This is a genomic window from Streptomyces sp. NPDC053079 (assembly GCF_044546695.1).
GTDB lineage: Bacteria > Actinomycetota > Actinomycetes > Streptomycetales > Streptomycetaceae > Streptomyces.
The window spans coordinates 1-57,671 of record NZ_JBITZJ010000006.1 but is presented as its reverse complement, the minus strand read 5'-3'; the positions used below and the strand labels follow the sequence as shown (position 1 = coordinate 57,671).

Below are 57,671 nucleotides of genomic sequence, written 5' to 3'. Positions count from 1 at the left end.
CGACATAGGCGCTGACCAGGTTCTGGTAGACGGCGAAGAGCAGGATGTAGCCGAAGGCCCCCGTTATCGACACTTCCTTGAGCGACATCCCGGACGCGCCGAGGTCCAGGTCATCGAGAGACCGCTGCATGGCGGCCACCATCGTCACCGGCATCAGCAGCGCGATGTACAGCGCCATCCTGTTCCGCCCGAGCAGGGTCAGCTCCGCCCGCCCCAGCGCCAGCACCCGTGTGACCGCCATCACTTGCCCCTCCCCGAAACCAGTGCCGCAGCCGGACCGGCCGGCTCGGCGTCCGCCCCCGCTATCGCCAGGAACGCCTCCTCCAGCGACGCCGTCCGCGCGTCGAGCTGCTCCAGCTCCACGGACTGCTCCTGTGCCCACAGCAGCAGCCCGGTCAGCGTCCGCTGCAACTCCCGGGTCTGGAGCTCTATCCGCCCGTGCGTCTCCTCGTGCCGGGTCACCCCCAGCTCGGCCAGCGGCGGCAGGTCCCCGACGAACCAGCCCACCGGCATCGCGAAGCGGATCCGCGCCGGATACGTCCCGATCACCTCGGCCGTCGTCCCGGACGTCACGATCCGCCCCTCCCGCATGATCGCCAGCCGGTCGGCCAGCGCCTCGGCCTCCTCCAGATAGTGCGTGGTGAGCAGCACCGTCGTGCCCTCCTCGCGCAGCCGCCGCACCAGCTCCCAGGTGTGGTGCCGCGCCTGAGGGTCCAGGCCGGTCGTCGGCTCGTCGAGGAAGAGCACCTCGGGCCGCCCGAGCAGCGCCAGCGCCAGGTCCAGCCGCCGCCGCTCGCCGCCGGAGAGCTGCTTGACCCGCACGTCCCGGCGGCCGGCGAGCCCCACCAGCTCCAGGGCCTCGGCCACGGGCCGCGCCCCGGTCGTGCACCCCGCCCACATCAGCACGGTCTCGGCCGCGGTGAGCCCGGAGGGAAAGCCCCCTTCCTGGAGCATCACCCCCGTGCGGGGCCGCACCGCGCCCCGCTCCTCGTAAGGATCGTGGCCCAGCACCCGCACCCGGCCCTCCGTCGGCCGGGCCAGGCCCTCCAGCAGCTCGACCGTGGAGGTCTTGCCCGCTCCGTTCGTCCCCAGCAGCGCGAACACCTCGCCACGCCGCACGGTGAAGGACACGCCCCGCACCGCCTCGAAGCCCTCGTCCCCGGACGTGCCGTACCGCCGGCACAGCCCTGAGACCTCGATCACACTCTCCCCGAATCCCATGGTTCAAGGCTCCCGGCGGATCCCGCCCCGGGTCAGTGCGGCCTGTCATGACTTCGCATGACGAATGTCAGCAGGCCCGGCCACCACAACGACGAAGGCCCCGGTCGTTCCCGACCGGGGCCTTCGTTCTCTGAGCGGACGACGAGACTCGAACTCGCGACATCCACCTTGGCAAGGTGGTGCTCTACCAACTGAGCTACGTCCGCATGTCTCCGACCGACGGCTTCTCGAAGAGAGGCGCCACCGGGCGGTGCGTGCATCACTCTACCTGATCCACTGACGTGGTCGGTAAGCGATGAGAGCGGGTGACAGGAATCGCACACTGCGCCTCCCCCTTGGAAAGGGGGCGCTCTACTACTGAGCTACACCCGCGCGTCCATCCGCACCGGCCACTGACGTGGCCGACCGAACGGTGAGAGCGGGTGACAGGAATCGCACACTGCGCCTCCCTCTTGGAAAGAGGGCGCTCTGCTACTGAGCTACACCCGCGCGTCCATCCGTACCGACCACTGATGTGATCGAACGAACGGTCAGAGCGGGTGACAGGAATCGCACACTGCGCCTCCCCCTTGGAAAGGGGGCGCTCTACTACTGAGCTACACCCGCATGACCCCGAAGTTCGGGCCCGTTTCCCGGCCTTGCCCCTCGGCGTGATCCAGACTCTAGCTGATCATCCGGGGTGCTTGGCAAGTCGCCCGGGAAGCCCGGGCGGAACGCGGGGGTCCGCAGGGGAGGGAACGCCCGCACCGGCCCCCCGCTCCTGCTCCCCCCAGCCGTTACCGCCCCGGCCCCGGCCGACGGCGGCCCGGCCTCAGCCGGCCGCGTTGAACGCCTCGTAGACCTTCTTGGGGATGCGGCCGCGCGGCGGCACCTCCATGCCGTTCGAGCGGGCCCAGGCCCGCACCGCCGCCGGGTCGGGCGCCACGGCCGTGCGCCGGTAGACCTTGCCCGAGCGGGACTGCTTGCGGCCGGCCTCCACGTAAGGCGCGAGGACGCCTCGCAGTTTCTTCGCATTGGCAGTGTTCAGGTCGATCTCGTACGACTTGCCGTCGATCCCGAAGATGAGGGTCTCCGCGGCTTCCCCGCCGTCCATGTCGTCGGAGAGTGTGACCACTACGCGCTGCGCCACGGAAATCGGTCCTTTCGGCCAGTATCACCGCTTTGACCTGCGGTGACGTGAGGGTTGCGGTTGTTCTCGGTCAATACTTATTCATTTGTACAACAAAGGGCAATGCATGGTGAAGCCCAGTTAATTCCGTCCGTGCGCCTCATCGCAATCACGACGGTGCGATCTTCCGGTCTTTTTCCCGAACTTTTCCACCGGCTCCGCATGCCCCCGGGTAAACACGAAGGATAAGCCCAGCATATCTATGCGCGTAGATTTTTCGGGACTGTACTCTGACATCACCGCTTCAGCTCACGCACCACACACCGGGAGTGCCAGTGGCACGCGTCGTAGTCGACGTCATGCTCAAGCCGGAGATCCTCGACCCGCAGGGCCAGGCGGTGCAGCGCGCGCTGCCACGCCTGGGTTTCGAGGGGATCGCCGACGTCCGTCAGGGCAAGCGCTTTGAACTCGAGGTGGAGGGACCGGTCGACGACGCCGCCCTCGCCCGAATCCACGAGATGGCGGAAACGTTTCTCGCCAACACCGTGATCGAGGACTTCACCGTGAAGGTCGACGGGGAGGTCCGCGAGACCGCCGGAGAAGCACAGTGACCGCTCGCGTAGGAGTCATCACCTTCCCCGGCACCCTGGACGACCGCGACACCCAGCGCGCCGTCCGGATCGCCGGGCTCGAGCCCGTGCCGCTCTGGCACCGCGACAAGGACCTCAAGCAGGTCGACGCCGTGGTCCTGCCCGGCGGTTTCTCCTACGGCGACTACCTGCGGGCGGGCGCCATCTCCCGCTTCTCGCCGGTGATGGAGACCGTCATCGAGCAGGCCAAGGGCGGCATGCCGGTCCTCGGCATCTGCAACGGCTTCCAGGTGCTCACCGAGACCCACCTGCTGCCCGGCGCGATGCTGCGCAACAACCACCTGCACTTCATCTGCCGCGACCAGAAGCTCCGCGTCGAGAACGCGGACACCGCCTGGACGGCCGACTACGAAGCGGGCCAGGAGATCTCCGTCCCGCTGAAGAACATCGACGGCCGCTACGTGGCCGACGAGCGCACCCTCGACGAGCTCGAGGCCGAGGGCCGCGTCGCCTTCCGGTACCTCGACGTCAACCCCAACGGCTCGCTCCGCGACATCGCCGGCATCACCAACGCCGCCGGCAACGTCGTCGGCCTGATGCCGCACCCCGAGCACGCCGTAGAGCCCCTGGTCGGTACCGGTCGCACCGACGGCCTCGGGTTCTTCACCTCGATCCTCAAGAAGCTGGTCAGCGCCTCATGAGCCTCGACACGGTCAAGCACGCAAACGAAACGCCCGACGTCGACCAGCCCTGGGCCGAACTCGGCCTCAAGCAGGACGAGTACGAGCGCATCCGCACCATCCTCGGCCGCCGCCCCACCGGCGCCGAGCTCGCGATGTACTCCGTCATGTGGTCCGAGCACTGCTCGTACAAGTCCAGCAAGGTCCACCTGCGCCAGTTCGGCGAGAAGGCCCCCGAGAACGACGCCCTCCTCGTCGGCATCGGCGAGAACGCCGGCGTCGTCGACGTCGGCCAGGGCTACGCGGTCACCTTCAAGGTCGAGTCGCACAACCACCCCAGCTACATCGAGCCCTACCAGGGCGCGGCCACCGGCGTCGGCGGCATCGTCCGCGACATCCTCGCCATGGGTGCCCGCCCCGTCGCCGTCATGGACCCGCTGCGCTTCGGCGCCGCGGACCACCCCGACACCAAGCGCGTCCTGCCGGGCGTCGTCGCGGGCATCGGCGGCTACGGCAACTGCCTGGGCCTGCCCAACATCGGCGGCGAGGTCGTCTTCGACTCCTGCTACCAGGGCAACCCGCTGGTCAACGCCCTGTGCGTGGGTGTGATGAAGCACGAGGACATCCACCTCGCCAAGGCCTCCGGCGCCGGCAACAAGGTCATCCTCTACGGCGCCCGCACCGGCGGCGACGGCATCGGCGGCGTGTCCGTCCTGGCCTCCGAGACGTTCGACGACTCGAAGCCCACCAAGCGCCCCGCCGTCCAGGTCGGCGACCCCTTCCAGGAGAAGCTCCTCATCGAGTGCACCCTGGAGATCTTCCGCGAGGACCTCGTCGACGGCATCCAGGACCTCGGCGGCGCCGGTCTGTCCTGCGCCACCAGCGAGCTGGCCAGCGCCGGCTCCGGCGGTATGCGCGTCGAACTCGACCGCGTGCACCTGCGCGACGCGACGCTCTCGCCCGAGGAGATCCTCATGAGCGAGTCGCAGGAGCGCATGTGCGCGATCGTCGAGCCCGGCAAGGTCGACCGCTTCCTCGAGATCTGCGAGAAGTGGGACGTCATCGCCACCGTCATCGGTGAAGTCACCGACGGCGAACGGCTGGAGATCTTCTGGCACGGCGAGCAGATCGTCGACGTCCCGCCGCGCACCGTCGCCCACGAGGGCCCGGTCTACGAGCGCCCGTACGCCCGTCCGGACTGGCAGGACGCCCTCCAGGCCGACGACGCGAACAAGCTGGCCCGCCCGGAGACCCCCGAGGAGCTGCGCGCGCAGGTCCTGAAGGTCGTCTCCTCCCCGAACCAGGCCTCCAAGTCCTGGATCACCGACCAGTACGACCGGTTCGTGCAGGGCAACACCGTGCTCGCCCAGCCCGAGGACTCCGGCATGGTCCGCGTCGACGAGGACACCAACCTCGGTGTCGCCGTCGCCACGGACGGCAACGGCCGCTACGCCAAGCTCGACCCGTACGCGGGCGCCCAGCTCGCGCTCGCCGAGTCGTACCGCAACGTGGCCGCCACCGGTGCCCGCCCGCTGGCCATCTCCAACTGCCTGAACTTCGGTTCGCCCGAGGACCCGGCCGTCATGTGGCAGTTCGCCGAGGCCACCCGCGGCCTCGCCGACGGCTGCCTGACGCTGGGCACCCCGGTCACCGGCGGCAACGTCTCGCTCTACAACCAGACCGGCGAGACCGCCATCCACCCGACCCCCGTGGTCGCGGTGCTGGGCGTCATCGACGACGTCAACCGCCGTACGCCGATGGCGTTCTCCGAGGAGGGCCACCTGCTGTACCTCCTGGGCGACACCAAGGAGGAGCTGGGCGGTTCGGCCTGGTCGCAGGTGGTCCACGACCACCTCGGCGGGCTCCCGCCGGCCGTCGACCTCGACCGCGAGAAGCTGCTGGCCGAGATCCTGATCGCCGCCTCCCGCGACGGCATGATCGACGCGGCGCACGACCTCTCCGACGGCGGCCTCATCCAGGCGCTGGCCGAGTCGTGCCTGCGCGGCGGCAAGGGTGCCCGGATCGTCGTCCCCGACGGCCTGGACCCCTTCGTCCTCCTCTTCTCCGAGTCCGCCGGCCGCGCGGTCGTCGCCGTTCCGCGCAGCGAGGAGCTGCGCTTCGGCGACATGTGCGGCGCGCGCGGGCTGCCCGCGACCCGGATCGGGGTCGTCGACGGCGAAGAGATCGACGTCCAGGGACAGTTCACCCTTCCGCTGGCGGAGCTGCGCGAGGCGTACGAAGCCACGATCCCGGCGCTGCTCGCGTAGTGCCGCATCCGTAACTCCCGTCACGGATACGGGTGGGCTCGACGGCGGCCATGGCCTTTGAGTCCGTTGGGCCCACCCGAAGCCTGGCCAAGGATTAGGCTCGCGCCATGCCTCCAGCACCGCGCAAGCCCCGCGTTCGCAGTTACGACCCCGCAAAGGTGCGGGCCGCCCTGGAAGGGCAGGTCCGGGCCGTACGGGACGTCGTCGACACGGTGTGCGCGGAACCGGACGCGCGGGCGCTGCTCGCCACGCGCACCCGGCTGGGGGAGTGGACGGTCAGGGAGCTGATCGTCCACCTGGTCGGCGCGTTGGAGCTGTTGCCGCACCGCCTCGTGGAGCCGGGGCGGCTGCCCGCGCGGGCGGAGGCCGGGCTTCTCGACTACGTGGCGGGCCTCGCCTCGAGCGCCGCCACGGTCGCGGACCACACGGCGGTGGGCGCCGCGGAGTTCGCCGAAGCGGATCCCAAGTCCGTGGCGGACAGGTTCGATCAGGCCGCCGGGAAGCTGCTCGGCGCCCTCGCCGAAGCCGACTCCGCCGCGCTGGTCCCGACCGCCTTCGGCGCCATGACGGTGGCCGATTTCATGGTGACCCGACTGGTGGAAACCGTGGTGCACGGCGATGACTTGGCGGATGCCACGGGCGTCGCCGTCCGCCACGACCGGCAGGCCCTCGCGGCCGTCACCCGGCTGCTCGCCGACGCCCTCGCGGCCAAGGCCCCCGGAGGCTCCGTGGAGGTCCGCATTCCGCCGTTCGCGGTGGTCCAGTGCGTGGCCGGACCCAAGCACACCCGCGGTACGCCGCCCAATGTCGTGGAGACCGATCCGCTCACCTGGATCCGCCTGGCCACGGGCCGTGCGGACTGGTCCACGGCCCTGGCGGACGCCGCCGTGACGGCCAGTGGTGAGCGCGCCGACATTTCCGGGCAACTTCCTCTGCTCACCTGAGCGAACGGTTTGCCCGCTCACCTGAGCGAACAGTAATTCGGCGGCCCTTTGCACGGGTTTTCATGCCACGAATAGGTGATTCACCGTGGCCGCCGAGTTGCTGTCCGTGGAGTGTGCCAATCGCCACTCTTCCCCGGTTCGGATGAACCTCATCCCTGCCATAGACTCAAGGTGTGCCTCGTGGTGACGGACGACTCAACCACGACCTGCTTCCCGGCGAAAAGGGCCCCCAGGACGCTTGTGGCGTCTTCGGTGTCTGGGCTCCGGGTGAAGAGGTCGCCAAACTCACCTATTTCGGGCTGTATGCGCTGCAGCACCGTGGACAGGAGTCCGCGGGCATCGCGGTGAGCAACGGCTCCCAGATCCTCGTTTTCAAGGACATGGGACTGGTTTCCCAGGTCTTCGACGAAACTTCCCTCGGTTCCCTTACGGGCCATATCGCGGTCGGCCACGCCCGCTACTCCACCACCGGAGCCTCGGTGTGGGAGAACGCGCAGCCGACCTTCAGGGCGACGGCCAACGGCTCCATCGCCCTGGGCCACAACGGGAACCTGGTCAACACCGCCGAGCTGGCCGAGATGGTCGCCGCGCTCCCCCGGGAGAACGGCCGTGCCAACCAGGTCGCGGCGACCAACGACACGGACCTGGTCACAGCCCTGCTGGCCGGCCAGACCGACGACGACGGCAAGCCGCTGACGATCGAGGAAGCCGCCACCAAGGTGCTTCCGAACGTCAAGGGCGCCTTCTCGCTCGTCTTCATGGACGAACACACGCTGTACACCGCCCGTGACCCGCAGGGCATCCGCCCGCTGGTGCTGGGCCGGCTGGAGCGCGGCTGGGTGGTGGCCTCCGAGACGGCCGCCCTGGACATCTGCGGCGCGACCTTCGTCCGCGAGGTCGAGCCCGGCGAGCTCGTCGCCATCGACGAGAACGGCGTCCGCAGCAGCCGCTTCGCCGAGGCCCGCCCCAAGGGCTGTGTCTTCGAGTACGTCTACCTCGCGCGCCCCGACACCGACATCGCGGGCCGCAACGTCTACCTCTCCCGTGTAGAGATGGGCCGCCGGCTCGCCGCCGAGGCCCCGGTGGAGGCGGACCTGGTGATACCGACACCGGAGTCCGGCATCCCGGCCGCGGTCGGCTACGCGGAGGCCAGCGGCATTCCGTACGGCACGGGCCTGGTCAAGAACTCCTACGTCGGCCGGACCTTCATCCAGCCCAGCCAGACCATCCGCCAGCTCGGCATCCGGCTCAAGCTCAACCCGCTCAAGGAAGTCATCCGCGGCAAGCGCCTGGTGGTCGTCGACGACTCCATCGTCCGCGGCAACACCCAGCGCGCCCTGGTGAAGATGCTGCGCGAGGCCGGGGCCGCCGAGGTCCACGTGCGGATCTCGTCGCCGCCGGTGAAGTGGCCGTGCTTCTTCGGCATCGACTTCGCCACCCGGGCCGAGCTGATCGCCAACGGCATGTCGGTCGAGGAGATCGGCAGGTCTCTGGGCGCGGACTCGCTGGCGTACATCTCCCTCGAAGGCATGGTCGAGGCGACCACCATCGCCAAGCCGAACCTGTGCCGCGCCTGCTTCGACGGCGAGTACCCGATGGAGCTGCCCGACCCCGAGCTGCTGGGCAAGCAGCTGCTGGAGACCGAGCTGGCCGGTGGCACGGACGCCGCCGACGCGCTCCGTCGCCCGTAGCGCTCGCGTACCCGCAGTCACGAACGACACGAAAGATCTCAAGACCATGTCTTCTGAGACCACCGGTGCCAGCTACGCAAGCGCGGGCGTCGACATCGAGGCCGGCGACCGCGCCGTCGAGCTGATGAAGCAATGGGTGAAGAAGGCCACCCGCCCCGAGGCCGTCGGCGGCCTCGGCGGCTTCGCCGGCCTCTTCGACGCCAGTGCCCTCAAGCGGTACGAGCGCCCCCTCCTGGCCTCCGCCACCGACGGCGTCGGTACGAAGGTCGACATCGCCCGCCGCATGGGCGTCTACGACACCATCGGCCACGACCTGGTCGGCATGGTCGTGGACGACCTGGTCGTCTGCGGTGCCGAGCCGCTGTTCATGACCGACTACATCTGCGTCGGCAAGGTCTACCCCGAGCGCGTCGCCGCCATCGTCAAGGGCATCGCCGAGGGCTGTGTCCTCGCGGGCTGCGCGCTGGTCGGCGGCGAGACCGCCGAGCACCCGGGCCTGCTGGGCGCGGACGAGTTCGACGTGGCCGGCGCCGGAACGGGCGTCGTCGAGGCGGACCGGCTGCTGGGCGCGGATCGTATCCGTACGGGTGACGCCGTCATCGCGATGGCCTCGTCCGGACTTCACTCGAACGGGTACTCACTGGTCCGCCATGTGCTCTTCGAGCGGGCCGGCTGGGAGCTGGACCGAGAGGTTCCGGAGTTCGGCCGCACGCTCGGCGAGGAGCTCCTGGAGCCCACGAAGATCTACTCGCTGGACTGCCTGGCCCTCACCCGTACGGCGGAGGTGCACGCCTTCTCGCACATCACCGGCGGCGGGCTCGCCAACAACCTGGCCCGGGTCGTCCCGGACCACCTCCACGCGAGCGTGGACCGCTCGACGTGGGCGCCCGGCGCGGTCTTCGACCTGGTCGGCCAGGTCGGCTCGGTCGAGCGCCACGAGCTGGAGAAGACCCTGAACATGGGCGTCGGCATGATCGCCGTCGTGCCCCAGGAGTCGGTGGACGTGGCGCTGGCGACCTTCGCGGACCGGGGCGTGGAGGCCTGGGTGGCCGGTGAGGTCACCGAGCGCGGCGACCGCGCGGAGGCCGTGACCCTGACCGGTGACTACAGCAGCTGACCTGCGCAAAGACACTGCCCGGAGCGATCGGCTCCGGGCAGTCTCCAGGCAGCACAGAACCCGGTCCGGGGCGATGCCCCGAACCGGGTCGGTGAAAAGCTATGGCGTCAAGCGCGGCGACGGTAGGAAGACTGGGGCTGCTCGGACGACTGCTCGTCCTCGTCCTCGTCGTCGTTGTAACGACTCGCGTACTGAGCGTACGGGTCGTCGTCCAGCTCATCGTCCTTGTCGAGCGGCTCGCTGTTCGGCGGCTGCTTCGTCGGCGATGCGCCCAGCTCATTGGCCAGACGTGAGAGGTCGGTCCCGCCGCTGTTGTACTTCAGCTGGCGGGCGACCTTTGTCTGCTTGGCCTTGGCCCGGCCGCGCCCCATGGCTCGACCCCCTCATTGACGGGGCTCGACGGCCCCAGAGTCTTGACACGCGTTCACGTTCATGAGTCAGAGCGGACCCCTGTGGAGGTGTCCGGCCTGTAGAGCTTCAACGGTACCTGCTTCCGCGGCCATACGGTACGTCGCCCGCATGACGTGCCACGCAGCAGAACCGACGAGGAGCCCTGTACTCGCTGGTCAGCTGCGATTTTAACGTGTCCTGGGCGCCGACCCGCCGAGGGGTGGTGAGAGATCTCTCGTTCACCACCTCCCGGTGGCGCTTCTGTGGGGATCCGCCGGGCCCCGCGCCGCCACCCGGCCGGGCGACACGCATCACCCGGCCGGGTGAAAGGGGTGCGGAGTGTGACGGGACCCGCCGCCCCGGCTACCGGCTCGCGACGATCGCGGCCCGTGCCTCGGCCATGCGCTGCTCGGCGAGCCGGTCGGCCGCCGCGGCCGGCGGGATGCCGTCCGCCTTCGCCCGATCGAATATGGCCAAGGTCGTGTCGAAGATCTTTGTCGCCTTGGCCTTCGCCCGGTCGAAGTCGAAACCGTGCAGCTCATCGGCGACCTGGATCACCCCACCGGCGTTCACCACATAGTCCGGGGCGTAGAGGATGCCGCGGTCGGCCAGGTCCTTCTCCACACCCGGGTGGGCGAGCTGGTTGTTGGCCGCGCCGCAGACCACGGTCGCGGTGAGGGCGGCCACCGACGCGTCGTTCAGGGCGCCGCCGAGGGCGCAGGGGGCGTAGACGTCGAGCGGGGTGCGGATGAGCACCTCGGCGTCGGTCACGGCGGTGACCCGCGGATGGCGGGAGACGATCCGCTCGACCGGCTCGGCCCGGACGTCGGTGATCACGACCTCCGCGCCGTCCTCGACGAGATGGTCCACCAGGTGGTGGCCGACCTTGCCGACGCCCGCGACGCCGACCCGGCGGCCGCGCAGCGTCGGCTCGCCCCACTGGGTCTGCGCGGCCGCCCGCATGCCCTGGAAGACGCCGAAGGCGGTGAGCACCGAGGAGTCGCCGGCGCCGCCGTGCTCGGGCGAGCGGCCCGTGGTCCAGCGGTTCTCGCGGGCGACGACGTCCATGTCCTGTACGTACGTGCCGACGTCGCACGCGGTGACGTAGCGCCCGCCGAGAGAGGCGACGAACCGGCCGTACGCGAGCAGCAGTTGTTCGGTCTTGATCAGATCGGGGTCGCCGATGATCACAGCTTTTCCGCCGCCGTGGTCGAGTCCCGCCAGGGCGTTCTTGTACGACATGCCGCGCGAGAGGTTCAGCGCGTCCCGCACCGCCTCCTCGTCGGAGGCGTAGGGGTAGAACCGGGTGCCGCCGAGGGCCGGGCCCAGGGCGGTGGAATGGATGGCGATGACGGCCTTGAGGCCGCTCTCCTGGTCCTGGCAGAGCACGACCTGCTCGTGGCCGCCCTGGTCCGATCGGAACAGGGTGTGCAGCACGCCGCCGGCGGCGTCGGAGGTGGGACGTACGTCAGTCACGGTGGTGACTCCATATGTCGCGGAGGTCGCCCTCCGAGGGGTGGTGGAGGGCCGGTTGCCCAAGAGGGTAAGACCTGCCGTCCCGCCGTATCCGTCCCGTGCCGAGGATCACTCTCCCGGGCTCCGGCGCCATGGGACGATTCGGTCAGTATGGGGAGGGGCGCCCGCAACTCCCTGGGGGTGACCTACGGCTTGAGGGAGCGAGCGTGGGCGTGGCGTCATCGGTGACCGTCCCGTACGCGGCGTACCTACGGGTCTACGAGCCGCTGGGCGCCTTCCCCGAACCGGAGCGCTCGCACTGGGCCCGCTACGCGCGCCGACCGGTGCTGCCCGGCGCCCAGGACGAGCTGCGCCGGTCGCTGGCCGACCTGCTGCCCACCCCGCCGGTGCCGGTGCCGGTGCACGAGAGCGGCGACGCCTTCGTCGCGGTCGTGGACGGCGTCGTGTGCGTCTGTCCGTGGCGGACGAGGCTGCGGGGCTGGCTGGCCCTGGAGGAGCTGATCGAGCGGTTCCCGGCGCCCGTCCTGGACGCGGTGCTGCCGCCCGTCGTACGCCGCCAGGCGCAGGCGGACCACGAGCGCTGGGCGGAGCGCAACCCCGACGCCCGGCCGTGGATCCGGACGGCCACCTGGCAGGTGCCGCTGCGCTGGTTCGTGCTCTTCTCCGACGAGGAGCGCGAGCACGGCAAGGGCGAACCCGGGGCGGGCGGGATGGAGGGGCCGCTGCTGCGCTACCGCACCCCCATGGTCCAGGCCCGGCGGCGGGTGGCGCGGGGGCTGCGCACGCTGCGGGACGCGATCGAGGAGGGACCGCTCATCGACGGGCTGGTCGATGTGGGGCGATGGCTGGAAGAGTTTCATCCGCGCTCCCTGGTGGAGCTCGACTACGGCGGACTTGTGCATATGGTTCCCGAGGCACAGCTGGCCGAGGATCACTCCGCCGCCGACACGGCGGAGGGGCTGGCGGCGCTGCGGGCGGGAGACGGAGTGCGGGCCGGTGAGGCGTACGAGCGGCTGACGGAGCGTTGGAGGACGGTCCGCGACCGTCAGTTCGCGAACTGACCCGGCGGTGCCGGCCGGCCGTGAGGGCGGGTCAGGGACCTAGGTCCCGATCCGGGCTATTAGCGGCAACCGTGATCTAACGCACTTACGTAAGGTCTTGCGCCGATCGCCCACCCTCGTGGCAAAATAGGACAAGGAGTCCAGGAAGGACTCCTTCCGTCCAAGTAAGGGCGGATAGATCGGTATTGCACTCCTTGACGGGTCTGGGGACCCCTGATCCCGCTGTGACTGATCGTCACGGTGGCGTGACTGTCCGCTATGGCATGGTCCATCGGCTTCCGTCGAGGTTGAACACCTGAGAGGGCAATTCCATCGGTTTGGCCGACGTGGCTGGACAGATGGTGTAGTTGTAGTGCCGAGGACAAGCCGTTCGTCCTATAACCGACTCGGCCCGCGTCCGCCATTTCGGGCAACGCGGGTCAAGGTGCAGAATTTAGAGGAAAGAACCGACGTGATGGTTCGGTTCTCCCGAGGAGGCCGCTCATGACCGCTCGCACCCCTGATGCCGAGCCGCTGCTGACCCCGGCTGAGGTTGCCACGATGTTCCGCGTGGACCCGAAGACGGTCACCCGCTGGGCCAAGGCTGGCAAGCTCACGTCCATCCGCACGCTCGGAGGACACCGCCGATACCGCGAAGCGGAGGTCCGTGCACTGCTGGCGGGCATTCCGCAGCAGCGTAGCGAGGCCTGAACAACTGAATCACCGGGTGATTCCGGGGCCCCCAACCCGGCTGACGCCCGTTTGAGCTCCATCTGAAGCTCCACAAGCACCAAACGACGGGATGCCTGCCCCAACAGCATCCGTGCCCACCGACTTGGGCTGGTCGTCGATCGCGCTGGACTCCGCCGGGTCCAGCGCGATCTTTTTTATGCCCGGACGCGGGCGATGCGCCCCGCGTACGCCGTCGCCCCACCGCTCGCCCCCTGCCCCCGGGTGGTCCGGCCGGCGCCGGGGCGCGGTCTCGAGGTCGGTGCAATTGCACATATTAAATTGACCGGGTGTAGGAGGGGGGTAAGTTGCCTCACTCTCGGAACTCTTTCGGTGACACCCGTCACAGCATCACGCGCTTGTCCCTCATCGACCCACTGGGGTAAAGAACTTGTGCGCACCGGCGTGGCGCGGGCCCCGGCGGCCGGACGTCAGCCGGGAGGCCGTTTCGCCCGTCACCGGGAAGAGGGACTTTCCTCCGGCGCCTCCACGGCCTCCTGAGGGCCCTGTGGATCGCTCCCGGCCTCCTGGGCGAGCCGCAGCAGCCGATGGCAGACGGGGCAGTGTCTGGTCAGGTGGCGATAGCCGGCGGCGGCGGAGAGGTGAGCACGCAGCAGCGCCCGGGTCTCATGCCGGATGCTCTCGGTCCGCTTCCCGGTCCGCGTCGTCATAGGGCGCAGCACCTCCCACTGACTGGGTACCCCTGGCACGTGTCGCAGTCAAGGAGGAACGCGCGAAGGCCCGGATCCAAGACTGGATCCGGGCCTTCAACTCATGCGGTCCTGACGGGATTTGAACCCGCGGCCTCCACCTTGACAGGGTGGCGAGCACTCCAAACTGCTCCACAGGACCTTGCTTCGCTTTCCCACTTCCGTGGGGCTGCGAAACAAGACTCTACAGCAGGTCAGGGGGTGCGGTCGAACCACATCGAGGAGACGTGGGGCACAGTCCCCCGCCCGGCCGCGATCAGGGCGCCAACTGGTCGATGGCCTTCACGATCCGCTTGTCCGAGACCGGATAGGCGGTCCCGAGCGCGTGCGCGAAGTAGCTCACCCGCAGCTCCTCGATCATCCAGCGGATGTCGCGGGCCTCCTGCGGCACCGGACGCCCCCGCGGGAACTGCTCCAGCAGCCACGCGTACTCGTCCCGCATCTCCTTCACCTTGGCCATCCGCGCCCGGTCCCGGTCGGCGTTGGTCGGCAGCTGCGTCAGGCGCCGGTCGACGGCCACCAGATAGCGCAGGAGGTCCTGCAGGCGACGGACGCCGTGGTCGGTGACGAAGCCCGGCCTGATCAGCTCGGCCAGCTGCTCCTTGACGTCCGTGAGGGAGGGCACCAGCACCAGGCTGGTGGTGTCCTTCAGCCGGCGCTCGCAGGCCTGCCAGGCCGCCAGCACCTCCTGCACCTTGCGGATCGTGTCGAGCGTCGCGTCGACGATGTCGGCCCGCACGGCGTCGAAGAGCTTGCGGAAGGACTCCTCGTCCCACGCCGGCCCGCCGTGGGCCGCCATGAGCTTGTCCGCCGCACCCGAGACGCAGTCGTCGAACAGGGCCTGGATCGAGCCGTGCGGATTCCGCGACAGGGCGAGCTTCTGCTGGTTGCCGAGCTTGTCCTGGGCGAATTTCGCGGGGTTCGAGGGCAGGTTGAGCAGGATCAGGCGGCGGGTGCCGCGCCACATCGCCTCGCGCTGCTCCGGCTCGGTGTCGAAGAGCCGTACGGCCACCGAGGCGCCCTCGTCGACGAGCGCCGGGTACGCCTTGACGGGCTGGCCCGCGCGGCGGGTCTCGAAGGTCCGCGGCAGCGTGCCGATCGTCCACCGGGTCAGGCCCGAGCGCTGCTCGGGACCCGCGCCCCCGGTGGACTCGGCGGCCTTCTCGAAGGCCTTGGTGATCGCCGCCTGCGTCTTCGGCTTGAGCCGCAGGCGCAGCGCCTCCAGGTCCTTGTCCTCGGCGATCTTGCGCTTGCGCTCGTCGACCACCCGGAAAGTGATCTTCAGATGGTCCGGCACCTTGGCGAGGTCGAAGTCCTCCGCCTCCATGCGCACGGCCGTCATCCGGTGCAGCCCACGGGCCAGCGCGGCCGTCAGCGGCTCCTGAAGGGGTACGGCGGAATCGAGGAACCGCTGGGCGAAGTTCGGCGCCGGCACGCAGTTGCGGCGGATCGGCTTCGGCAGCGAACGGATCAGCTCCGTCACCAGGTCCTCGCGCAGCCCCGGGATCTGCCAGTCGAAGCCCTCGGCCGAGACCTGGTTGAGGACCTGCAGCGGAATGTGCACGGTCACACCGTCCGCGTCCGCCCCCGGCTCGAACTGATACGTCACCTTGAACTTCAGCCGGCCCTGCCGCCAGGAGTCCGGGTAGTCGTCCTTGGTGACCGCCTCGGCGTTCTCGTTGATGAGCATGGAGTGCTCGAAATTGAGCAACTCCGGCTCGTCGCGCCGCTTGTGCTTCCACCAGGAGTCGAAGTGCGCACCGGAGACGACGTGTTCGGGCAGCCGCTGGTCGTAGAAATCGAAGAGCGTCTCGTCGTCCACGAGGATGTCGCGACGGCGTGCACGGTGCTCCAACTCCTCGACCTCGCCGAGGAGTTTGCGGTTGTCGTGGAAGAACTGGTGGTGCGTGCGCCAGTCGCCCTCCACCAGGGCGTTGCGGATGAACAGCTCACGGCTGGTCTCCGGGTCGATCCGCCCGTAATTGATCTTCCGCTGCGTGACGATCGGCACACCGTAGAGCGTCACCCGCTCGTACGCCATCACCGCCGCCTGCTTCTGCTCCCAGTGCGGCTCGCTGTACGTGCGCTTGACCAGGTGCTGCGCGAGCGGCTCGATCCACTCCGGCTCGATCTTCGCGTTGACCCGCGCCCAGAGGCGGGAGGTCTCCACCAGCTCCGCCGACATCACCCAGCGCGGCGGCTTCTTGAAGAGCGCCGAACCGGGGAAGACCGCGAACTTGGCGCTGCGGGCACCGACGTACTCGTTGTTCTTCTCGGTGTCCTTCAGACCGATATGGGAAAGCAGCCCGGACAGCAGCGCCTGATGCACCCGCTCCGGCGCCGCGTCCTCCTCGGCGAGGTGGATCTCCATGCCCTTGGCGACCGTGCGCAGCTGGTAGTAGATGTCCTGCCACTCGCGTATGCGCAGATAGTTCAGGTACTCCGACTTGCACATGCGGCGGAAGGCGGACGACGACAGCGTCTTCTGCTGCTCGCGCACGTACCGCCACAGGTTCAGGAAGGCGAGGAAGTCGCTCGTCTCGTCCTTGAACCGGGCGTGCTGCTGATCGGCCTGCGCCTGCTTCTCCGACGGCCGCTCGCGCGGGTCCTGGATCGACAGCGCCGCCGCGATGACCATGACCTCGCGGGCACAGCCGTTGCGGTCGGCCTCCAGGACCATGCGGGCCAGCCGCGGGTCCACCGGGAGCTGCGAGAGCTTGCGGCCCAGCGGGGTGAGCCGTTTCTTCAGGTCCTTCTGCTGCGGGTCGATCGCCCCGAGCTCCTGCAGCAGATCGACGCCGTCCTTGATGTTGCGCCGGTCCGGCGGGTCGATGAACGGGAACTTCTCGATGTCCCCGAGGCCGGCCGCGGTCATCTGCAGGATGACGGAGGCCAGGTTCGTCCGCAGGATCTCCGCGTCCGTGAACTCGGGGCGGGCGAGGAAGTCGTCCTCCGAGTACAGCCGGATGCAGACGCCGTCGCTCGTACGGCCGCAGCGGCCCTTGCGCTGATTGGCGCTGGCCTGCGAGACCGGCTCGATCGGCAGCCGCTGCACCTTCGTGCGGTGGCTGTAGCGGGAGATCCGGGCGAAGCCGGGGTCGATGACGTACTTGATGCCGGGGACGGTCAGCGACGTCTCGGCGACGTTCGTCGCCAGGACCACACGGCGGCCGGTGTGCCGCTGGAAGACGCGGTGCTGCTCGGCGTGGGACAGCCGCGCGTACAGCGGAAGGATCTCGGTGAAGCGAAGTTTTTTCTTCTCCAGCGCGTCCGCCGTGTCCCGGATCTCCCGCTCGCCCGAGAGGAAGACCAGGATGTCGCCGGGCCCCTCCTTCTGCAGCTCCTCCACCGCGTCACAGATCGCGGTGACCTGGTCGCGGTCCGCGTCGCCCGAGTCCTCCTCGAGCAGTGGCCGGTAGCGGACCTCGACCGGGTACGTACGGCCGGAGACCTCGACGATGGGCGCGTCGCCGAAGTGGCGGGAGAAGCGCTCGGGGTCGATCGTCGCGGAGGTGATCACGACCTTGAGGTCGGGGCGACGGGGCAGCAGCTGCGCGAGATAGCCGAGCAGGAAGTCGATGTTGAGGCTGCGCTCGTGCGCCTCGTCGATGATGATCGTGTCGTACTGGCGCAGCTCGCGGTCCGTCTGGATCTCGGCGAGCAGGATGCCGTCCGTCATCAGCTTGACCATGGTCGAGGGGCCGACCTGGTCGGTGAAGCGGACCTTCCAGCCGACCGCCTCGCCCAGCGGCGTCCGCAGCTCCTCGGCGACCCGCTCCGCGACCGTGCGGGCGGCGATCCGGCGGGGCTGGGTGTGCGCGATCAGGCCCTTGACCCCGCGGCCGAGCTCCAGACAGATCTTGGGGATCTGGGTGGTCTTGCCGGAGCCCGTCTCACCCGCGACGATCACGACCTGGTGGTCGCGTATCGCCTCCAGGATCACGTCCTTCTTCTGGCTGACGGGAAGCTGCTCGGGGTAGTCGACGGTCGGCACCGCGGCCCGGCGGGCGGCCACGCGGAGCTCGGCCGAGCCGATCTCCGTCGCGATCTCGGTGAGGACGGCCGCGTGGGCCTCGGGCTTGCGGATGCGGCGCGCCCCGTCGAGCCGGCGGCCCAGCCGCTGCGCGTCGCGCAGCATCAGCTCGGGCAGGCGGGCGGCGAGGTCGGCGAACGTGGCGGGGGCAGGCTGCGTAGACATACGAAGTCCAGGATCGCACCAGCCGCCGCGAAGCGGCGAACGCATTTTGCGGGGAAAGCACTGAGCCCCTCACCGAGGGTGAGGGGCTCACTGTGGCTGGGGCCGGGGTCGAACCGGCGACCTTCCGCTTTTCAGGCGGACGCTCGTACCAACTGAGCTACCCAGCCACGCGATCATCCGAGGATGATCACAGCGGTCCTGACGGGATTTGAACCCGCGGCCTCCACCTTGACAGGGTGGCGAGCACTCCAAACTGCTCCACAGGACCATGCTATGTGCGAGCACTAGTCTCGCACACGGTACAGCGTGCCCCCAACGGGATTCGAACCCGTGCTACCGCCTTGAAAGGGCGGCGTCCTGGGCCACTAGACGATGAGGGCTGATGGCCCACCTGGGCGCTTCGCAGCGCCTCGGGGACGTGAGAAGCATATGGGATGCAGGGACCTAACGCCAAAACGGTTTGCCGAGCGCTTTCCGGGAGGGGTCCGCGGGCGGCCCCGCCCCATGCCCCCGACGGGCTTCGTGGCGGACAATGGCCGGGTGCTGGAGATGACGCGCGAGGAGTTCGAGGAACTGGTCGCCGAGGGGCTGGACCGGATCCCCCCGGAGCTGACACGGCTGATGGACAACGTCGCCGTGTTCGTGGAGGACGAGCCCGATGCCAAGGATCCGGAGCTGCTCGGGCTGTACGAGGGCACGCCGCTGACCGAGCGCGGCGAGTGGTACGCCGGGGTGCTGCCGGACCGGATCACGATCTACCGCGGACCGACGCTGCGGATGTGCGAGTCGCGCGAAGAGGTCGTGGCCGAGGTGGAGGTGACGGTCGTTCACGAGGTCGCCCACCACTTCGGCATCGACGACGAGCGGCTGCACGCGCTGGGCTACGGGTGAGCGGACGCCCCGGGGTCGCGGCGCGACCGGCGGGGACCGGACAGGACCGGTCGTGAGGCGGGCGGGACCGGTGCAGGGCTACGGATGATCGATGGCTGACGCCCGGGCGCCCCGCGTGTCCTGTGCGGTGCGGTGCCAGTTGGGCAGGGGGCCTGTCCCCCTGTACCCGAAGGCGGTCCGTCCCATGCGCGCAATGTCAGCGCACGCAGCAACGTTCACCCGAATCGCGGCCGTGGCCGTCGCGACCCTGACCCTGGGCGGGTGCATGAGCGTGAGCGACCCGGGACGCCCCGCCCCGGCGGGCTCGGGCAAGCAGCGTGAGACGGGCACGCAGCCGGACGGCGGCCTGCGGCTCCCGGGCGGCCGCCCGGGGCACGCGGACGCGAAGTCGGGCAAGGGCGGGGCCAGCGGCAGCCCGGCGGCCAAGGGCGGCCGGTCCGGATCGGCGTCGGCCTCGCCCTCGACCGCGCCGGGCGCCTCACCCCCGGCCGGGCGGCCGGGCAAGCCCGGCGCCCAGCCGAAGCCGCCGGCCGGTGGCCCGGGCACCTCCCCGGCGCCGGGGAAGCCGCCGGCGCCCTCGCAGCCGCCCACCCAGGCGCCGCCCACCCAGGCGCCTCCCACGCCCCCCTCCCAGCCCCCCGGCCCCACCTCGCCGTCGACGCCGCAGCCCGGCCCCTCCTAGGCGCGGCAAGGGTTCCGGGGCCGTTCCGCAGGGCGTATCGGTGCAGGTCGGCGGGGGCGCGTGCGGGATGTGGCGTAGGCCATCCGGGCGCCAGCTTGCGCTGCCAGGCAGTGGGTGCGTATGGTGGTAGATCGTTTGATCCCATTTGCCCGGCGCCTGACAGAAGCGCGCCGTGTGGCGCGTTCCTTACCTTGCCGTGGCTGACCGCATCGAGGCGGTCATTTGTGAAGCCGACACGGAGCTTGGGCGCGTGCCGAAACTCCGGAAGGTTTCGCATTTCGCATGTCCATTTCCACTGACACCACCACCATGCCCGAGGCCGTCGAGACGGTCGTCGAGACCGCTGACGCCGTCGAGGCCGTCGACACCGCTGCCGTCGAGGCCGAGCCGAAGATCACCTTCGCCGACCTCGGTCTGGACGACTCGATCGTCCGCAAGCTCGCGCAGAACGGCGTCACCACGCCCTTCCCGATCCAGGCCGCGACCATCCCGGACGCCCTGGCCGGCAAGGACATCCTCGGCCGTGGCCGCACCGGCTCCGGCAAGACCCTCTCCTTCGGTCTGCCGCTGCTGTCGACGCTGGCCGGCGGTCACACCGAGAAGAAGCGCCCCCGCGGCCTGATCCTCACCCCGACCCGCGAGCTGGCGATGCAGGTCGCCGACGCCCTCCAGCCCTACGGCGACGTCCTCGGCCTGAAGATGAAGGTCGTCTGCGGCGGTACGTCCATGGGCAACCAGATCTACGCCCTCGAGCGCGGCGTCGACATCCTCGTCGCCACCCCGGGCCGTCTGCGCGACATCCTCAACCGCGGCGCCGCCTCCCTCGACAAGGTCGAGGTCACCGTCCTCGACGAGGCCGACCAGATGGCCGACATGGGCTTCCTGCCCGAGGTCACCGAGATCCTCGACCAGGTTCCGGCCGGCGGCCAGCGCCTGCTGTTCTCCGCCACGCTGGAGAACGAGATCGACACCCTCGTCAAGCGCTACCTGGTCAACCCGGTCACGCACGAGGTCGACGCGGCGCAGGGCGCGGTCACCACCATGACCCACCACGTCCTCGTCGTGAAGCCGAAGGACAAGGCGCCGGTCACGGCCGCCATCGCCGCCCGCAAGGGCCGCACGATCATCTTCGTCCGCACCCAGATGGGCGCCGACCGCGTCGCCGAGCAGCTGCTCGACTCCGGTGTGCGCGCGGACGCGCTGCACGGCGGCATGACCCAGGGCGCCCGTACCCGCGTCCTGGAGGACTTCAAGGCCGGTTACGTCAACTGCCTGGTCGCCACCGACGTCGCCGCCCGCGGCATCCACGTCGACGGCATCGACCTGGTCCTGAACGTCGACCCCGCGGGCGACCACAAGGACTACCTGCACCGCTCCGGCCGTACGGCCCGCGCCGGCCAGTCCGGCACGGTCGTCTCCCTGGCCCTGCCGCACCAGCGCAAGCAGATCTTCCGCCTGATGGAGGACGCGGGCGTCGACGCCTCGCGCCACATCGTCGGCGGTGCCGGCGCCTTCGACGAGGACGTCGCCAAGATCACGGGTGCCCGTTCCCTGACCGAGGTCCAGGCCGACTCGGCGGCCAACGCCGCCAAGCAGGCCGAGCGCGAGCTCCAGGACCTCAACCGCCAGCTGGAGCGCGTCCAGCGCCGCGCCACCGAGCTGCGCGAGGAGGCCGACCGCCTCCTGGCGCGTGCCGCCCGCGAGCGCGGCGAGGACCCGGAGGCCGCGATCGCCGCTGCCGCCGAGGCCGCGGCTGCCGAGGCCGCCGAGACCGCCAAGGCTGAGGAGGCGCCCGTCGCCTCCGTGCCGGCCCAGTCCGCGCCCGCCTACGAGCGCCGTGACGAGCGGGGCAACTACAGCCCGCGTCGTGACGACCGTGGCGGCTTCCGTCGCGACGACCGCCGTGACGACAACCGCGGTGGCGACCGTGGCGGCTTCCGCCGTGACGACCGTCGCGACGACCGCGCCGGTGGCTTCCGTCGTGACGACCGTCCCTCCGGTGGTTTCCGTCGTGACGACCGCCGCGACGACCGTCGTGACGACCGCGGTGGCTTCCGCCGCGACGACCGCCCGCAGGGTGGCTTCCGTCGTGACGACCGCCGTGACGACCGCCCGCAGGGTGGCGGCTTCCGCCGTGACGACCGTCGCGACGACCGCGCCGGTGGCTTCCGTCGTGACGACCGTCCCTCCGGTGGTTTCCGTCGTGACGACCGTCCGTCCGGTGGCTTCCGCCGTGACGACCGCCCGCAGGGTGGCGGCTTCCGCCGCGACGACCGCCCCTCCGGTGGCTTCCGTCGTGACGACCGCCCGTCGACCGGTGGCGGCTTCCGCTCCGGCGGCAGCGACCGTCCGTTCAACCGCGACCGCCGCGACGACCGCCCCTCCACCGGTGGCTACCGCTCCGGCGGCGACCGTCCGGCCGGCCGTCGTGACGACCACCGCGGTGGCACCGGCACCGGTTCCTTCGGCCGCCGCGACGACAAGCCGCGCTGGAAGCGCAACGGCTGATCAGCCCAGCTGAACTGAGGGCCCGTACGACACGACAGTGCCGTACGGGCCCTCGCCCGTTGGTGCCCGGCGCGACGGAGAGCCATAACGACTCGGGCTCCGGGGCCCGTCCGGGCTATGCTGCGGTGTGCGGGCCGTTAGCTCAATTGGCAGAGCAGTGGACTTTTAATCCATTGGTTGTGGGTTCGAGTCCCACACGGCCTACCGCGAAGCGGGTCGGGCGACGCCTGTGACCCGCGCACCTCCGCCCCGACCGGGAACCCCGGCCGGGGCGGAGTCATGTCCGGCAGGGCCCGACGCACGGCAGGCCCAACTCCCGCATCGACCGGTTGCTTTCGCGTCGCAGAATCGCGGGACAGTCATCCGGATAGGTGAACACGGCTCGCGTACGCACCGGGGCTTCGGATAAAAGCCGCCGGTCCACTCACTGAGACGGCCGGCGAACACCGCGACACGTGCGGGTGGCGCGCGGCCGGCGTTGCTCCGCATTCGTGCCGGTTCGCCGGGGATGGGCCGCGGGGGCGGCCCTAGGGTGCGGCACCCCGGAACCGGATTTGCCGGAGGTACATCGCCATGAGGCATATTCGGCTGCTGCGCTGCAGGCCGGTGCGGGTGCTGTGGCTGTCGATGACGCTGTCCGTGCTGGGCGACCGGCTGTACGGGATCGCCGCGATGTGGGTGGTCTACGCGGCCACCGGATCGTCCGCGCTGATGGGCCTGGTGGCCGCCGTCGAGGCGCTGCCGTACATCGTGCTCGGGGGCGCCCGCTCGCTGATGGCGCGGTTCGCCTGCTGGAGCTCGCTGGCGTGGATCGACGCCGGCCGCGCGGCGGTGGCGGTGGGCGTGCCGCTGCTGTGGTCACCGGACCTGACGGGCTTCGCGGCGATGCTGGCGCTCGTCCTGCTGCTCGGCGCGCTCACCGCCCTGTTCGAACCGAACCTCGCCGCCCTGATCCCCCAGCTCGTGGAGCCGGAGGAGGTCGCCCAGGTCAGCTGCCTGTTCGACCTGACCGCGCGGGTCGCGGCCGTGGTCGGCCAGGGGTGCGTCGGCGTGCTGCTGCAGTACATGTCCGAGATCCAGCTGTTCGCCATCGACGGGTTCACCTTCGCGGTCTCCGCCTTCGCCCTGGGATGGCTCGGCCGGCGCACGGCGGCCGGCCGGACGGCCCCGCCGCGGGCCAAGGGGCCCGAGGGCGTACGGGGCCGGTCCGTGCTGAGGGCGCACCGGCGCGTCGGCGTCGCCATCGCCGTGCACGGCGTGGCGCTGTTCGCCGCGGCCGTCTCCACCGTCGGCCTGCCGCCGCTGCTGGTCTCCCGCTTCGGCCAGGGCGCCGCCGGCTACGGGCTGGCGCTGGCCGCCACCGGGGCGGGCGGCCTCGCCGGGAACCTGCTGACCGGACACCTGCCGCGCACCTGGCCGTGGCTGGGCACGTACTGCCTCGCGTGGACGGCGTCCGGACTGGCGCTGGCCGGGCTGGGCGTCGCGGACTCCATGACGGTCGTCGTCGCGCTGTGCGTGGCCTCCGGGCTGCTCTTCCCCGTCTGCGCGGTGACGCTGCGCACGCACCTGTCCCGGTTCCGCCCGGCCGAGCGGCTGAGGCTCCTGACCGTCGACCAGACCGCGTCCCGTACGGCCGGCACGGCCGGGCTCCTGCTGCTGCCGTACGTGGTGGACGCCGCCCCGGCGGGGTCGTTCGTCGGGGCGGGGGTGCTGCTGTCGGCGCTGTCCCTGACGGGGTGGTGGGCCGGCGGGCGGACGGGCGAGGGGCCGCCGGCGGTCGTGGAGGCTGCCTGAGCCCGTACGTACGCCCTGGCCCGTACGTACGCCCTAGCCTGTACGGCCCGCTAGGCCACCTGGTTGGTGTCCGCCAGGACGATCTCGCGGATGCAGACGTTCTGCGGCTGCCGGTAGACGTACGCGACGGCCCGGGCGACGTCGTCGGCCGTCAGCCCGCCCTCCAGGGACGCCTCCGCCGCCTGGTAGGCCGCCCGCGTGTCCGGGTCGGTGATGTGCGAGCTGAGCTCGGTCGCCGCGTAGCCGGGGGCGATGACGCTCACGCGTACGCCGTGCGGGGCGGCCTGTTCGCGGATGGCCTCCGTCGCCGCGTGCACCGCGAACTTCGTCGCGCAGTAGATCGCGTTGGGTCCGAAGGTCTTGCGGCCCGCGATTGAACTGATGTTGACGACCGTGCCGCGGCCGCGCTCGGCCATGCCGGGCAGGACGGCGTGGACCCCGTTGAGGACGCCCCGGACGTTGACGTCGATCATCCGGTCCCATTCGGCGGGGTCCTGGGTGAGGGGATCGCCGGTGAGCATGACGCCGGCGTTGTTGACGAGCAGGTCCGTGGGCCCGTACGTCGCCTCGGCCCCGGCCACCGCCGCCGCGAAGGCGGCGCGGTCGGTGACGTCGACAGCCCCGGTTACGGCCCTGGGCAGCCCCAGGGCCTCCAGCCGGTCCGTGCGCCGCCCCAGCAGGAGCAGGGGATGACCGTCCTCGGCGAACAGCCGGGCGCACGCGGCGCCGAAACCGGAGCCGGCGCCCGTGATGACGACGAGTCCAAGGGTCATGCCCAGCACGCTAGGCGGGCGCGGGGCCGTGCGCCCGGCGGGCAGGCGTTCGGGGGACCGGCCGGGCGGAGCCCCCGGCCCCGCCGCCAGTTGGTGAAAACCCCGCCCCCCTCCCGTGTTCGCGCCGCTACGGTAAGTGGCGCGGGGTGGGTGCGGCGAAGGTCGGGAGGTCGACGGGCATGGCGAAGACGCGAGCGGGCGGGGGCGAGGGCGAGAGCAGGGGCTGCGGCGAGCCGGGCGGCCCGGCCGGCCGCGAACCGACGCCCGCCGAGCAGGTGGAGGAGCTGCTGAAGCGGGCCCAGAACGGCTTCGAGATCGGCGAGTCGGTCCTGGAGCGGCTGCGCACCGCGCTGATGCACCAGGCCGAGCTCCGCTCGTACCGTCAGCGCAACGACGAGCCGCGCCCCCTGCGCTGCAACACCTACCGGCACATCTTCCTGCTCGCGGACGGCAGCAGCCTGCTGCTGTACGAGCTGGAGCACGACACGGGCGTGCGGGAGGGGTTCCTGTACGAGCTGTACGTGCACGAGAGCGCGCTCGACGCCGCCGAGCGCCGGGTGCACGACCGCATCGGCGGCGGGGGCATCGGCCCCGGCAGCGAGGACGAGGAGCTGCCCGCCTGGCTGGCGGAGGAGCTGCTGCTGGCCATGGGGCCGACGCGGCCCCGGCGGGAGTACGTCGCCGAGGCCTCGCCCGATCACGCCCGCCGGCTGCTGCGGCGCGCGGAGAACGCCGACGGGCCGGGGGAGGTGGTGCGGGAGCTGCTCCAGGGGGCGCTCGGCCACCACATCGCGCTGATCACCAAGCCGAGGCGCCGCAGCGCCGGGCGGGACGCCACCTGGTGCCGGTTCTACGAGCACGCCTTCCTGCTGGAGGGCGGGGGCGAGGTCAGCCTCTGGGAGCTCGAGCACAACATGACCGCCGACGGCCGGCTCGTCTGCGAGGTCTACCTCGACGAGGCGGAGGCGGAAGTGGCGGCGGACCGGCACGCCCGGGCCCAGGGGGTGGAGTTATAGCGCGGCCGGGGCGGGTGGGGAGAGAGGTGTGCGGAGGGGCGTTTGCCCAGCTCAGCGGGGCTCTGTCGGTTTGTGCTACACTAGTTCGAGTTGCAGTTGTGGTACCCATGAACTCGTGTGCGCCTGACGGTTATGTAGCCGAAGGCGCATTTTTGTTTTCGCCGGTCTTGTTTCCGGCCTTGGGGCCCATCCCATCGCTAAGGAGACAAAAATGGCGACCGGTACCGTGAAGTGGTTCAACTCCGAAAAGGGCTTCGGCTTCATCGAGCAGGACGGCGGCGGCCCCGACGTCTTCGCCCACTACTCGAACATCGCCTCGAGCGGCTTCCGTGAGCTCCTCGAGGGCCAGAAGGTGTCGTTCGACGTCACGCAGGGCCAGAAGGGCCTGCAGGCGGAGAACATCGTCACCATCTGACGACCGACGATCAGGAGTTTTTCGAACGACCAGGAGTCTTCCGGACGTTCAGAAGCTCGCTGAACCTCGCGATGGGGCCCGCACCACTGGGTGCGGGCCCCATTGTCGCGCTCGTCAAACAGGCCGAAGGCGCCACTCGGCGCCCGCCAGAATGGCCACACAGGGGGCTTGGCACCCCATTGAGGGAAGGTCCCCGCATGACTCGCTCCGCCGCACGCACCGATCGCCCCGATCGGCCCGCCCGTCCTGCCCGCTCCGCTCGCACCTCGGGTCCGGCCCGCTCCTCGCGACCGCGCCGCTCCGACGAGTCCCAGCCGGCCGCCCGCCGGCGCCCCGCCGCACCGCAGGGTGACTTCGAGATGCCGGTCAGCACGACGCCGGCGCTCCCGCCCGTCGGCACCTTCGCCGAGCTGGACATGCCCTCCGGCCTGCTGGCGACCCTGACCCGCGAGGGCGTCACCGAGCCCTTCCCGATCCAGGCCGCGACGCTCCCCAACTCGCTGGCCGGCCGCGACGTCCTCGGCCGCGGCCGCACGGGCTCCGGCAAGACCCTCGCCTTCGGCCTCGCGCTCCTCGCCCGCACCGCCGGCCGGCGCGCCGAGGGCAAGCGCCCGCTGGCGCTCGTCCTCGTCCCCACCCGCGAGCTGGCGCAGCAGGTCACCGACTCGCTCAGCCCGTACGCGACCGCCGTCAACCTCCGGGTGGCCACGGTCGTCGGCGGCATGTCCATCGGGCGCCAGGCCCAGACCCTCGCGCGCGGCGCCGAGGTGCTCGTCGCGACGCCGGGCCGCCTCGCGGACCTCATCCAGCGCGGCGACTGCAAGCTCGGCGACGTGGCGATCACCGTCCTCGACGAGGCCGACCAGATGGCCGACATGGGCTTCCTGCCGCAGGTCACCAAGCTGCTCGACCAGGTGCGCCCGGACGGTCAGCGGATGCTGTTCTCCGCGACCCTCGACCGCAACGTCGACCGGCTCGTCCGCCGCTTCCTCTCCGACCCGGTGACGCACTCCGTCGACGCGTCGGTGGGCGCGGTCGCGACGATGGACCACCACCTGCTGCACGTCACCGACCAGGACAAGAAGGACGCCGTCACGCGCGTCGCAGCCCGCTCCGGCCGCGTGATCATGTTCGTGGACACCAAGCGCGGCGCCGACCGCCTGGTGAAGAAGCTGCTGTCCGAGGGCGTGCGTGCCGCGGCCCTGCACGGCGGCAAGAGCCAGCCGCAGCGCAACCGGGTCCTGGACCAGTTCCGCACCGACCAGGTCACCGCCCTGATCGCGACGAACGTCGCGGCGCGCGGCATCCACATCGAGGGCCTCGACCTCGTCGTGAACATCGACCCGCCGGTCGACCACAAGGACTACCTCCACCGCGGCGGCCGCACCGCCCGCGCGGGCGAGTCCGGCACGGTCGTCACGTTCGTGCTGCCCGAGCAGCGGCGCGAGATGAGCCGCATGATGACCACGGCGCAGATCACCCCGAACGTCATGAAGACCTACCCGACCGACCCGGAGCTCGCCCGCATCACCGGTGCGCGCGAGCCCAGCGGCGTCCCGGTCGTCATCGCGGCCCCGGCCCCGGCCCAGCCGCAGGGTGCCGGCAAGTCCTCCTCCCGCTCGCGCGGCTCCGGTTCCGGCAGCCGCGGCGGCCGCGGCCGTACCCGTACGGACGCCGCCGGCGCTCCCGCCTCGGGCGGCAGCGGCAACGGCGGCGGACGTCCCTTCCGCGGCTTCGGCGGCAACGGCGGCGGCGAGGGTTCGCGCCGCTCGGGCGGCACCCGCCCGGGCAACGCCGTCGGCCGTTCGCGCCGCGGCGGCGGCGGTGGCGGCGGTCGCCGCTCGGCCGCGTCCTGACGCGCCGATCCCGTTCGGCTCCGCGCTGACGTCCTGATGTCCCGGTGAGGCGGGGCCCGGTCTTCCGGGCCCCGCCTCACCGTTTCCCCCACCCCGTCCGGCGCAACACCGTTCGCGAAGGCCCGCGCGCTGCGCAAGGGTGGAACGCGATGCCCAGGGACGGCGGCCGGTCAGGAGAACGCACGGTGGGGATGCCAGAGGGGCTCGAACCCCAGTCGGAGCCACCATTCGCGCACGGCCACCGGACGGGCCCGCACCTCGCCGGCCGGCTGTCCGCGGCGCGCCCGCTGCCCGCGCTGCTGATCGTCTCCGGCGTCGTCTTCGACGTCCTGACGCCCTCGCACTACTCCTCCGCCCCCTTCTTCGCCTGCTCACCCCTCATCGCGGCAGCCCTGCTGTCCCACGGCGCGACGCTCGTCACCGCCGTCACGGCCCTGACCGCCATGACCACCCTCACGATCATCCGCCGGGTGCCCCACACGGGCGCCGCCGTCACCGAGATCGCCACCGTGCTGGCCGTCGCCGCCCTCGCCCTCGGCATCAACCGCGTCGTGCGCCGCGGCGACCGCAAGCTGGCCTCCGTCCGGTGCATCGCGGAGGCCGCCCAGCGCGCCGTACTGCCCGTACCGCCCGCCCGCATCGGCGGACTGCGCGTGGCCGCGCGCTACCTGGCGGCCGAGGCCGACGCCCGGATCGGCGGCGACCTGTTCGCCGTGCAGGAGACCCCGTACGGCGTGCGCGCCATCGTGGGGGACGTACGCGGCAAGGGGCTCGGCGCGGTGGAGGCGGTCGCCGTCGTGGTCGGCGCGTTCCGGGAGGCGGCGGAGCAGGAGCGCACGCTGGAGGGGCTCGCGGTGCGACTGGAGCGCGCCTTGCAGAGGGAGGGCGCCCGGCGCGCGAACCTCGATCAGAGCGAGGGCTTCACCACTGCCGTACTCGCCGAGGTCCCGCCCGGCACCACCGCGCTGCGCCTGGTCAACCGCGGCCATCCGCCCCCGCTCCTGCTCCACGCCGACGGCACGGTCGGCGAGGCGTACCCCGGCGCGCCGGCGCTGCCGCTCGGCATGGGGGAGCTGGGGGAATGGCCCGACCGCGTGGAGGAGTGGGAGTTCCCGGCGGGGTCCACGTTGCTGCTCTTTACGGACGGGGTCACCGAGGCGCGGGATGCCGAGGGCAACTTCTACGACCCGCTGCAGCGCCTCAGCGGCAAGCAGTTCAGGAACCCGGAGGCGCTGCTGGACGCCCTGACGGCGGACGTCGCCCGGCACGCCGGCGGGCCGGCCGACGACGACATGGCCCTGCTCGCCATCCGGCGCGGCGACGGCCGCCACCGCCCCGCCGCCATCACCCACGCGCTCACCCCGACCACCACCCGTACCGTCCGCATTCGAACCGATAACAACTGACGAACGGTCAGCTGGCGCGCATCGCAAAATCCGCCCAAGAGGCGTGCCATTTCATGCTTTCGGCTTGGAATCCGGTGGCGGTGTCTATTAACGTTCGATAACGCAGCGCGGTCGTTGCAGCCGTCGCAAGAGGCGGCGCCGCGCGCCTTCGCCGAATCCCGTGGGCGGAACCGGGGAACCATCAACTCTGGGGTGAATCGGACCGCGCGCCGGCCCGTAGGAGACCTTCCTGCTCCGAACCCTCCCCAGAGCCTGAACGGCCTGGGAGGGGCCCCCACGCCAACCCCGGTAGGCGAGTGGGAAGGAAAGGAGTACGCCTCCGTGGCGTCCAACAGGCCTGCTCTCGACGACAGTTCGTACGGTTCTTCGAACAGCGCACCGGGTGGGGCTCCGGGTGAGGCGCCGGCCGGCCCCGCCTTCGCCGATGACGGCTCCGCTTTCGCCCATGACGGCTCCGCTTTCGCCCATGGCGGTGGTCACGGCCCCGATGCCGAGGAGACCTGGGGCGAGTGGAACCCGGCCGAGGGTTCCGCGACGGGGCCCGTTCGCGGCAGACACCGCGTCGTCAAGCAGCGCGGCGGCACGATGGCCCGCAGTGGCGCGGTGCTGGGCGTCGGCGTCATCGCGGCGGTCGGCGCGGGCGGCATGGCGAGCGCGCAGGACCGCCCGCCGACGCCGATATCCGTGCCCGACCTGGCGCAGAAGCTTCCGGGCGTCGGCTCCCTCATAGCCGGCGGCGAGGAGAAGCAGGCCTCCGGCGCCGAGGCGGGGGCCGGACCGGTCGACGGGGCCCCGGCCGTCGCGGCGGCCACGCACAGCACCGCCGACGCCGGCGAGGCACTGCGCGCCCGCATCCTCCAGCAGGCCGAGCGCCAGCAGAACGCCGCCGATGAAGCCGCGCGGGAGAGCGAGGCGCGCACCGCGGCGGAAGAGAAGCGCAAGGTCGCGGCGGAGCAGGCCCAGGCGCACGAGGCGCGCGAAGCGCAGGCAGCCCAGGCAGCTCAGGAGGCCCAGGGGGCACGGGCGGCGGCGCAGGCCGCCGAGGCGGAGGCGCACGGGGCCGGCCGGGCCGCGGCGGCCGGCGCCGCCGAGCGGACCGGGGCGGGCGAGGTCGAACGGCCCGCGGCCCCCGCGAAGCGCCCCCCGGCCCCTGCCGGAAAGCGCGGTTCCGCCGCCACCGGCTCGTACACCCTGCCCGTGGGCTCGTACACCCTCACCGCCGGCTTCGGCCAGGCCGGCACCATGTGGTCCGCCAACCACACCGGCGAGGACTTCGCCGCCCCGACCGGCACCCCGGTCAAGGCGGTCGGCGGCGGCACGGTCACACAGGCCGGATGGGCCGGCGCGTACGGCTACCGCATCGTGCTGACGCTCGGCGACGGTACCGAGGTCTGGTACTGCCACCTGTCGTCGATGGTGGTCACGTCCGGGAAGGTCGGTACGGGCACGGTCATCGCCCGCGTCGGCGCGACCGGCAACGTCACCGGCCCCCATCTGCACCTGGAGGTGCGGCCCGGCGGCGGTGCGCCGGTGGACCCGCTGTCATGGCTGCGCGCCAGGGGACTGCAGCCCTAGTCGCCGGGGGAGGCCGGGGGAGAGGGCGACGGGCACCGCAACCCCAGAGAGGCAGCCGGGTTACAGGCGCCAAAGATGTGATTTGCCGGGAATGTTCTGCGTGCGATCGGGAAATCAGCACATGTGACGACGACCCCGACGATCACCACGTCCGTGCCTTCCCGCCTGGACCGGCTGCCCTGGTCCCGGTGGCACTGGACCGTGGTGATCGGCCTCGGGACCGTGTGGATCCTGGACGGCCTGGAGGTGACGGTCGTCGGGAACATCGCCGGCCGCCTCTCCGAACAGGGCAGCGGCCTGTCGATCACCTCGGGCGGGGTGACGGGCCTGGCGGCCGCCCTCTATGTCGCGGGAGCCTGCTCCGGCGCACTGTTCTTCGGCCGGCTGACCGATCTCTTCGGCCGTAAAAGACTCTTCATGGTCACGCTCGCGGTCTATCTGACCGCGACCGCGCTGACCGCGCTGTCGTACCACTCCTGGTGGTTCTTCCTCTTCCGCTTCCTGACGGGCTTCGGCATCGGCGGCGAGTACGCGGCCATCAACTCCGCCATCGACGAACTGATCCCCGCCGTCTACCGGGGCCGCGTCGACCTCATCATCAACGGCAGCTTCTGGCTCGGCGCGATCGCCGGCTCCCTGCTGTCGATACTCATGCTCGACACCAGCATCTTCGCCAAGGACGTCGGCTGGCGGCTGACCTTCGGGCTCGGCGTCATCCTGGGCCTGGTGATCCTGCTCGTACGACGCCATGTGCCGGAAAGTCCACGCTGGCTGTTCATCCATGGCAGAGCCGAAGAAGCCGAAGCCCTGGTCACGACGATCGAAAAGCGCATCGAGGCGGAGAAGGGCACCCCGCTGCCGCCCGCCAAGGGCAGGCTCGTCATCCGGCAGCGGGAGAGCTTCGGCTTCCGCGACATCGCCCGCACCGTCTTCTCCGACTACCGCAGCAGAGCCGCCCTCGGGCTTGCCCTCTTCATCGGCCAGGCCTTCCTCTACAACGCGATCACCTTCGGCTTCGGCGCCATCCTCACGCGCTTCTTCGGCGTCTCCACCTCGCACACCGGCTACTTCTTCGCCGTCATAGCGGTCGGCAACTTCCTCGGCCCGCTGTTCCTCGGCAAGCTCTTCGACACCGTCGGCCGGCGCATCATGATCTCCTCGACGTATCTGCTGGCCGGCGTGCTGCTCTTCGGCACCGCCTGGCTCTTCGGCGCCGGGCATCTGAATGCGGTGACGCTCACCGCCTGTTGGGCGGTCGTCCTCTTCTTCGCCTCGGCGGGCGCGAGCAGCGCGTACCTCACCGTGTCCGAGATCTTCCCGATGGAGACCCGGGCCATGGCCATCGCCTTCTTCTACGCGGTGGGCACGGCGGCGGGCGGCATCAGCGGCCCGCTGCTCTTCTCCGCACTGACGCAGAGCGGCGTCGTCGGCGACACCGTGCTGGCCTTCGACATCGGCGCGGCCCTGATGTGCATGGGCGGCGTGGTCGCCGCGTTCCTGGCCGTACGGGCGGAAGGCCGCTCCCTCGAGGACATCGCCGCCCCCCTGTCCGTCCACTCCCCGGATCCCCTGCCCTCCCCGGCCCCCGCGCCGGCGGAATAACCGTTCCGGTAAGGGCGTTGAGATTCCGCATGGCTGACAATCACCGGAAGATCGGCACACTCTCCGTCCACCCGCTGTCCCTCGGCGGCAACGTCTTCGGCTGGACGGCGGACGAGAAGCAGTCCTTCGCCGTCCTCGACTCCTACGCGGAGGCGGGCGGCAATTTCATCGACACCGCGGACGTCTACTCGGCCTGGGCGCCGGGCAACGAGGGCGGCGAGTCCGAGACCGTCATCGGCAACTGGCTCGCCGCGCGCGGCAACCGCGACGACATCGTCGTCGCCACCAAGATCGGGCACGGCATGCCCGTACACCGCGGCCTGGCGGCGGACACCATCAAGACGGGCGTCGAGGCGTCGCTGCGCCGCCTCCGTACGGATTACATCGACCTCTACTACACGCATGTCGACGACACGTCCCAGTCGGTCGAGGACATCATCGCGACGCTGGACGGGCTGGTGAAGGAGGGCAAGGTCCGCGAGATCGCCGCCTCCAACATCTCCGCGGACCGGCTGCGGCGGTCCCTGGAGTTCTCGGACCGCTCCGGCCTCGCGAAGTATGTGGCGATCCAGCCCCACTACAACCTGGTCTCCCGCGACACCTACGAGGGCGAACTGGCGGACGTGGCCGCCGCGCACGGCCTGGCCGCGGTCCCGTACTTCGCCCTGGCCTCGGGCTTCCTCACCGGCAAGTACCGTCCGGGCACGACGGTCGACAGCGCCCGGTCGGAGGGCGCGGCCGGGCATCTGGAGTCGGAGCGGGGCCTGAAGGTCCTCGCCGCCCTGGACGAGGTGGCCGCGGCCCACGACGCCGAGCCCGCCACGGTGGCCCTGGCCTGGCTCGCGGCCCGGCCGACGGTGGCGACGCCGCTGGCGAGCGCCCGTACGGTGGAGCAGCTTCGGCCGCTGCTGGCGTTCGTGGACCTGGAGCTGACGGAGGCGGAGCTGGGACGCCTGACGGAGGCGTCGGCGTAGGGGGCGGGGGCCACAGGGGGCCAGGGAGGCGTGCCCCCTCGGCCCCTGCTTCCCCCGGTCGGTCACCCCTCGCGCCGCTCCACGGCCCAGGAGGCCAGCGCGACGGCCCCGGCGACGGCGAAGACCGAAGGCCAGGCGCCGATCTTCTTCGCCAGCGGGTGGGAGCCGGCGAACGCGGCGACGTACAGCCCGCTGAGCGCGGCGGCCGCACCGGCGCCGGCCTTCTGGTGCCACTCCTTGGCGGCCACGGCTCCGGCCGCCGCGAGCGCCACCCCACCGAGCGGCCGCTTCTTGGTCCACCGGGCCACGCCGTACCCGCCAACGAGCCCGCCGGCCGCCACGAGGGATGCCGGAATCCGTGCTCCTGCTGTCGCCATTACCGGGACCTCCGCATCAAGAGACGATCTGCCTCATGCAGGCTAACTCCGGCTGCCCGGAGGGCCGGACGCACCCTGGGACGACACCCCGGCGACTGCCATGCTGGGCGCGATGCCCTTATCGCGCGGAGGTGGTTCAAGTGAACGACGCCGGTGAGCCCGAAGAGAGCCACGAGAGCGGCGGGACCAATGAGAGTGGCGAGGCCGAGGGGCGGCGGAGTGCCGCCCTCCTGATCGAGGAGGCCCTGGGCTTCCTGTTTCCCGCCGCGCTGCGTGCGGCGGCCGAGGTGGGGGTCGCGGACCACTTGAGCGACGGCCCCCGCACGCCGGCGGACCTGGCGAAGGCGACCGGCACCGACGCGGACAACCTCCACCGCGTCCTTCGCCTGCTGGCGACCCGGGGCCTGTTCGAGGAGGACGACCAGGGCCGGTTCCGCCTGACGCGGGCCGGCGACGCGCTACGGTCCGACGCGCCCGTACCCGTCCGGTCGGCGATCCTGATGATCACGGACCGGACCATGTGGCTGCCGGCGGGGGAGATGACGCGCTGCCTGAAGGAGGGCACCTCGGCGTTCGACCGCATCTTCGGCATGCCGTTCTTCGACCACTTCACGCAGGACGCGCAGACCGCCGCGATCTTCCACGAGGGCATGGCCTCCATGTCGGACGCGGAGAACCAGCCCATCGCCGAAGCCTGCCCCTTCCCCGAAAAGGCCACGGTCGTCGTGGACGTGGGCGGCGGCCACGGCGGCCTCCTCCTCGCCGCCCTGCGCACCCACCCCGGCCTCCACGGCATCCTCTACGACCGCCCCCACGTCCTGGCGGGCCACCGCCTGGACACCCCGGAGACGAAGGGCCGCTGGTCCGTACAGGAAGGCGACTTCTTCACAGCGGCCCCACCGGGCGACGTCTACCTCCTCAAACGCATCCTCCACGACTGGGACGACACCCAATGCATGACGATCCTCAGCAACTGCCGCCGCGCGATGCGTCCGGGCGGCCGCGTCCTCGCCATCGACGCGGTCCTCCCCCAGGACAACGCCCCTCACCAGGGCAAGACGCTGGACCTGATGATGATGGCCTCCCTGGTGGGGCGTGAACGCACGGAGGCGGACTTCGCGCGTCTGTTCGCGGAGGCGGGGCTGCGGCTGACGGGGGTGGTTCCTACGGGGACGGTGCTGTCGGTGGTGGAGGGGGTGGCCTAACCGGGCAGCTGCAGGTCAAGTGGCACTGGCAGCAAGCGAATTCGCGCGACTCTTTGTGTGCGTGCTCACAATTTTGTTCGGCTGTGTGCCGAGGTGATCGCGAGTTGACAGTATTTGGCCATGGTGAACGCGTCGAAGCGGGTATCTTTTGGCACCCCGCCTGGGGTGGTTGAGGGGCAGCGGTTCAAGGGGCATGCAGAGCTCCATGCCGCAGGGGTACACCGCCAGCTCGGTAGGGGAATCTCTGGCACCGCAAGGGATGGGGTGGACTCCATCGTTCTTTCGGGCGGCTACGTCGATGACGTCTATGGAGAGTCAGAGATCATCTATACGGGTGAGGGCGGACTGGACGAAACCAGGACCCGGCACGTAGCTGATCAGTCCATGGACTCTCCAGGGAATGCTGGCCTGCTCCTCAATCGAGCCCTCGGTAACCCGGTTCGCGTGATCCGAGGGCTCGACATCAGGGGAAAGAAGCGGCGCAAGCCAACAGGGGGCTATGAGTACTGCGGCCTCTTCCGAGTTGCTGACAGCTGGATAACCATCGGGAAAGAGGGCTTTCGGGTTTGTCAGTTCAAGCTACTCAAGCTGGCGCCTGGCGAGACGGCCAAGCCTCAGCCCGTTTCTGCTGGTACTGACACGGAAACCGACTTCGAAGCCCAGGTGAGGCAGACAGTCACCTATGAACGGCTGAGGCGGGACTCGGCCGTCGTTCATGAGGTGAAGGGGCTCTATGACAATACGTGCCAAATTTGCCAGACTCGACTGGTCGTATCGCCCGACGGGGACGCGTACAGCGAGGCTGCCCACATTCAAGCCTTGGGTAAGCCTCACCATGGAGCCGACAAGATCTGGAACGTGCTCTGCCTCTGCCCGAACTGCCATGCCCGGTTCGACCGAGGAGCCCTTCAACTCACTGACGGTCTCGACGTCATCGATGGCCTAACGAACAAGTTCATCGTTGCCCTGAACCGAGTGAAGGAGCACAACATAAGGGTCGACTGCGTACGCCAACACCGGTCCCGGTGGGCTGATCGCTTGTCGAATGAGGGTGTCCCTGACGTGGACCACTAGCGATTCCTGGCCGGTCGCGCATAGCTACCACCCCTGCCCCCGCTGCCACCCCGCCCCCGTAGGCGCGCTCGGCCCTCCCGTAGGCGGCACCGGTGCCCCCCACCCCTGTACCGGTACCGCCACCGGCGCGAACGGCTGCGGTACCACCGCCGTTGCCTGGGCCAGGGCCGGCTGGGCCACGGACTTGCGGTGCCACAGGTGGTGGAGGAGTTCCTGCTCGCGGGCCGTGAAGTCGGGGGACGGGGTGCCGCGGTAGGCGCGGTGGCGGAGGAAGGCCAGGGACGTGGCGAAGGATATGTACTCCGCCACGGTGCGGGCCGCGGCCGGGCCGCCGGTGCGGCGGGCCAGGTCGCGGGCTATGCCGCGGGCGCGCATCGAGGACAGGGCCAGGGGCTCGGGCGGGGTGAGCCAGCCAGCGGCCTGGTAGGCAGGGAGGTGGGCGCGTATGGTGCGGAGCTCGTTCTGGCGGGACCAGATCGTCAGCCAGGTCAGGACGCCGAAGACCGGGACCATGAACAGCGCGTAGACGATCAGGAAGCCGCCGCCCGGCAGGCTCGCGGAGCCGTTCCACACGCCGTGCAGCAGCATCGCGGTCAGCAGGGCCAGCACCGGGATCAGTACGCGGAGCACTCGGCGGCGCTGTGGGAGCGCTGCGGCTATGCCGAAGCCCAGGCCCGTCATCGATGTGAAGAGCGGGTGCGCGAACGGCGACATCAGCACGCGGACGAAGAACGTCGCCGCCGTCGTCGACCGCAGGCCCGTGTAGCCGAAGCTCTGGTCGGAGGCGAAGGCGTTGCCGAGGTAGAGGATGTTCTCCGTGAAGGCGAAGCCCGTGGCGGTGATGCCGGCGATCACCACGCCGTCGACGATGCCGTTGAAGTCGCGCCGCCGGAAGAGGTAGAGCAGGAGCACCGCCGCGGCCTTGCCGCTCTCCTCGACGACCGGGGCGACGAACGTCGCACCCCACGTGGAGGCGTCGGCGCCCTGTGCGACGTCGACGGTGGTCAGGAGCCACTTCGTGGCGTAGCCGTTGGCCAGCAGTGAGACGAGGGTCGCCGCGCAGGAGCCCCAGGCGAAGGCGAAGGCCAGGTTCCGCCACGGTTTCGGCTCGACGCGGTCCATCCAGCGGAACGCGGCTATGAGCAGTGGCACGGGCAGCACGGCGAGGCCCAGGCCCACCAGGAAGCCCTCGGTGCCGGTCTGCTCACGGACGAGCGCGAGGATGACCAGCCCGCAGAGCGCGAGCAGCAGGACAAGGCCGCCGACGCGCACCGCCTTGTTGTCCCAGAGGGTGTCCCACAGGGCCCGACGGGGCTTGTAATGCCCGAACGTCGGCGGGAGCGGGTGCTGCGGCTGCTGGAAAGGCGGGGGCTCATGCACGCGACGACCCTAACCAAGGCGCGGACCGACCCGGGACCGTTTTCCGTCCCGCCGGCCTTGGCCGACCGTCCCAGCAGCCCGGCCCCGCCTACGCCGCGCGGCGGCGGAACAGCAGGTCGTGCACCACGTGGCCCTTGTCCAGGCCCTGGCCCTCGAACCGCGTCAGCGGGCGGAACTCCGGGCGCGGGGCGTAGCCGCCGTCGGCCTGGGTGTTCTCGAAGTACGGGCTGGCCGAGAGCACCTCGAGCATCTGCTCGGCGTAGGGCTCCCAGTCCGTCGCACAGTGCAGCAGACCGCCCGGCGCGACGCGCGTCGCGGCCAGCGCCAGGAACTCCGGCTGGATCAGCCGGCGCTTGTGGTGCCGCTTCTTCGGCCACGGGTCCGGGAAGTACACGCGGATCCCGGCGAGGGCGTCGGGGGCGAGCATCTCGCGCAGCAGGATGATCGCGTCGCCGTTCGCCACCCGGACGTTGTTCAGGCCGTTCTGCTCGGCGAGATTGAGCAGGTTGCCCTGGCCGGGGGTGTGGACGTCGCAGGCCAGGATGCCCGTGCCGGGATCGGCCGCGGCCATCTGCGCCGTGGCCTCGCCCATGCCGAAGCCGATCTCCAGGACGACCGGCAGCTTCGGGTCGCCGAACAGCTCACCGAGGTCCAGGCGGCTCAGACCGTCGATGTCCAGGCCCCACGTGGGCCACAGGCGGCGCAGTGCCTCGCCCTGCCCGGTCGTGACCCGGCTGCGGCGCGGCTGGAACGAACGGATGCGGCGCTCGTGGTGCGAGCCGGCCGGATCCGGCGCGGGGCCGTCGGGGAACATCGGCTCCCGCCGGTTACGGGCAGGAGCGGCGGGAGCGGCAGGCGCCGGTACCGGCGCCGGGCCGGTGACGGGCGTGGTGGGGGCGTGATTCTCGGACACAGTTCCTCAAGTCTACGGGCGGCCGCCGCAAAGCAGGGGGGCCGGAAATCCGGTGGGCCGATGGTGTGACCCATGGGCGTGGTGAGCCCGGCCGGTGCAGGTCACCGCTCATACGATTTTCATGGCTCGGCCCGCCGGGGCGGAACACCTCTTCCCGCGCGACGGAATCTTTCGACGGAACCCCTCAGACGGAACCTCCTATGCGACTGCGCCCAAGCCCAAGCCCAAGCTCCCGCCCCAGCCCTCCCTCTCCCCCTCGCCCCCGCCTCCGCTTCTTCACCCTCGCGCTGCGCGTGGCGGCCCTGTCCACGGCCGCCGCCGTGCTGATCGCGGGCTGCTCCCCGGCCCGTCAGCACGCCGGTGACGACGCCGCCCCGCGGAAGCGGGCCACCGCCGCCCCCACAACCCCCGCCACCCCCACCGCATGGCGCCTGATCTGGTCCGATGAATTCCGCGGGCCCGCCCACCGCCGCCCCGACCGGGCCAAGTGGGTCTTCGACCGGGGCGGGGAGCCCCAGTGGGGCAACCACGAGTGGCAGTACTACACCGACCGGCCCCGCAACGTCTCCCTCGACGGCCACGGCAGCCTCGCCATCACCGCCCGCCACGAGAGGGTGCGCAGCAGGTTCTGCAGGTTCGGGCCCTGCGACATCACCTCGGCGCGGATCAAGACCAAGGGGAAGTTCGCCCGGGCCTACGGACGCTTCGAGGCCCGCATCAAGATCCCCCGGGGACGGGGGCTGTGGCCCGCCTTCTGGATGCTCGGCGCGAACTCCGACAAGGTCACCTGGCCCGGCAACGGCGAGATCGACGTCATGGAGGCCCTTGGCCGACAGCCCGGCATGGTGCACGGCACCATCCACGGCCCCGGCTACGTCGCGCAGGGCATCGAGACGCACACCGCCCTGCCCAGCGGCAGAAGCCTCTCCGACGGCTTCCACACCTACCGCGTCGACTGGATGCCGGGCACGATCACCTGGTACCTCGACGGCAAGCCCTACGGCACCGCCCACTCCGGGCAGCTCAAGCGCGGGCAGAAGTGGGTGTTCGACCACCCCCACTACCTTCTCCTCAACCTCGCGGTAGGCGGCGACTGGCCCGGCCCGCCCGACGCCTCCACCCCCTTCCCCTCGCGCATGCTGGTCGACTACGTGCGCGTCTACGCCCCAGGGTCCCCAGGGCGCTGACCCGGGAACCGGCCCCACGGCCCACAGCCCACAAGCCCACGGCCCGCCCCCGCGCCCCCGCTCTACGCCAAGCCCGCCAGCACTCTGCGTGCCACCTCCCGGCCGATCGGCAGCGATGCCGTCGCGGCCGGCGAGGGCGCGTTGAGCACATGCACCATCCGCGGCGACTCCGCGAACAGGAAGTCGTCCACCAGCGTCCCGTCCCGCAGCACCGCCTGCGCCCGCACCCCCGCCGGCGCGGGTATCAGGTCCTCCTCCCGCACGTGCGGCAGCAGCCGCCGCACCGCCGCCGTGAAGGCCGCCTTGGACAGCGAGCGCCGCACCTCGCCCGCCCCGTACCGCCAGTGGCGCCGGGCTATCCGCCAGCTGCCCGGGAACGCCACCGTCCCCGCCAGCTCCGCCGGCCGCACCGTGCCCCAGTCGTACCCCTCCCGCGCCAGCGCCGGCACCGCGTTCGGACCCACGTGGACCGAGCCGTCGATGCCCCGGGTGAGATGGACCCCGAGGAAGGGGAAGGCCGGGTCGGGCACCGGATAGACCAGACCGCGCACCAGATCCGTACGGTCGGCGGCCAGCTCGAAGTACTCACCCCGGAAGGGCACGATCCGCATCTGGGGGTCGTCGCCGGCCAGCCGCGCCACATGATCGCTGTACAGCCCCGCGCAGTTGACCAGAGCCCGGCCCCGCACCACCTCGCCCCGCGCCGTGCGCACCGCGACGACCGCACCCCGCCGCCCGACGGTCCGCACCTCCGCGCCGTACCGCACCGAGGCCCCGGCGTCCTCCGCCAGCCGCGCCAGCCGCGCCGCCACCGCGCCGTAGTCGCACACCCCCGTCGTGCCGACGTGGATGGCGCCGATGCCGCGCACCTCGGGTTCGTACTCCGCTATCTGCGCCGGGCCCAGCTCCCGCACCGGAATGCCGTTCTCCCGGCCGCGCTGCACCAGGGCGTGCAGCCGGGGCAGCTCGCCGCGGTCGGTGGCGACGATCAGCTTGCCGGTCACCTCGTGCGGCAGCCCGTACTCGGCGCAGAACTTCACCATCTCCGCCGCGCCCCGCACCGCGAACCGCGCCTTGAGCGACCCCGGCGTGTAGTAGATCCCGCTGTGGATCACACCGCTGTTCCGCCCGGTCTGATGGCGGGCCGGGCCGTCCTCCTTCTCCAGCACCACGACGCGCGTACCCGGCGCGGCACGCGTGAGGGCGTACGCCGTCGACAGGCCCACGATCCCGCCCCCGACCACCAGCACATCGCAGTCGTACGTCGCCATCACGTCACCTCCCCGCGCACGCGCAGCCGCGCCCCGCCCTCGCCGGACTCACCCTCAGCGCCTCACCCACGGATCCCATCATGACCTGTACCACTGACAACGGGATGCCGGATGGAATCACGCCTGATCACAAGATTGATCACAGTGGTCGATCGCAGTGGTCGATCACAGCGAGGAGCTCGCTCACGCCGGGGCGACGAGCAGCGGGCGGGCCCGCTCGCGCAGCTCCACCACCCGGGGCTCGTTCCCGTACGGCTCCAGCCGGTGCAGCAGATCGCGTACGTACTCGGTCGTACGGGCCGACGAGATCCGTCCCGCGACCTCCACCGCCCGCGCCCCCGCCGCGCACGCCGCGTCCAGGTTCCCCGACTCCAGCTCGGCCACCGCCGACACCACCAGCCGCAGGCCGTGCGAGCGTACGAACTCCTCCGTCGGCCGGGCCAGTGCCTGCTCCGTGAAGCGCTGTACCTGCCGTGGCATCCGCAGATCGCGGTAGCACTCGGCCGCGTCGGCCGCGAACCGCTCATGGCTGTAGAAATCCAGCCACGACGGGTCGGCGTCGCCCGGACGGGCCCGCTCCAGCCACCCCTCGGCCGCCTTGAGCGCCGCACCGCAGGCCGGCGCATCCCCCGCCTTCGCCTGCGCACGCGCCTCGACCAGCCGGAAGAAGCTCATCGTGCGGGCCGTCGCCAGGCCGCGATTGCGCTCCAGGGCCGCCTGGGCGAGGTCCACCCCCTCGTCCGCGTAGCCCCGGTACGTGGCCTGCAGGCTCATCGACGCCAGGACGTACCCGCCCAGCGGGACGTCCGCCGCCGCACGGGCCAGCCGCAGCGCCTGGATGTAGTAGCGCTGGGCCGCCTCCTGCTGACCGGTGTCGAAGGCCATCCACCCCGCCAGCCGTGTCAGTTCGGCCGTCGCACCGAACAGCGCACGCCCCACCTCGTCGCTGTACGAACCCAGCAGCAATGGCGCCGCGTCGACGCGCAGACACTCGGGGACCATCGACGAACGCCAGTCGCCGCCACCGTACTTGGAGTCCCAGCGGCGGGCGTCGTCGGCGGCTTCCCGCAGCTTGGTCACATCGCTGTGGCCGACACGCTGCGCTAAGCCCGCGTCCGGACCGCCGCCACCCGCTGTCCCGCCGCCACCCGCCGCCCCAGGGCTCTGGGCCGCCCCGGAGCCGTTCGCGCCCGCCCCGGGCCCGCCCGGGGCCTCCCGGGCCGCCTGCAGCGGTTCACGCGCCACCGAGCTGTCGGCGGGGGTTATCAGCCAACGCGACGCCGGCGTGGAGTACGCGCTGACGGAGAAGGATCCGGCCAGACTCTGCCAGATGCCCCCACCCCCGCGCCGACCGGCCAGATCCAGCCGGTAGAGCTCCGTCGCGGACCGCACCGCCTGGCCGACATCGCGCGGAAAGGAGAGCCCGACCTCCGGCGCCGGATCGGCGTCCGCCAGCCCGATCTCGTGCAGCGGCACCGGACGCCCCAGCTTCGCCGCTATGGCCGCCGCGATCAGATGCGGGGCGGCCCCCTGCGGCACCATGCCCTTGGACACCCACCGGGCGACCGAGGTCTTGTCGTAGCGAAGGGTCAATCCCCGCTGCGCACCGAGGTCGTTGACCCTGCGCGCGAGACCGGCGTTGCTGATCCCTGCGAGGGCGAGGACAGTGCCCAGCTTCTCGTTCGGCCCGCGTGGCTCCCTGGACATGAGCACCCCTCGACAACACGACGCCCGCCCCGGCATAGGCACGAGGCATTCGTAAACCCAGCGTAGTTCGCCGCATCCCGACCGTTAAGAGGCGATGTCCCGGATGGCGAGATTCTGGTCTGTATGTGCGTGCATTGAGGGGCACGTGCTCCGGTTGAGTGTGGCCGTGCGCCCACCGTGCGCTCTGTCCGCGCCAACCCGGCCGGCGGTTCCATGGAGGAGCGTGGGTCGGCCCGCTGTACTGGATCCAGTGGGCTGGGGGAAGCCGCCGCCTCATTCCCCGCGGGCGGCGGAACGGTCCGGGAGGTGGCTCGCGCCTCCCGGACTGTGACATCGCGGGGCCTGTAAGGGCGCCTCCTTCAGTCGCTCCGACGCCTTCAACCTTCAGCGGCCCTGCCGTAAGCGGACGCCCGTATTTTGGCCGGATCCGGCCGTAAGGCCCGGACCGGGACATGCGCCGAGGGGGACGGATGGGGCGGTCGGGCCCCTTTGGCCGGCGCTCGACGCACGTCACGAACCCACTGCCCGAGGTCCCGTACGAACCGTGACGAAACGCCACCTTCCGCAGTTGTGAAGTGAGTTGGCGGCCCCGACGCCGCAATCATGTGCTGCTGCCGGATGTCGCAACCGACGTCCCGCTGTGCATGATGACTGCTACCTGATGACAGCCACCGGTTGGTTGTCCACAGCCTGTGGAGGCGGCGATGCGCTGGTTGGTGGGGTGGAGCTGCGCCGCCGCCGGAACCCGCCCCGATGCGCGAGGCGCAGGCGCGACGGCCGGGGCAGGCGGGACGGACGCGACAGGTGTGCCGGGCGCGCCGGGCGCGTCCAGCGCGACAGGTGCATACGACACACCAGGCACACCAGGCATGCCCGGCACACCAGGCGCACACGGCACCACAGGCCAGGGACCCCCCACCGTCCACCCCGTCGGCGCCCGGCTCCTATGGGGCGACCCCGCCCCCCTGTGGGCCGTCGGGGACTGGCGCCCCGACGAAGTACGCGTCATCCGCGCCGACCCGCGCGCCGACTCCCGTGCCGCTTCCCGCCCCGACTCCACCACCCGCCTCGCCGTACTCGGCCGCTGCGGCGCGAGCGACGACGCCCTGCGCGCCGGCCTCCTCGCGGCACGCGGCGGAGCACTGCGCCACCTCACCGCCTGGCCCGGCAGCTACACCGCCGTCGCCCAGGTCGGCCGCCGCCTGACCATCGCCGGAGACCTCGCCGGAGCCCGGCCCGTCTTCCACACGGCGTGGTCCGGCGGCACCGCCTACGCCACGGCCGCACTGCCCCTCGCCGACCTCGTCGAGGCCCAGCTCGACATCGGATACCTCGCCGCACTGCTCGCGTGCCCCGACTCACCCGAAGCGCTCGCCGACGCCACCCCGTACAGGGGAGTCCGACGCGTGCCGCCCGGCCACGCGCTGGTGCTGCGCGACGGCGCACGCGACATCACCGGCTACGAACCCACGACCTCGCTCGCCGTCGCAGCGCCCCAACTCGACGCGACACAAGCCGTCGAGGACGTACGCGACGCCCTGGTCGAGGCCGTACGCACCCGGCTCACCGCCCCCCGCCACGTGACGCAGCACGGGCCGCCCGGCCCCGGGCCCGTACCCGGCAGCGGCCCGTACCGGCAGCGCGGCGCCCACGCAGGCCCCGCCCCCGGCGTCGGCGCGGACCTCTCCGGAGGCAGCGCGTCCGGCACCCTGGCGCTCCTGGCGGCCGGCCTGCCGGGCATCCCGGGCACGCCCGTCGGGCTCGGCACGGCGGCGGGGGAGCGGCTGCTTGCCGTCACGTTCAACGACCTCGCGGCCGGCGGCGGCCGCGCCCGCGAATCCGAACTCGAACGGGCCCGCGCCATCGCCGCCAACCCCCGCCTGCACCACGTCATCGTCGCGGCGGGAGCGGAAGCGCTGCCGTACGCCTACCTGAACAGCGGGCCGCTCACCGACGAACCCGGCCCCGCCATCGTCGCCGCCGCCCGGCACCGGCGACGCCTGGCCGCAGGCAGCGCCGACCACTTCGTCGGACACGGCGCCCGCCAGGTCCTGGACGCCCATCCGGCGCGCCTCGCCGACCTGCTGATGGACCGCCGGCGACGGTTCCTCCTGCGCCCCGTCTCCGCTCTGGCGCGGGCCGACGGCTCCTCGGCGCACTCGCTGTTCGTCCCCTTCACGGTCTACCGGGCAGCGCGCCGACTGGCCCGCACGACGTACCGGGAAGGTCTGGAGGAGACCGCGGCAAGGCTGCTGGGGCCCGGGTTCGGCACGGCGGAGGCCGGGGCCGTGGACGCCTCCCTGGCGGCGCTCACCTGGTGCAGGCCCGGGCCCGCCGCGCGGTGGCTCACGGGCGAGGCGCTCGCTGAAGTATCGGTTCGCCTGCAGGCCGCGGCCGTCCGGCCGACGGGACTGCCGCAACGCCCGGGCGAACGGCGCGCAGCCGCCGCCCTCAGCCGCCACGCGGCGGACCACCGCGTCTTCGAACAAGTCGCCGAGGCCCATGGCCAACGCCTGCACGCCCCCTTCCTCGACAACGAGGTCGTACGAGCCTGCCGCGCCCTCCCCGAGACGCTCCGCGTCCAGCCGGGGGCGCGCGCATCCGTCCTGCGCGCCGTCCTGACCGGCGCGGGCATCCGCGAACTGCCACCCGGCTGGGGCGCCCCCTCCCACGCCTCCCACGCCGCGGAAGCACGAGCGGGCCTCAGAGCAGCGCTGCCGACGCTGACGGACCTCTTCGACGCACCGCTTCTCGCCGACGTCGGCCTGGTCGAGGCCGGCGTCGTACGGGACGCACTGCGCGCCGCCGCCGAAGGAGCCCCCGTTCCCCTGGACGGGCTCGCCGAACTCGTTGCGACCGAGGTCTGGCTGCGCCGCCTGCTCGCCCGCCGAGGTACGTGCTGGACGGGCACGGGCACGGGCACAGGCGCGGCCGCGGCCTCGCGCCAATGGGCGGTGGCGGGCGGGGCACCGGCATGGCCCAGCCTGTGACTGTCCAGCTGGTGCCCACTGGCACGAGCCGGCGGAGCCCTACGAGCCGGAGGCCCGGCCCTCCTCGCAGCTGATGCGGGACATCGCCCAGTCCGCGACCGCCACACGGTCGGCGGGGGAGCGAGGTTCCACGACCAGCCGGAGCGTCCTGCGGCCCGACAGGGGCGCGTGCACGGGGACGGCGGGCCGGCCGCCGCGCACCAGGCCCGAGCTCCACAGGCGGCTGCCGTCCGCATAGACGGAGAAGGTGACCGCGCCGAGGCCGAGAGACATGTCGTCCACGCCGACCACCGCGTCGTAGGACGTGCAGGAACGGTTCAGGTCGATCGTCACCGACGACGAGGCATGGGCGCTGACGCCGTGCCGGTATGTCGTGCCGCCCACCCGCAGCCCGTACCGCTGCCACAGCCAGCTGCTGCCGCCCAGCCGTACCTCCGGCTCCGTGCCGTCACCGATACGGCCGTACTCCAGCTCGTTGAGCTGGTAGACCGTCGACGTGCGGGGAGGGGGCGGGGGAGTGGGCCGGGGCGTGGTGGGTGCCGGGCTCGGCGTGGGCGGGGGAACGGCGGTGGGCGTGGCCCGGCTCGCCGACGGCTGCGGCTCCGGGGATCGCGGGGTGGGCGACGCGCTGGCGCTCGGCGTCGGACTCGGCGTCGGCTTCGGGGACGCCGGCTTCGCGGCCAGCGCCGGTGCCATGGTCGGGGCCGGTGACGCGGTCAGGCTCGCCCTCGGCTTCGGGACGGGCGCCGGTACGACCGGGGCCGCCGTGGTCCTGGCCGCCCGCGGTCTTTCGTGCGGCGCGGGCGCACCGGCCGCGAGGGCGTACGCGATGACGGCCCCCGCCGCGGCCAGGGCCCCCGCCGCGAGCCCGACCTTCGCCGGCACCCCCAGCCCCTCGCCCACCACCGAAGCGGACCCGGACCCGGAGCCCGCCGAAGCGGAGCCGGCAGAAGCGGAAGCAGCCCCGGGGGCCGCCCCCGCCCCCCCGCCCCCCACCCCTCCCGCTACCGCACCCGCTCCGGCCCCCGCCGCCCCCGCGGCAAGGCCGGTCACTGCCTTGACCGACCACCCGGCGGCGAACCACCCGATGACCGCCGCCGGCAGCAGCGTGCGCAGCCGCTCGTTGACGTCGGCGATCTCGAGCGCCGCCGACCGGCACCTCGCACAGGTCTCGAGGTGCTTGCGCATCCCACGCTCGGCCCGGGTGCGCAGCCTGCCGCGCGCATAGGCGCCCAGCCGGTCCGCGTACCGCGCACAGTCCCCGCCGGACGTCAGCGAGGTGCTGACATGGGCCTGCAGATAGGCCTGCTTCAGCCCTTCCCGGGCCCGGTGCGCCAGCACCGCGGTGGCGTTGGCGCTCAGCCCGAGCAGTGGTGCGACCTCGCTCGGTGATTCCTCCTCCACGGTCGTGTGCCACAGAACCGTCTGCCACCGCTCGGGCAGGCTCCGGAACGCCTGCACGGCCAGTGACTCCTCGGCCTCCTGCATCGCCCGCACGTCCGCGCCCAGGCCGAGCGTGTCGTCATCGGCCGCCACGGAAGGAGCCGCCGCCGAGGTGGCGAAGACCGCGAAGTCCTCGACCAGTTGCTCACGCCTGGCCGTCTTGCCCCAGGCCGCCGCGACCCGCCGCACGGTGGTCAGCAGATACGCCCGTACCGCCGAGTCCGGGCCCGCGCCGCGCCGTACCGCCTGCAGGGTGGTGGTGAAGACCTCGTTGGTCAGATCCTCGGCGGTGTGGTCGTCACGGCAGCAGGTACGGGCGTACCGGCGCACCGCGTCGGCATGCCGCCGGTACAGCTCCTCGTACGCGTCACTGCTCTCGCCCCCGCGCAGCCGGGTGACCAGCTCGAGGTCGGACGGTGGCGCATCCGGGTCGTCCTGCACATCGGCATCATCGGTCGGCTCACCGCCACCGGTACAGGGGTCGGAGCCGACGGGAACGCCGGACCCACCCGTGTCCGGGCCCGCCCGGCCGCCGTCCCGCTGCTGCGGCACCCCCGTGTCGAGGGTGCCGCTCCACAGTTCCAGCGGGTCGGATTGGAAGGACTCGAATGGATCGACATCCTCGAAGGAATGGTCAGCCGGGGCGCCGGAGGGAAGACCGGGTGGTCCTCCCTGACCGGGCACCCTGTGCTGCGGCGGAGGTTCGTCCGTCTCATCGCTCCCGCGCGGTTCTTCCCGCCCGTCAACGCCCATAGCGCAGGCTCCCCGTACACGCCGGCACACTCGAATACCGGCCAGCGTGGCACACGGGAATGCGCCAGGATCACTGCACGAACGGCAACCACTCGTCCGGGTTCCGTTCGCAAGGCGGAGCACGGGTGGTCACACGAAAGGATGAGGCTTACCGAATGCCTGCCCGTTTCCGGGGCAGCCGCAGCACGGTTCCTTCGGGGTGGCCTACTCCACCGGGCGTGAGCGCAGGCCTTCCAGCAGGATGTCGAGCAGCCGCGAGGAAGCCGCAGCCTGCTGCGCCGCGTCGGGCAGCGACGGCGCCGCCGTCGCTATCACCAGCAGCACGTCCGCGACCGTCACGTCCGCGCGCAACTGCCCGGCCGACCGTGCGCGGTCCACCAGCCGGCCCACGACCTCCAGCAGTGCTGCCGCGCCCGCGTCGTCCCGCTCGTCCACGGCCGTCGGTCGCTGTTCGACCAGCCGCAGTTCGTGCAGCTGACCGCCGGCGACACCCGGCTGCCGCTGCTGCGGCACCCGAGCCCGGTCGGGCACCTGGGCCTGGACCCGGTGCTCCTCGGACTCGCCCTCGACGCCGACGCGCAGCACCTGCGGCGGCAGCAGCCGGCCCGCGCCCGACGCGACGGAGGTGCGCAGGAACCGGGACAGCGCCGACCACGGCTCGTCCTCCTGCCCCAGCGCCGTCCGCGCCTGCTCGGTCAGCCGTGCCGTCTCCTCCTCGGCTATGCGCCGGACCAGCACGTCCTTGCTGGGGAAGCGGCGGTAGACCGTCCCCACACCCACCCGGGCCCGGCGCGCCACGTCCTCCATCGGCGCCCCGTACCCCAGCTCGCCGAAGACCTCGCGAGCCGCCCGCAGCACATGTTCCAGATTGCGCTGAGCATCCACGCGCAACGGCGTATTACGGCCACCAGCGCCGTCAGACGTCGTCGCGACAGCGGCAGACCAATGAGAGCCCTGAATGTGCATACGTTCCCCCGGTTATGACGTCTCCCCCCGGAGACTCCCCGCCCTGACTGCCGGGGCGTGTCTCGACACCCCGACGGAGTACGAACATAGTTGAGCCCAGGTCAAGAAAGAAGGGGGTAGCTCCGCACAGGCCACCCCCGATTGGAGTACAGGCCTGATCCCCCTTGATTCTGCACCACCTCACCACCCCTGCGCATCCCGTCTGACCTGCGCGCCTTCTCTCCGGAACGTCATCTTCAACACGGACGGATCAGCTCCGCGACCGGTCATACATTTCGCTCGGCCTGTGGACAAACCATTGATGGCGATGCGTCATGGGAAGGAGCTGTGCCACAACGCGAGGACGACGCGCGGACAACAGCCAGGAGGAAGGGGCTTTGGTGAACCGACCGGCGCGGGAAGGGCAGGAGGAACAGAAGGCGCGGGAGGATCGCGAGCAACACAGGGATCGCGAGCCACGGAAGGACGGTGCGGAACAAGCCGCTCCCGCCCGCACCCCCGACCCCGGCAGCACCCCCACCCCCGCCCGTACCCCCGCACCCGCCCCCGAGGCCGCACCTACGGCCGACGCGGGCAACGCCCCCGGCCCCGTACGCATCCTGATCGTCGGCGGCGGTTACGTCGGGATGTACACCGCCCTCCACCTCCAGCGGAAACTCAGGCGGGGCGAGGCCGACATCCTGGTCGTCGCCCCCGAGCCGTACATGACCTACCAGCCCTTCCTCCCCGAGGCCGCCGCCGGCTCCATCTCGCCCCGGCACGTCGTCGTCCCGCTGCGCCGCACCCTGGACGAGTGCGAGGTCCTCACCGGCGAGGTCACCTCCCTCGACCACGCCAAACGCACCGCCAGGGTCAAGACCCTCGCCACCGAGGAAGAGGGCACCGGCCCCATCGAGCTGCACTACGACGAACTGGTCATCGCCCCGGGATCGGTCTCCCGCACCCTCCCTGCCCCCGGCCTCGCCGACCACGGCATCGGCTTCAAGACGGTCGAGGAGGCCATCGGCCTGCGCAACCACGTCCTCGAACAGATGGACATCGCCTCCTCCACCCGCGACCCCGAAGTCCGCGACGCCGCCCTCACCTTCGTCTTCGTCGGCGGCGGCTACGCGGGCGTCGAAGCGCTGGCCGAGCTGGAGGACATGGCCCGCTACGCCTCCCGCTACTACCACAACATCGAACCCGAGGATCTGAAGTTCATCCTGGTCGAGGCCACCGGCCGCATCCTCCCCGAAGTGGGAGAGGAGATGGGCCAGTACGCGATCCGCGAACTGCGCGGCCGCAACATCGACGTACGCCTCGACACGCGCCTCGACTCCTGCGAGAACCGCGTCGCCGTGCTCAGCGACGGCTCGCGCTTCCCCACCCGTACGCTCGTATGGACCGCCGGCGTCAAACCGCACCCCGTCCTCGCCGCCACCGACCTGCCGCTCGACGAACGCGGGCGGATCACGTGCACGGCGGCCCTGCGCGTGGACGGCGTCGAGCACGCCTGGGCGGCGGGGGACGCGGCCGCCGTCCCGGACGTCACCGCCGACGAACCCGGCACGACCTGCGCCCCCAACGCCCAGCACGCCGTCCGCCAGGCCAAGGTCCTCGCCCGGAACCTCATCGCCTCCCTGCGCGGCGGCGAACCGCGCGACTACCGGCACAAGTACGTCGGCTCGGTCGCCTCCCTGGGCTTCCACCAAGGCGTCGCACACGTGTACGGCAAGAAGCTCAAGGGCTACCCCGCATGGCTCATGCACCGCGCCTACCACCTCAGCCGGGTGCCCACCTTCAACCGCAAGGCCCGCGTCCTGGCCGAATGGACCCTCGCCGGACTGTTCAAACGCGAGATCGTCTCGCTCGGCTCGCTGGAAAACCCCCGGGCCGAATTCGAACTCGCCGCCGGTACGGGACGTCACCCGGAAGCGAGTTGAAGCAGGTCGCAGGCCCGCACCGGGCCCCGGGACACCCGCATCGGACACGGCGTCTGACGGATGTCAGTCCGGTCGGCCACACTGGTCGTGTGACCATGAGTGGGCTGGTATCTGCGAAGAGTAACAATCATGAGGATTCGGACGTTTGCTGCATTCTCCCGGGCCGGCCCCCACACCGCCCAACGCGCCCCCCTGCAGGACGCGCGGCTCCGCCACCCCACATCGCCGAGCTGATCCGGAACGACTCCGCGAGGTAATCCTCAGTGAACTTCACCCGCTGGAGCGCCCGGCTCCCCGGCACACAGCGCCGAGCAGCGGCACGCGCCGGCCGCACCTCCCCCGCCACCCCACCCCAGCCCACCACCCCGGACGCGACCGCCGCCGGTGCGAGCACCGCAGCCGGCCCGGGCATCGGATCCGTGCCCGCCGCACGCGCCGAGAGCCCCCCGCCCCCCGACGCCGAGCCCGCGCCCGTCCCCAGCCTCGACGGGCTCTCCGCCCATGACGTCCTGGGCAAGATCCCGGCCCTCGCCGCCGTCGTCTACGGCCCCGACCACCGCATCGCCTACGTCAACGACGCCTACGCCGCCCTCTTCGGCCCCCGCCCGCCCGGCACCCCCGCCCGCGACGCCCTCCCCGAGCTCGAAGCCCTCGGCCTGCTCCCCCTGATGGACCAGGTCCTGCGCAGCGGCAAACCCCGCACGGTCAAGTCCCGCCGCGTCACCGTCCCCGCCACCGCCGACCACGGCCGGCACGGCTACTACACCTTCACCTGCTCCCCGATCGACGTCGGTGAGAGCACCGGCGCCCAGCGCGGCGTCCTCGTCTTCGCCGCCGACGTCACCGACCAGGTCGAAGCGGCCGAGCGACTGCGCGCCAGCGAACGCCGCCAGCGCGAAGCCGCCGTCACCCTCCAGCGCAGCCTGCTCCCCCAAGAGCTGGAACAACCCGACGACCTACGGGTCGCCGCCACCTACCAGCCCGGCGGCAAGGACACCGCCGTCGGCGGCGACTGGTACGACGTCATCACCCTCGGCGCCGGCCGCACCGCCCTCGTCATCGGCGACGTCATGGGCCGCGGCGTACGCGCCGCCGCCGTCATGGGCCAGCTGCGCACGGCCGTACGGGCCTACGCCCGCCTCGACCTGCCGCCCCACGAAGTCCTGCAACTCCTCGACGGCCTCGCCGCCGAAATCGACGCCACCCAGATCGCCACCTGCGTCTACGCCGTCCACGACCCCAACGAGGGCCGCCTCGTCTACGCCTCCGCGGGCCACCTGCCCATCCTCGTCCGCGACCCAGACGGCACCGTCCGCCGCGCCGCCGAACCCACCGGCCCCCCGCTCGGCACCGGCGGCTGGCTGCACACCTCCGCCACCATGCCCCTCGTACCCGGCTCCAGCGCCGTCCTCTATACGGACGGCCTCGTCGAACGGCGCGACGAGGATATCGACGAAGGCGTCGCCGCCCTCGAGCGCGCCTTCGCCGGCGCGACCGGCTCACCCCAGGTCATGTGCGACCGCCTCATCCGTGCCCTCGGCGTCACCCAGGACCACGACGACGACGTCGCCCTCCTCGTACTCCAGCACCCCGCCCGCACCGGCCACGACGCCGAGCTCTTCCACAACGCCGCACTCGAGCTCCTCGGCGGAGTAGAAGCAGCACCGCGCGCCCGCGCCTTCGCCTCGGGCGTCCTCGCCAGCTGGCGCTTCCCCACCGAGCTCCGCGACCTGGGCGTCCTGGCCACGAGCGAGCTGGTGGCCAATTCCCTCCAGCACGGCACACCACCCATGCGGCTGCGCCTGCGCCGCACCGACCGCCGCCTGATCATCGAGGTCACCGACGGCGACGACCACCTCCCGCGCCGCCGCCGCGCCGAACCGGCCGACGAAGCCGGCCGCGGCATCTCGATCATCGCCACCATCGCCTCGTCATGGGGCTCACGCCGCACACCCGGCGGCGGCAAGGCGGTCTGGTGCGAATTCGCCCTTCCGGCGGCACACGGATAGGGACGGATGGCGACGGATGGGGAACGGAGAAGGGCCCGGGCCAGAAGTCACGACTTCAGGCCCGGGCCCTTCTCCCCCCTATACCTACTTCTACGCGCCCGGGCTCACGCCGCTACGGGCACGCGCTCGCCGGCCTCGGCGGCAGCCCCGGCAGCATTGACCTTGGCCGTCGCCTTGGCCACGGCCTCGGTGCGCCGCGCCCGGGCAACGAGCGGATTGTCCTGCTCCAGCGTGAGGCGGCGACCCAGCCGCAGCGCCAGCACCGAGATGCCGAGCGAGCAGACGACCAGCACCAGGATGTACGCGACGTACATGCCCGCCCCCGCCATCAGACCGCCCGCCGCCGGACCCACGGCCAGCGCCAGCTGCTTCACCAGGGCGAAGGCCGAGTTGTACTGGCCCACCAGCCGCGCCGGCGCCAGGTCCGCCACCAGCGGAGCCATCGTCGGCGACAGCATCGACTCACCGATACCGAAGAGCGCATAGGTGGAGATCAGCAGCGCGGTCGCCACACCGTGCGCCCCCGGCACCAGACCCGAGACCCCGGCCGCGATCCACGCCGCCGCCCAGATCAGCCCGACCAGCGCGATGACCCGGCTCCGCCGGCGCCGCTCGACCAGCTTCAGGACGACGAACTGAGCGAGGACGATCGCCGCGGTGTTCGCCGCGAGGGCGATGCCGAGCGTCGCGGGCGAAATCCTGGTGACCTCCACGGCGAAGGCCGCGAGCCCCGACTCGAACTGTCCGTAGCAGGCGAAGAACATCACGAAGCCCAGCACACACAGCTGCACCATGGCCCGGTCACCCAGCAGCGTCCGCCACCCGCGAGCAGCCGACGGATCCGTCGGAACCGCATCCTCGACCTTCGGCGCCCGGGGCAGCCGCACGGTCGCGACCGCCGCACCCAGCACCAGGAACATCACCGACTCGATCGCGAAGAGCCGCACGAAGCTCGACGGGTTCGAGGTGTCCACCAGCTGGCCGCCCAGCAGACCGCCGACGCCCAGACCCAGGTTGTTGAGGAAGAACTGCATCGCGAACGCCCGCGAACGGGTCGTCGGCGTCGAACACCACACGATCATCGTCGCCAGCGACGGCTGGATGACCGCTATACCCGCACCCAGCGCGGCCGCCGCAGCGACGACCAGCCACTGGCTGCTCGCGAGCCCCATCCCCAGCGAACCCACGGCGGCCGCGACCGTACCCGCGACGGCAACAGGCAGCGGACCCCGCCGGTCGATGAACCGACCGATGAAAGGCAGCACGACGAGCGCGGCCACGGCGAACGTCGCCAGCACGATCCCCGCCGTGCTCGCGCCGAGGTCCCGCACCTGCGCCACATAGACGAACAGGAACGGAACCGTGAAGCCGCTGCCGAACGCGCTCAGCGCGTTGCCCAACTGGATCCGACGCAGTGCTGCGCCCATCGCGGTGGTCACACTCACCCCTTGAACTTGAAGACTTCGAACCTAAACTTCGAAGCTAAACAGTACATGGTGAAGGGCTTTAGCGCGAATGGTTTCTGTCATACTGCCGCTCATGGCTGACACCCCCGAGCCGTCCGAGCTGAGCCTCGACGAGCAGATCGCCGCCTACCAGCGCGAATTCCAGGGCCTCGACCCCCAGGTCGAGCGCGTGGTCTCGGCCCTCAGCCGCCTCAACCGACGCATGAACGTCGCGTACGGGCGCCAGACCGCCGAGCTCGGCATAAGCAACGCCGAGTGGGAGGTCCTGAAGGCCCTCGTCCTCGCCGGCGACCCCTACCGCCTGGGCCCCGGCGAGCTCGCCAAGCGGCTCGGCCTCACCCCCGCCGCCATGACCCACCGGATCGACCGCATGGTCACGGAGGGCCTGGTCACCCGCGAGCGCGACGAGAACAACCGCGTGCGCGTGATCGTCGGCATTACGGAGGAGGGGCGCGCCAAGTGGCTGGAGGGCCTGCGCATGGCCACGGTCTTCGAGGAGGAACTGCTCCAGGACCTCTCCGGCGAGGAGCGCGGACAGCTCGGCGCGATGCTCACCCGCCTGCTCCGCCGTGTGGAAGAGGCCCAGCCGGATGCCGGCGGGCGCCTCAACGACCTCGACTGACGGACCGCCAGGCCCGGGTTGACACGGGTACGGCGCATCCGTAGTGTTCTCCGAGTTGTCACGGAGCCGTAAGGCTTCCGGGGCGGCCACTCGAGTCGCATCGGCGGCAATCACCACTGCACGGTCCCTGAACGGGAAGTATTTCGGCGTGCCGGAATACGGAACGGGATGGCTCGGGACTCCGATTAGGAGTCGCCGGGGAAATCCGCTAAAGTAGTGATCACGCCGGAAGGCGCGAGAAACCCCGCTCCAACAGGGGGCCGGAAACGGAATTCGGACCGGAAACGGACTGGAAAACGGATCTGGTAAGGTTGGAAACACGAAATACCGAAGGGAAGCGCCCGGAGGAAAGCCCGAGAGGGTGAGTACAAAGGAAGCGTCCGTTCCTTGAGAACTCAACAGCGTGCCAAAAGTCAACGCCAGACTATAAAATACCCCGTCCCTGGTCCGTAAGGATCGGGACGCGGTTCCTTTGAAAGTCCTGCCGGTCCTTCGGGACGGGTAGGCAAACACACAGCGAGGACGCTGTGAACGACCGGGCCTATTCCGCCTGGTTGTTCCGCTCAACGCGAGTGTGCACCGGATTACCGGTAAACATTCACGGAGAGTTTGATCCTGGCTCAGGACGAACGCTGGCGGCGTGCTTAACACATGCAAGTCGAACGATGAAGCCCTTCGGGGTGGATTAGTGGCGAACGGGTGAGTAACACGTGGGCAATCTGCCCTTCACTCTGGGACAAGCCCTGGAAACGGGGTCTAATACCGGATACGACCTGCCGAGGCATCTCGGTGGGTGGAAAGCTCCGGCGGTGAAGGATGAGCCCGCGGCCTATCAGCTTGTTGGTGGGGTAATGGCCTACCAAGGCGACGACGGGTAGCCGGCCTGAGAGGGCGACCGGCCACACTGGGACTGAGACACGGCCCAGACTCCTACGGGAGGCAGCAGTGGGGAATATTGCACAATGGGCGAAAGCCTGATGCAGCGACGCCGCGTGAGGGATGACGGCCTTCGGGTTGTAAACCTCTTTCAGCAGGGAAGAAGCGAGAGTGACGGTACCTGCAGAAGAAGCGCCGGCTAACTACGTGCCAGCAGCCGCGGTAATACGTAGGGCGCAAGCGTTGTCCGGAATTATTGGGCGTAAAGAGCTCGTAGGCGGCTTGTTGCGTCGGATGTGAAAGCCCGGGGCTTAACCCCGGGTCTGCATTCGATACGGGCAGGCTAGAGTGTGGTAGGGGAGATCGGAATTCCTGGTGTAGCGGTGAAATGCGCAGATATCAGGAGGAACACCGGTGGCGAAGGCGGATCTCTGGGCCATTACTGACGCTGAGGAGCGAAAGCGTGGGGAGCGAACAGGATTAGATACCCTGGTAGTCCACGCCGTAAACGTTGGGAACTAGGTGTTGGCGACATTCCACGTCGTCGGTGCCGCAGCTAACGCATTAAGTTCCCCGCCTGGGGAGTACGGCCGCAAGGCTAAAACTCAAAGGAATTGACGGGGGCCCGCACAAGCAGCGGAGCATGTGGCTTAATTCGACGCAACGCGAAGAACCTTACCAAGGCTTGACATATACCGGAAACGGCCAGAGATGGTCGCCCCCTTGTGGTCGGTATACAGGTGGTGCATGGCTGTCGTCAGCTCGTGTCGTGAGATGTTGGGTTAAGTCCCGCAACGAGCGCAACCCTTGTTCTGTGTTGCCAGCATGCCCTTCGGGGTGATGGGGACTCACAGGAGACTGCCGGGGTCAACTCGGAGGAAGGTGGGGACGACGTCAAGTCATCATGCCCCTTATGTCTTGGGCTGCACACGTGCTACAATGGCCGGTACAATGAGCTGCGATGCCGTGAGGTGGAGCGAATCTCAAAAAGCCGGTCTCAGTTCGGATTGGGGTCTGCAACTCGACCCCATGAAGTTGGAGTTGCTAGTAATCGCAGATCAGCATTGCTGCGGTGAATACGTTCCCGGGCCTTGTACACACCGCCCGTCACGTCACGAAAGTCGGTAACACCCGAAGCCGGTGGCCCAACCCTTGTGGAGGGAGCCGTCGAAGGTGGGACTGGCGATTGGGACGAAGTCGTAACAAGGTAGCCGTACCGGAAGGTGCGGCTGGATCACCTCCTTTCTAAGGAGCACATAGCCGACTGCGAGCGAATGACTCGCACGGTTGCTCATGGGTGGAACGTTGACTATTCGGCACAGTTTTGAGGGATCGCTAGTACTGCTTCGGCGTGGAACGTGAATCTTGAAAGGCTGGGTCGGGCACGCTGTTGGGTATCTGAGGGTACGGAACGTAAGTTTCGAACCTTCGCGATGCCGGCCCCAGTGCACTCGATGCGGTTAGCGTCGGGGTGATGGGTGGCTGGTCGTTGCTTGAGAACTGCACAGTGGACGCGAGCATCTGTGGCCAAGTTTTTAAGGGCGCACGGTGGATGCCTTGGCACCAGGAACCGATGAAGGACGTGGGAGGCCGCGATAGGCCCCGGGGAGCTGTCAACCGAGCTTTGATCCGGGGGTGTCCGAATGGGGAAACCCGGCAGTCGTCATGGGCTGTCACCCGCTGCTGAACACATAGGCAGTGTGGAGGGAACGCGGGGAAGTGAAACATCTCAGTACCCGCAGGAAGAGAAAACAACCGTGATTCCGGGAGTAGTGGCGAGCGAAACTGGATGAGGCCAAACCGTATGTGTGTGATACCCGGCAGGGGTTGCGCATGCGGGGTTGTGGGATCTCTTTT

At 70.8% G+C, this 57,671-nt stretch carries 42 protein-coding genes, 9 tRNA genes and 2 rRNA genes (1 of these 53 running past the window's edge); 29 read left to right on the top strand and 24 right to left on the bottom strand.

The window, feature by feature from the left end:
* The 7 genes from ACIGXW_RS22475 to ACIGXW_RS22445 form a co-directional block, all read right to left on the bottom strand.
* On the bottom strand, positions 1-241 hold the 5' end (the start) of the coding sequence (locus ACIGXW_RS22475) for an ABC transporter permease (RefSeq protein ID WP_071965209.1). The gene continues 518 nt to the left of window position 1, outside the view; 241 of the gene's 759 nt are visible here — the first part of the coding sequence; it begins with the start codon at positions 239-241; its stop codon lies off the left edge, out of view.
* Positions 241-1,221 (bottom strand): ABC transporter ATP-binding protein, encoded by a 981-nt coding sequence (locus tag ACIGXW_RS22470; protein ID WP_399574719.1) that lies wholly within the window; start codon positions 1,219-1,221, stop codon positions 241-243. Before ACIGXW_RS22470 ends, ACIGXW_RS22475 begins: the two co-directional genes overlap by 1 nt.
* 133 nt (positions 1,222-1,354) lie before the next feature.
* Positions 1,355-1,427: transfer RNA gene (locus tag ACIGXW_RS22465), tRNA-Gly, on the bottom strand.
* A gap of 94 nt (positions 1,428-1,521) precedes the next feature.
* A tRNA-Gly gene (locus tag ACIGXW_RS22460) sits at positions 1,522-1,593 on the bottom strand.
* A 45-nt stretch (positions 1,594-1,638) separates the two neighbouring features.
* Positions 1,639-1,710 (bottom strand) — tRNA-Gly (locus tag ACIGXW_RS22455).
* A gap of 45 nt (positions 1,711-1,755) precedes the next feature.
* A tRNA-Gly gene (locus ACIGXW_RS22450) sits at positions 1,756-1,827 on the bottom strand.
* Positions 1,828-2,032: 205 nt separating this feature from the next.
* Positions 2,033-2,350, bottom strand: a complete 318-nt coding sequence (locus tag ACIGXW_RS22445; protein ID WP_071965739.1) for an Lsr2 family protein — start codon at positions 2,348-2,350, stop codon at positions 2,033-2,035.
* Positions 2,351-2,664: 314 nt separating this feature from the next.
* On the opposite strand from ACIGXW_RS22445, the gene purS reads away from it, so the two are divergent.
* From purS to purM, 6 genes are all read left to right on the top strand, one after another.
* A complete protein-coding gene (gene purS / locus ACIGXW_RS22440) occupies positions 2,665-2,940 on the top strand; it encodes a phosphoribosylformylglycinamidine synthase subunit PurS (RefSeq protein ID WP_071965740.1) in 276 nt (91 codons plus the stop codon).
* Complete coding sequence (gene purQ / locus ACIGXW_RS22435) at positions 2,937-3,620, top strand: phosphoribosylformylglycinamidine synthase subunit PurQ (RefSeq protein ID WP_071965741.1); 684 nt, start codon at positions 2,937-2,939, stop codon at positions 3,618-3,620. Before purS ends, purQ begins: the two co-directional genes overlap by 4 nt.
* Complete coding sequence (purL, locus tag ACIGXW_RS22430) at positions 3,617-5,866, top strand: phosphoribosylformylglycinamidine synthase subunit PurL (RefSeq protein ID WP_399574718.1); 2,250 nt, start codon at positions 3,617-3,619, stop codon at positions 5,864-5,866. Before purQ ends, purL begins: the two co-directional genes overlap by 4 nt.
* 107 nt (positions 5,867-5,973) lie before the next feature.
* On the top strand, positions 5,974-6,810 hold the full coding sequence (locus ACIGXW_RS22425) for a sterol carrier family protein (protein WP_399574716.1): 837 nt from the start codon (positions 5,974-5,976) through the stop codon (positions 6,808-6,810).
* Between the two features lie 173 nt (positions 6,811-6,983).
* A complete protein-coding gene (gene purF / locus ACIGXW_RS22420; RefSeq protein ID WP_071965744.1) occupies positions 6,984-8,501 on the top strand; it encodes an amidophosphoribosyltransferase in 1,518 nt (505 codons plus the stop codon).
* 46 nt (positions 8,502-8,547) lie between these two features.
* Positions 8,548-9,618 (top strand): phosphoribosylformylglycinamidine cyclo-ligase, encoded by a 1,071-nt coding sequence (gene purM, locus ACIGXW_RS22415; protein WP_399574714.1) that lies wholly within the window; start codon positions 8,548-8,550, stop codon positions 9,616-9,618.
* Positions 9,619-9,725: 107 nt separating this feature from the next.
* Here purM and ACIGXW_RS22410 read toward each other — a convergent pair whose 3' ends face one another.
* Both ACIGXW_RS22410 and ACIGXW_RS22405 read right to left on the bottom strand, forming a co-directional pair.
* The gene (locus ACIGXW_RS22410) at positions 9,726-9,989 is read right to left on the bottom strand and encodes a DUF3073 domain-containing protein (protein WP_071965792.1); all 264 of its coding nucleotides are present in this window, start codon (positions 9,987-9,989) and stop codon (positions 9,726-9,728) included.
* A 382-nt stretch (positions 9,990-10,371) separates the two neighbouring features.
* A complete protein-coding gene (locus tag ACIGXW_RS22405; RefSeq protein ID WP_399574712.1) occupies positions 10,372-11,484 on the bottom strand; it encodes a Leu/Phe/Val dehydrogenase in 1,113 nt (370 codons plus the stop codon).
* A gap of 206 nt (positions 11,485-11,690) precedes the next feature.
* Here ACIGXW_RS22405 and ACIGXW_RS22400 point away from each other — a divergent pair, with 206 nt between their 5' ends.
* Positions 11,691-12,545: a hypothetical protein gene (locus ACIGXW_RS22400; RefSeq protein ID WP_399574710.1), complete on the top strand. Its 855-nt coding sequence runs from the start codon at positions 11,691-11,693 to the stop codon at positions 12,543-12,545.
* Between the two features lie 483 nt (positions 12,546-13,028).
* Positions 13,029-13,235: a developmental transcriptional regulator BldC gene (bldC, locus tag ACIGXW_RS22395; RefSeq protein ID WP_003949541.1), complete on the top strand. Its 207-nt coding sequence runs from the start codon at positions 13,029-13,031 to the stop codon at positions 13,233-13,235.
* Between the two features lie 473 nt (positions 13,236-13,708).
* Here bldC and ACIGXW_RS22390 read toward each other — a convergent pair whose 3' ends face one another.
* The 6 genes from ACIGXW_RS22390 to ACIGXW_RS22365 all read right to left on the bottom strand — a co-directional run bounded on the left by ACIGXW_RS22390 (position 13,709) and on the right by ACIGXW_RS22365 (position 18,541).
* Complete coding sequence (locus ACIGXW_RS22390; RefSeq protein WP_399574708.1) at positions 13,709-13,924, bottom strand: DUF6274 family protein; 216 nt, start codon at positions 13,922-13,924, stop codon at positions 13,709-13,711.
* 106 nt (positions 13,925-14,030) lie between these two features.
* Positions 14,031-14,105: transfer RNA gene (locus tag ACIGXW_RS22385), tRNA-Asp, on the bottom strand.
* A gap of 114 nt (positions 14,106-14,219) precedes the next feature.
* Positions 14,220-18,161, bottom strand: coding sequence for an ATP-dependent RNA helicase HrpA (hrpA, locus tag ACIGXW_RS22380; RefSeq protein ID WP_399574706.1), 3,942 nt, complete (start codon positions 18,159-18,161; stop codon positions 14,220-14,222).
* 93 nt (positions 18,162-18,254) lie between these two features.
* Positions 18,255-18,328: transfer RNA gene (locus tag ACIGXW_RS22375), tRNA-Phe, on the bottom strand.
* A gap of 26 nt (positions 18,329-18,354) precedes the next feature.
* A tRNA-Asp gene (locus tag ACIGXW_RS22370) sits at positions 18,355-18,429 on the bottom strand.
* 39 nt (positions 18,430-18,468) lie between these two features.
* A tRNA-Glu gene (locus ACIGXW_RS22365) sits at positions 18,469-18,541 on the bottom strand.
* Positions 18,542-18,701: 160 nt separating this feature from the next.
* Here ACIGXW_RS22365 and ACIGXW_RS22360 point away from each other — a divergent pair.
* From ACIGXW_RS22360 to ACIGXW_RS22340, 5 genes are all read left to right on the top strand, one after another.
* Entirely contained in the window at positions 18,702-19,052 is a 351-nt protein-coding gene (locus ACIGXW_RS22360) for a metallopeptidase family protein (protein WP_360913344.1), read from the top strand.
* Between the two features lie 232 nt (positions 19,053-19,284).
* Positions 19,285-19,734, top strand: coding sequence for a hypothetical protein (locus tag ACIGXW_RS22355; RefSeq protein WP_399574705.1), 450 nt, complete (start codon positions 19,285-19,287; stop codon positions 19,732-19,734).
* 282 nt (positions 19,735-20,016) lie between these two features.
* Positions 20,017-22,242: a DEAD/DEAH box helicase gene (locus ACIGXW_RS22350; protein ID WP_399574704.1), complete on the top strand. Its 2,226-nt coding sequence runs from the start codon at positions 20,017-20,019 to the stop codon at positions 22,240-22,242.
* Positions 22,243-22,373: 131 nt separating this feature from the next.
* Positions 22,374-22,446: transfer RNA gene (locus ACIGXW_RS22345), tRNA-Lys, on the top strand.
* Between the two features lie 369 nt (positions 22,447-22,815).
* The gene (locus ACIGXW_RS22340; protein ID WP_399574702.1) at positions 22,816-24,036 is read left to right on the top strand and encodes an MFS transporter; all 1,221 of its coding nucleotides are present in this window, start codon (positions 22,816-22,818) and stop codon (positions 24,034-24,036) included.
* A gap of 50 nt (positions 24,037-24,086) precedes the next feature.
* On the opposite strand, the gene ACIGXW_RS22335 is transcribed toward ACIGXW_RS22340, so the two are convergent.
* Positions 24,087-24,809, bottom strand: a complete 723-nt coding sequence (locus ACIGXW_RS22335; RefSeq protein WP_399574700.1) for an SDR family oxidoreductase — start codon at positions 24,807-24,809, stop codon at positions 24,087-24,089.
* A 179-nt stretch (positions 24,810-24,988) separates the two neighbouring features.
* Here ACIGXW_RS22335 and ACIGXW_RS22330 point away from each other — a divergent pair, with 179 nt between their 5' ends.
* The 7 genes from ACIGXW_RS22330 to ACIGXW_RS22300 all read left to right on the top strand — a co-directional run bounded on the left by ACIGXW_RS22330 (position 24,989) and on the right by ACIGXW_RS22300 (position 33,653).
* Positions 24,989-25,825 carry a DUF6227 family protein gene (locus ACIGXW_RS22330; protein ID WP_399574698.1) on the top strand — a complete coding sequence of 279 codons (837 nt, stop codon included), beginning with the start codon at positions 24,989-24,991 and terminating at the stop codon, positions 25,823-25,825.
* A 211-nt stretch (positions 25,826-26,036) separates the two neighbouring features.
* Positions 26,037-26,240 carry a cold-shock protein gene (locus ACIGXW_RS22325; RefSeq protein WP_109282060.1) on the top strand — a complete coding sequence of 68 codons (204 nt, stop codon included), beginning with the start codon at positions 26,037-26,039 and terminating at the stop codon, positions 26,238-26,240.
* 197 nt (positions 26,241-26,437) lie between these two features.
* The gene (locus ACIGXW_RS22320; protein ID WP_399574697.1) at positions 26,438-28,096 is read left to right on the top strand and encodes a DEAD/DEAH box helicase; all 1,659 of its coding nucleotides are present in this window, start codon (positions 26,438-26,440) and stop codon (positions 28,094-28,096) included.
* Between the two features lie 191 nt (positions 28,097-28,287).
* Positions 28,288-29,502 carry a PP2C family protein-serine/threonine phosphatase gene (locus tag ACIGXW_RS22315; RefSeq protein ID WP_399575109.1) on the top strand — a complete coding sequence of 405 codons (1,215 nt, stop codon included), beginning with the start codon at positions 28,288-28,290 and terminating at the stop codon, positions 29,500-29,502.
* Between the two features lie 321 nt (positions 29,503-29,823).
* Complete coding sequence (locus tag ACIGXW_RS22310) at positions 29,824-31,077, top strand: peptidoglycan DD-metalloendopeptidase family protein (RefSeq protein WP_399574695.1); 1,254 nt, start codon at positions 29,824-29,826, stop codon at positions 31,075-31,077.
* A gap of 123 nt (positions 31,078-31,200) precedes the next feature.
* The gene (locus tag ACIGXW_RS22305) at positions 31,201-32,679 is read left to right on the top strand and encodes an MFS transporter (RefSeq protein ID WP_399574693.1); all 1,479 of its coding nucleotides are present in this window, start codon (positions 31,201-31,203) and stop codon (positions 32,677-32,679) included.
* 29 nt (positions 32,680-32,708) lie between these two features.
* Positions 32,709-33,653 (top strand): aldo/keto reductase, encoded by a 945-nt coding sequence (locus tag ACIGXW_RS22300; protein ID WP_399574691.1) that lies wholly within the window; start codon positions 32,709-32,711, stop codon positions 33,651-33,653.
* 62 nt (positions 33,654-33,715) lie between these two features.
* Here ACIGXW_RS22300 and ACIGXW_RS22295 read toward each other — a convergent pair whose 3' ends face one another.
* Positions 33,716-34,030: a hypothetical protein gene (locus tag ACIGXW_RS22295; RefSeq protein ID WP_360913312.1), complete on the bottom strand. Its 315-nt coding sequence runs from the start codon at positions 34,028-34,030 to the stop codon at positions 33,716-33,718.
* Between the two features lie 140 nt (positions 34,031-34,170).
* On the opposite strand from ACIGXW_RS22295, the gene ACIGXW_RS22290 reads away from it, so the two are divergent.
* Both ACIGXW_RS22290 and ACIGXW_RS22285 read left to right on the top strand, forming a co-directional pair.
* Complete coding sequence (locus tag ACIGXW_RS22290; protein ID WP_399574689.1) at positions 34,171-35,235, top strand: methyltransferase; 1,065 nt, start codon at positions 34,171-34,173, stop codon at positions 35,233-35,235.
* Positions 35,236-35,355: 120 nt separating this feature from the next.
* Positions 35,356-36,309 (top strand): YDG/SRA domain-containing protein, encoded by a 954-nt coding sequence (locus ACIGXW_RS22285; RefSeq protein WP_399574688.1) that lies wholly within the window; start codon positions 35,356-35,358, stop codon positions 36,307-36,309.
* A 24-nt stretch (positions 36,310-36,333) separates the two neighbouring features.
* Here ACIGXW_RS22285 and ACIGXW_RS22280 read toward each other — a convergent pair whose 3' ends face one another.
* Positions 36,334-37,689, bottom strand: coding sequence for a PrsW family intramembrane metalloprotease (locus tag ACIGXW_RS22280; protein ID WP_399574687.1), 1,356 nt, complete (start codon positions 37,687-37,689; stop codon positions 36,334-36,336).
* 88 nt (positions 37,690-37,777) lie between these two features.
* Entirely contained in the window at positions 37,778-38,602 is an 825-nt protein-coding gene (gene trmB / locus ACIGXW_RS22275; RefSeq protein ID WP_360913318.1) for a tRNA (guanosine(46)-N7)-methyltransferase TrmB, read from the bottom strand.
* A gap of 293 nt (positions 38,603-38,895) precedes the next feature.
* On the opposite strand from trmB, the gene ACIGXW_RS22270 reads away from it, so the two are divergent.
* The gene (locus ACIGXW_RS22270; protein ID WP_399574685.1) at positions 38,896-39,789 is read left to right on the top strand and encodes a glycoside hydrolase family 16 protein; all 894 of its coding nucleotides are present in this window, start codon (positions 38,896-38,898) and stop codon (positions 39,787-39,789) included.
* 62 nt (positions 39,790-39,851) lie between these two features.
* On the opposite strand, the gene lhgO is transcribed toward ACIGXW_RS22270, so the two are convergent.
* Both lhgO and ACIGXW_RS22260 read right to left on the bottom strand, forming a co-directional pair.
* Complete coding sequence (gene lhgO / locus ACIGXW_RS22265; RefSeq protein ID WP_399574683.1) at positions 39,852-41,060, bottom strand: L-2-hydroxyglutarate oxidase; 1,209 nt, start codon at positions 41,058-41,060, stop codon at positions 39,852-39,854.
* A 183-nt stretch (positions 41,061-41,243) separates the two neighbouring features.
* A complete protein-coding gene (locus ACIGXW_RS22260; RefSeq protein ID WP_399574681.1) occupies positions 41,244-42,767 on the bottom strand; it encodes an MFS transporter in 1,524 nt (507 codons plus the stop codon).
* A 704-nt stretch (positions 42,768-43,471) separates the two neighbouring features.
* Here ACIGXW_RS22260 and ACIGXW_RS22255 point away from each other — a divergent pair.
* Positions 43,472-45,757, top strand: coding sequence for an asparagine synthase-related protein (locus tag ACIGXW_RS22255; RefSeq protein WP_399574679.1), 2,286 nt, complete (start codon positions 43,472-43,474; stop codon positions 45,755-45,757).
* A 39-nt stretch (positions 45,758-45,796) separates the two neighbouring features.
* Here ACIGXW_RS22255 and ACIGXW_RS22250 read toward each other — a convergent pair whose 3' ends face one another.
* A complete protein-coding gene (locus ACIGXW_RS22250) occupies positions 45,797-47,953 on the bottom strand; it encodes a sigma-70 family RNA polymerase sigma factor (RefSeq protein WP_399574678.1) in 2,157 nt (718 codons plus the stop codon).
* Between the two features lie 204 nt (positions 47,954-48,157).
* Positions 48,158-48,919 carry a helix-turn-helix domain-containing protein gene (locus ACIGXW_RS22245; protein ID WP_071965715.1) on the bottom strand — a complete coding sequence of 254 codons (762 nt, stop codon included), beginning with the start codon at positions 48,917-48,919 and terminating at the stop codon, positions 48,158-48,160.
* Between the two features lie 626 nt (positions 48,920-49,545).
* Between ACIGXW_RS22245 and ACIGXW_RS22240 the strand changes: the two genes are divergently transcribed.
* Positions 49,546-50,841 (top strand): NAD(P)/FAD-dependent oxidoreductase, encoded by a 1,296-nt coding sequence (locus ACIGXW_RS22240; protein WP_399575108.1) that lies wholly within the window; start codon positions 49,546-49,548, stop codon positions 50,839-50,841.
* A gap of 263 nt (positions 50,842-51,104) precedes the next feature.
* Positions 51,105-52,850 (top strand): SpoIIE family protein phosphatase, encoded by a 1,746-nt coding sequence (locus ACIGXW_RS22235; protein ID WP_399574676.1) that lies wholly within the window; start codon positions 51,105-51,107, stop codon positions 52,848-52,850.
* A 104-nt stretch (positions 52,851-52,954) separates the two neighbouring features.
* Here the strand turns inward: ACIGXW_RS22235 and ACIGXW_RS22230 are convergent, their stop codons facing one another.
* Positions 52,955-54,289 (bottom strand): MFS transporter, encoded by a 1,335-nt coding sequence (locus ACIGXW_RS22230; protein WP_399574674.1) that lies wholly within the window; start codon positions 54,287-54,289, stop codon positions 52,955-52,957.
* A 100-nt stretch (positions 54,290-54,389) separates the two neighbouring features.
* On the opposite strand from ACIGXW_RS22230, the gene ACIGXW_RS22225 reads away from it, so the two are divergent.
* The 3 genes from ACIGXW_RS22225 to ACIGXW_RS22215 all read left to right on the top strand — a co-directional run.
* Positions 54,390-54,938: a MarR family transcriptional regulator gene (locus ACIGXW_RS22225; RefSeq protein ID WP_071965546.1), complete on the top strand. Its 549-nt coding sequence runs from the start codon at positions 54,390-54,392 to the stop codon at positions 54,936-54,938.
* Between the two features lie 597 nt (positions 54,939-55,535).
* Positions 55,536-57,059 (top strand): 16S ribosomal RNA (locus ACIGXW_RS22220).
* A gap of 280 nt (positions 57,060-57,339) precedes the next feature.
* Positions 57,340-57,671: ribosomal RNA gene (locus ACIGXW_RS22215) — 23S ribosomal RNA — on the top strand; the annotation flags it as partial.

Excerpts from the sequence above, each read along its gene's own strand:
- ACIGXW_RS22285 (WP_399574688.1), top strand. The coding sequence starts at position 35,356 with ATGGTGAACGCGTCGAAGCGGGTATCTTTTGGCACCCCGCCTGGGGTG.
- ACIGXW_RS22300 (WP_399574691.1), top strand. The coding sequence starts at position 32,709 with ATGGCTGACAATCACCGGAAGATCGGCACACTCTCCGTCCACCCGCTG.
- ACIGXW_RS22295 (WP_360913312.1), bottom strand. The coding sequence starts at position 34,030 with ATGGCGACAGCAGGAGCACGGATTCCGGCATCCCTCGTGGCGGCCGGC.
- ACIGXW_RS22410 (WP_071965792.1), bottom strand. The coding sequence starts at position 9,989 with ATGGGGCGCGGCCGGGCCAAGGCCAAGCAGACAAAGGTCGCCCGCCAG.
- ACIGXW_RS22425 (WP_399574716.1), top strand. The coding sequence starts at position 5,974 with ATGCCTCCAGCACCGCGCAAGCCCCGCGTTCGCAGTTACGACCCCGCA.
- hrpA (WP_399574706.1), bottom strand. The coding sequence starts at position 18,161 with ATGTCTACGCAGCCTGCCCCCGCCACGTTCGCCGACCTCGCCGCCCGC.
- ACIGXW_RS22260 (WP_399574681.1), bottom strand. The coding sequence starts at position 42,767 with ATGTCCAGGGAGCCACGCGGGCCGAACGAGAAGCTGGGCACTGTCCTC.
- purL (WP_399574718.1), top strand. The coding sequence starts at position 3,617 with ATGAGCCTCGACACGGTCAAGCACGCAAACGAAACGCCCGACGTCGAC.
- ACIGXW_RS22340 (WP_399574702.1), top strand. The coding sequence starts at position 22,816 with ATGAGGCATATTCGGCTGCTGCGCTGCAGGCCGGTGCGGGTGCTGTGG.
- ACIGXW_RS22250 (WP_399574678.1), bottom strand. The coding sequence starts at position 47,953 with ATGGGCGTTGACGGGCGGGAAGAACCGCGCGGGAGCGATGAGACGGAC.
- bldC (WP_003949541.1), top strand. The coding sequence starts at position 13,029 with ATGACCGCTCGCACCCCTGATGCCGAGCCGCTGCTGACCCCGGCTGAG.
- ACIGXW_RS22350 (WP_399574704.1), top strand. The coding sequence starts at position 20,017 with ATGTCCATTTCCACTGACACCACCACCATGCCCGAGGCCGTCGAGACG.
- ACIGXW_RS22390 (WP_399574708.1), bottom strand. The coding sequence starts at position 13,924 with ATGACGACGCGGACCGGGAAGCGGACCGAGAGCATCCGGCATGAGACC.
- ACIGXW_RS22255 (WP_399574679.1), top strand. The coding sequence starts at position 43,472 with ATGCGCTGGTTGGTGGGGTGGAGCTGCGCCGCCGCCGGAACCCGCCCC.
- ACIGXW_RS22245 (WP_071965715.1), bottom strand. The coding sequence starts at position 48,919 with ATGCACATTCAGGGCTCTCATTGGTCTGCCGCTGTCGCGACGACGTCT.
- ACIGXW_RS22315 (WP_399575109.1), top strand. The coding sequence starts at position 28,288 with ATGCCAGAGGGGCTCGAACCCCAGTCGGAGCCACCATTCGCGCACGGC.
- ACIGXW_RS22330 (WP_399574698.1), top strand. The coding sequence starts at position 24,989 with ATGGCGAAGACGCGAGCGGGCGGGGGCGAGGGCGAGAGCAGGGGCTGC.
- ACIGXW_RS22335 (WP_399574700.1), bottom strand. The coding sequence starts at position 24,809 with ATGACCCTTGGACTCGTCGTCATCACGGGCGCCGGCTCCGGTTTCGGC.
- ACIGXW_RS22225 (WP_071965546.1), top strand. The coding sequence starts at position 54,390 with ATGGCTGACACCCCCGAGCCGTCCGAGCTGAGCCTCGACGAGCAGATC.
- ACIGXW_RS22325 (WP_109282060.1), top strand. The coding sequence starts at position 26,037 with ATGGCGACCGGTACCGTGAAGTGGTTCAACTCCGAAAAGGGCTTCGGC.
- ACIGXW_RS22470 (WP_399574719.1), bottom strand. The coding sequence starts at position 1,221 with ATGGGATTCGGGGAGAGTGTGATCGAGGTCTCAGGGCTGTGCCGGCGG.
- purM (WP_399574714.1), top strand. The coding sequence starts at position 8,548 with ATGTCTTCTGAGACCACCGGTGCCAGCTACGCAAGCGCGGGCGTCGAC.
- ACIGXW_RS22320 (WP_399574697.1), top strand. The coding sequence starts at position 26,438 with ATGACTCGCTCCGCCGCACGCACCGATCGCCCCGATCGGCCCGCCCGT.
- ACIGXW_RS22240 (WP_399575108.1), top strand. The coding sequence starts at position 49,546 with ATGTACACCGCCCTCCACCTCCAGCGGAAACTCAGGCGGGGCGAGGCC.
- lhgO (WP_399574683.1), bottom strand. The coding sequence starts at position 41,060 with ATGGCGACGTACGACTGCGATGTGCTGGTGGTCGGGGGCGGGATCGTG.